The 57,671-nt window shown below is 33.2% G+C and carries 42 protein-coding genes and 3 pseudogenes (2 of these 45 cut by a window edge); 28 read left to right on the top strand and 17 right to left on the bottom strand.

All coding sequences use genetic code 11. The features are described 5' to 3' along the window. Both CGEO_RS06785 and recG read left to right on the top strand, forming a co-directional pair. On the top strand, positions 1-252 hold the end of the coding sequence (locus CGEO_RS06785) for a M16 family metallopeptidase (RefSeq protein ID WP_075531795.1). The gene continues 966 nt to the left of window position 1, outside the view; only the last 252 of its 1,218 coding nucleotides appear in the window; the start codon falls outside the window, past its left edge; the stop codon is at positions 250-252. Beyond that, entirely contained in the window at positions 249-2,066 is a 1,818-nt protein-coding gene (gene recG, locus CGEO_RS06780; RefSeq protein ID WP_075540430.1) for an ATP-dependent DNA helicase RecG, read from the top strand. Before CGEO_RS06785 ends, recG begins: the two co-directional genes overlap by 4 nt. Positions 2,067-3,413: 1,347 nt before the next feature. On the opposite strand, the gene CGEO_RS06775 is transcribed toward recG, so the two are convergent. Continuing rightward, complete coding sequence (locus CGEO_RS06775; RefSeq protein WP_075494896.1) at positions 3,414-4,691, bottom strand: OmpP1/FadL family transporter; 1,278 nt, start codon at positions 4,689-4,691, stop codon at positions 3,414-3,416. Positions 4,692-4,860: 169 nt separating this feature from the next. Here CGEO_RS06775 and CGEO_RS06770 point away from each other — a divergent pair, with 169 nt between their 5' ends. Further along, entirely contained in the window at positions 4,861-5,301 is a 441-nt protein-coding gene (locus CGEO_RS06770) for a glycine zipper 2TM domain-containing protein (protein WP_075540431.1), read from the top strand. 21 nt (positions 5,302-5,322) lie between these two features. On the opposite strand, the pseudogene CGEO_RS06765 reads toward CGEO_RS06770, so the two are convergent. Next, positions 5,323-7,422: pseudogene (locus tag CGEO_RS06765) on the bottom strand (RNA degradosome polyphosphate kinase); the annotation flags it as partial. A 357-nt stretch (positions 7,423-7,779) separates the two neighbouring features. Here CGEO_RS06765 and CGEO_RS06760 point away from each other — a divergent pair. After that, the gene (locus CGEO_RS06760; RefSeq protein WP_075540432.1) at positions 7,780-9,033 is read left to right on the top strand and encodes a ComEC/Rec2 family competence protein; all 1,254 of its coding nucleotides are present in this window, start codon (positions 7,780-7,782) and stop codon (positions 9,031-9,033) included. Here CGEO_RS06760 and CGEO_RS06755 read toward each other — a convergent pair. From CGEO_RS06755 to CGEO_RS06740, 4 genes are read right to left on the bottom strand one after another with little or no spacing between them, the layout of a single operon-like run. Then, positions 8,983-9,810 (bottom strand): YihY/virulence factor BrkB family protein, encoded by an 828-nt coding sequence (locus CGEO_RS06755; RefSeq protein WP_075540433.1) that lies wholly within the window; start codon positions 9,808-9,810, stop codon positions 8,983-8,985. The genes CGEO_RS06760 and CGEO_RS06755 overlap by 51 nt on opposite strands. Beyond that, on the bottom strand, positions 9,807-10,247 hold the full coding sequence (locus tag CGEO_RS06750) for a VanZ family protein (RefSeq protein WP_075540434.1): 441 nt from the start codon (positions 10,245-10,247) through the stop codon (positions 9,807-9,809). Before CGEO_RS06750 ends, CGEO_RS06755 begins: the two co-directional genes overlap by 4 nt. A 2-nt stretch (positions 10,248-10,249) precedes the next feature. Then, positions 10,250-11,632, bottom strand: a complete 1,383-nt coding sequence (gene glcD, locus CGEO_RS06745) for a glycolate oxidase subunit GlcD (RefSeq protein ID WP_075494883.1) — start codon at positions 11,630-11,632, stop codon at positions 10,250-10,252. Then, the gene (locus CGEO_RS06740) at positions 11,629-12,357 is read right to left on the bottom strand and encodes a plasminogen-binding N-terminal domain-containing protein (RefSeq protein WP_075531791.1); all 729 of its coding nucleotides are present in this window, start codon (positions 12,355-12,357) and stop codon (positions 11,629-11,631) included. Before CGEO_RS06740 ends, glcD begins: the two co-directional genes overlap by 4 nt. A 145-nt stretch (positions 12,358-12,502) precedes the next feature. On the opposite strand from CGEO_RS06740, the gene CGEO_RS06735 reads away from it, so the two are divergent. The 3 genes from CGEO_RS06735 to CGEO_RS06725 are packed head-to-tail and all read left to right on the top strand — an operon-like array spanning position 12,503 to position 15,671. Then, complete coding sequence (locus CGEO_RS06735) at positions 12,503-13,669, top strand: peptidoglycan DD-metalloendopeptidase family protein (RefSeq protein ID WP_075494879.1); 1,167 nt, start codon at positions 12,503-12,505, stop codon at positions 13,667-13,669. Positions 13,670-13,683: 14 nt separating this feature from the next. After that, positions 13,684-15,108, top strand: a complete 1,425-nt coding sequence (mgtE, locus tag CGEO_RS06730; protein ID WP_075494877.1) for a magnesium transporter — start codon at positions 13,684-13,686, stop codon at positions 15,106-15,108. Further along, positions 15,093-15,671: an NUDIX domain-containing protein gene (locus tag CGEO_RS06725; RefSeq protein ID WP_075494875.1), complete on the top strand. Its 579-nt coding sequence runs from the start codon at positions 15,093-15,095 to the stop codon at positions 15,669-15,671. The genes mgtE and CGEO_RS06725 overlap by 16 nt, the downstream gene beginning before the upstream one ends. Before the next feature lie 244 nt (positions 15,672-15,915). Here CGEO_RS06725 and CGEO_RS06720 read toward each other — a convergent pair whose 3' ends face one another. After that, the gene (locus CGEO_RS06720; RefSeq protein WP_075540435.1) at positions 15,916-17,394 is read right to left on the bottom strand and encodes a DUF4153 domain-containing protein; all 1,479 of its coding nucleotides are present in this window, start codon (positions 17,392-17,394) and stop codon (positions 15,916-15,918) included. 171 nt (positions 17,395-17,565) lie between these two features. Here CGEO_RS06720 and CGEO_RS06715 point away from each other — a divergent pair, with 171 nt between their 5' ends. Next, positions 17,566-18,699, top strand: coding sequence for an MFS transporter (locus CGEO_RS06715; protein ID WP_172658122.1), 1,134 nt, complete (start codon positions 17,566-17,568; stop codon positions 18,697-18,699). An 81-nt stretch (positions 18,700-18,780) separates the two neighbouring features. Here the strand turns inward: CGEO_RS06715 and CGEO_RS06710 are convergent, their stop codons facing one another. After that, positions 18,781-21,339 carry a translocation/assembly module TamB domain-containing protein gene (locus tag CGEO_RS06710; RefSeq protein ID WP_075540437.1) on the bottom strand — a complete coding sequence of 853 codons (2,559 nt, stop codon included), beginning with the start codon at positions 21,337-21,339 and terminating at the stop codon, positions 18,781-18,783. Between the two features lie 216 nt (positions 21,340-21,555). Between CGEO_RS06710 and groES the strand changes: the two genes are divergently transcribed. Together groES and groL are read left to right on the top strand one after the other, a co-directional pair. After that, positions 21,556-21,819 carry a co-chaperone GroES gene (gene groES, locus CGEO_RS06705; protein ID WP_075494867.1) on the top strand — a complete coding sequence of 88 codons (264 nt, stop codon included), beginning with the start codon at positions 21,556-21,558 and terminating at the stop codon, positions 21,817-21,819. 11 nt (positions 21,820-21,830) lie between these two features. Next, positions 21,831-23,468: a chaperonin GroEL gene (groL, locus tag CGEO_RS06700; RefSeq protein ID WP_075494865.1), complete on the top strand. Its 1,638-nt coding sequence runs from the start codon at positions 21,831-21,833 to the stop codon at positions 23,466-23,468. A gap of 1,169 nt (positions 23,469-24,637) precedes the next feature. Here the strand turns inward: groL and CGEO_RS06695 are convergent. Next, complete coding sequence (locus CGEO_RS06695) at positions 24,638-25,267, bottom strand: helix-turn-helix domain-containing protein (protein WP_242647962.1); 630 nt, start codon at positions 25,265-25,267, stop codon at positions 24,638-24,640. Between the two features lie 163 nt (positions 25,268-25,430). Between CGEO_RS06695 and CGEO_RS06690 the strand changes: the two genes are divergently transcribed. The 11 genes from CGEO_RS06690 (at position 25,431) to CGEO_RS06640 (ending at position 39,189) form a co-directional block, all read left to right on the top strand. Continuing rightward, entirely contained in the window at positions 25,431-27,836 is a 2,406-nt protein-coding gene (locus CGEO_RS06690) for a molybdopterin-dependent oxidoreductase (protein ID WP_075540438.1), read from the top strand. A gap of 1 nt (position 27,837) precedes the next feature. After that, on the top strand, positions 27,838-28,374 hold the full coding sequence (locus CGEO_RS06685; RefSeq protein WP_075531787.1) for a hypothetical protein: 537 nt from the start codon (positions 27,838-27,840) through the stop codon (positions 28,372-28,374). A 178-nt stretch (positions 28,375-28,552) separates the two neighbouring features. Continuing rightward, the gene (locus tag CGEO_RS06680) at positions 28,553-29,845 is read left to right on the top strand and encodes a hypothetical protein (protein WP_075540439.1); all 1,293 of its coding nucleotides are present in this window, start codon (positions 28,553-28,555) and stop codon (positions 29,843-29,845) included. Further along, entirely contained in the window at positions 29,842-31,605 is a 1,764-nt protein-coding gene (locus CGEO_RS06675; protein WP_075540440.1) for a DUF7380 domain-containing protein, read from the top strand. Before CGEO_RS06680 ends, CGEO_RS06675 begins: the two co-directional genes overlap by 4 nt. Positions 31,606-31,674: 69 nt before the next feature. Then, positions 31,675-32,778 (top strand): aminotransferase class I/II-fold pyridoxal phosphate-dependent enzyme, encoded by a 1,104-nt coding sequence (locus CGEO_RS06670; protein WP_075494854.1) that lies wholly within the window; start codon positions 31,675-31,677, stop codon positions 32,776-32,778. Continuing rightward, positions 32,759-33,376, top strand: coding sequence for a pimeloyl-ACP methyl esterase BioG family protein (locus CGEO_RS06665; protein WP_075531786.1), 618 nt, complete (start codon positions 32,759-32,761; stop codon positions 33,374-33,376). The genes CGEO_RS06670 and CGEO_RS06665 overlap by 20 nt, the downstream gene beginning before the upstream one ends. Continuing rightward, the gene (locus tag CGEO_RS06660; protein ID WP_075494851.1) at positions 33,357-34,040 is read left to right on the top strand and encodes a methyltransferase domain-containing protein; all 684 of its coding nucleotides are present in this window, start codon (positions 33,357-33,359) and stop codon (positions 34,038-34,040) included. Before CGEO_RS06665 ends, CGEO_RS06660 begins: the two co-directional genes overlap by 20 nt. A gap of 118 nt (positions 34,041-34,158) precedes the next feature. Next, on the top strand, positions 34,159-34,944 hold the full coding sequence (thiD, locus tag CGEO_RS06655) for a bifunctional hydroxymethylpyrimidine kinase/phosphomethylpyrimidine kinase (protein ID WP_075531784.1): 786 nt from the start codon (positions 34,159-34,161) through the stop codon (positions 34,942-34,944). A gap of 90 nt (positions 34,945-35,034) precedes the next feature. Beyond that, the gene (gene ispG, locus CGEO_RS06650; RefSeq protein WP_075540441.1) at positions 35,035-36,102 is read left to right on the top strand and encodes a flavodoxin-dependent (E)-4-hydroxy-3-methylbut-2-enyl-diphosphate synthase; all 1,068 of its coding nucleotides are present in this window, start codon (positions 35,035-35,037) and stop codon (positions 36,100-36,102) included. Position 36,103: 1 nt separating this feature from the next. Beyond that, entirely contained in the window at positions 36,104-37,498 is a 1,395-nt protein-coding gene (locus CGEO_RS06645) for a replicative DNA helicase (RefSeq protein WP_075494910.1), read from the top strand. A 2-nt stretch (positions 37,499-37,500) separates the two neighbouring features. Next, on the top strand, positions 37,501-39,189 hold the full coding sequence (locus tag CGEO_RS06640) for a hypothetical protein (RefSeq protein ID WP_075540442.1): 1,689 nt from the start codon (positions 37,501-37,503) through the stop codon (positions 39,187-39,189). A gap of 136 nt (positions 39,190-39,325) precedes the next feature. On the opposite strand, the pseudogene CGEO_RS06635 reads toward CGEO_RS06640, so the two are convergent. Both CGEO_RS06635 and CGEO_RS06630 read right to left on the bottom strand, forming a co-directional pair. Continuing rightward, positions 39,326-40,046: pseudogene (locus tag CGEO_RS06635) on the bottom strand (IS1595 family transposase). 491 nt (positions 40,047-40,537) lie between these two features. Further along, positions 40,538-42,346: a PhoX family protein gene (locus CGEO_RS06630; RefSeq protein ID WP_075531800.1), complete on the bottom strand. Its 1,809-nt coding sequence runs from the start codon at positions 42,344-42,346 to the stop codon at positions 40,538-40,540. A 177-nt stretch (positions 42,347-42,523) separates the two neighbouring features. Between CGEO_RS06630 and CGEO_RS06625 the strand changes: the two genes are divergently transcribed. From CGEO_RS06625 to CGEO_RS06600, 6 genes and pseudogenes are all read left to right on the top strand, one after another. Then, a complete protein-coding gene (locus CGEO_RS06625; protein ID WP_075494565.1) occupies positions 42,524-43,498 on the top strand; it encodes an agmatine deiminase family protein in 975 nt (324 codons plus the stop codon). A 138-nt stretch (positions 43,499-43,636) separates the two neighbouring features. Next, a complete protein-coding gene (locus tag CGEO_RS06620; protein WP_082258994.1) occupies positions 43,637-44,584 on the top strand; it encodes a cation diffusion facilitator family transporter in 948 nt (315 codons plus the stop codon). 634 nt (positions 44,585-45,218) lie between these two features. Next, the gene (locus CGEO_RS06615) at positions 45,219-46,295 is read left to right on the top strand and encodes a carbon-nitrogen hydrolase (RefSeq protein ID WP_075540443.1); all 1,077 of its coding nucleotides are present in this window, start codon (positions 45,219-45,221) and stop codon (positions 46,293-46,295) included. 532 nt (positions 46,296-46,827) lie between these two features. Next, positions 46,828-47,775 (top strand): TAXI family TRAP transporter solute-binding subunit, encoded by a 948-nt coding sequence (locus tag CGEO_RS06610; protein ID WP_075540444.1) that lies wholly within the window; start codon positions 46,828-46,830, stop codon positions 47,773-47,775. Between the two features lie 11 nt (positions 47,776-47,786). Beyond that, positions 47,787-49,898: a TRAP transporter permease gene (locus CGEO_RS06605; RefSeq protein ID WP_075540445.1), complete on the top strand. Its 2,112-nt coding sequence runs from the start codon at positions 47,787-47,789 to the stop codon at positions 49,896-49,898. A 422-nt stretch (positions 49,899-50,320) separates the two neighbouring features. Further along, a pseudogene (locus tag CGEO_RS06600) lies at positions 50,321-51,032 on the top strand (IS1595 family transposase). 471 nt (positions 51,033-51,503) lie between these two features. On the opposite strand, the gene CGEO_RS06595 reads toward CGEO_RS06600, so the two are convergent. Genes CGEO_RS06595 through CGEO_RS06570 form a run of 6 tightly spaced genes read right to left on the bottom strand, consistent with a single transcriptional unit; the run spans position 51,504 to position 57,430 of the window. Beyond that, positions 51,504-52,136, bottom strand: coding sequence for a M48 family metallopeptidase (locus CGEO_RS06595; RefSeq protein ID WP_242648005.1), 633 nt, complete (start codon positions 52,134-52,136; stop codon positions 51,504-51,506). Further along, positions 52,133-52,945 (bottom strand): 3-methyl-2-oxobutanoate hydroxymethyltransferase, encoded by an 813-nt coding sequence (gene panB, locus CGEO_RS06590; protein ID WP_075540593.1) that lies wholly within the window; start codon positions 52,943-52,945, stop codon positions 52,133-52,135. The genes CGEO_RS06595 and panB overlap by 4 nt, the downstream gene beginning before the upstream one ends. A 31-nt stretch (positions 52,946-52,976) precedes the next feature. Next, the gene (locus CGEO_RS06585) at positions 52,977-54,302 is read right to left on the bottom strand and encodes an MATE family efflux transporter (protein ID WP_075540594.1); all 1,326 of its coding nucleotides are present in this window, start codon (positions 54,300-54,302) and stop codon (positions 52,977-52,979) included. Then, a complete protein-coding gene (locus tag CGEO_RS06580) occupies positions 54,302-55,387 on the bottom strand; it encodes a DNA adenine methylase (RefSeq protein WP_075495353.1) in 1,086 nt (361 codons plus the stop codon). The genes CGEO_RS06585 and CGEO_RS06580 overlap by 1 nt, the downstream gene beginning before the upstream one ends. A 40-nt stretch (positions 55,388-55,427) precedes the next feature. After that, on the bottom strand, positions 55,428-56,771 hold the full coding sequence (locus CGEO_RS06575) for a HAMP domain-containing sensor histidine kinase (RefSeq protein WP_075540595.1): 1,344 nt from the start codon (positions 56,769-56,771) through the stop codon (positions 55,428-55,430). Beyond that, positions 56,765-57,430 carry a response regulator transcription factor gene (locus CGEO_RS06570; protein ID WP_075495349.1) on the bottom strand — a complete coding sequence of 222 codons (666 nt, stop codon included), beginning with the start codon at positions 57,428-57,430 and terminating at the stop codon, positions 56,765-56,767. Before CGEO_RS06570 ends, CGEO_RS06575 begins: the two co-directional genes overlap by 7 nt. A gap of 131 nt (positions 57,431-57,561) precedes the next feature. Here CGEO_RS06570 and CGEO_RS06565 point away from each other — a divergent pair, with 131 nt between their 5' ends. Beyond that, a protein-coding gene (locus CGEO_RS06565; protein WP_075531778.1) for a PstS family phosphate ABC transporter substrate-binding protein crosses the window boundary here: on the top strand, positions 57,562-57,671 show its beginning. 916 nt of this gene lie beyond the right edge of the window; the window shows 110 of its 1,026 coding nt (coding positions 1-110); its start codon is at positions 57,562-57,564; its stop codon lies beyond the right edge, outside the window.

Raw genomic sequence — 57,671 nt, 5'->3', positions numbered from 1 at the left:
GTTAAAGATGGTGTTAGCGAAGATGAGCTAGTTCAAGCAAAAAATTTCTTGCTTGGAAGCGTTGTTTTGCAAAAAGAGACGATGTTTAAGCGAGTTGCGATTAGAGAAAATGAGTTTTATAACGGCTTTGAATTTGGCGAGTTTGAAAGGCAACTTGAGCTTATAAAAGAGCTTAGTTTTGATGAGTTAAACAGCTATATTAAGGCTCATGATGAGATTTTAAATTTATCTTTTGCGTTGATTTGTCGATGAGTTTTAGTAAAGAAGATAAAGAGGAGTTAGCCAAATTAGGCGTAAAAAACACTCTTGATCTTGCTTTGCTTTTACCTAAAAATTATGAAGATTTAAGCCTAAGCGATACGCCAAATGATGGGGATAACACAGTCGAAGTTGAGTGTAGGTTTAGCTTTTTAAGAGGGCGGATTTTAAATGTAACGGCGTATTGTTACACTTGGCAAGAAGATATCAAAATCATCATTTTTAATCCAAAACCTTGGCACTACAGCACTTTTAAAGTGGCAAAACGGATGTTTATACATGGCAAAAGCTCGGTTTATAACTCGACATGGCAGTTTGCAAACCCAAAAGTCATAACTAAAGTTGGCGAGATAATCCCACGCTACAAACTTGCCATTCGCGATCAAATGGTAGAAAAATATATAAAAAAATACCTAAATTTAAAAGCGCTCTTAGATGAAGGTTTAAATAACGATGAGGCAAATTTGTTGCTTGAAATTCATAAAAATAGCAAAAATAGTCTAAATTTGATAAAAGAGCTAGAGCAAAATGAAACAAATTTAAATATTATAAAATTTGTTGAAATTTTTAACTATATGAAAAAACTAAGCAAAAAAAAGCAGGTTTTACCAGCCAAAAAAATCGCCGTTTTTGATATAAAACAGTGGATTGAAAACTTGCCATTTACTCCTACAAACGACCAGATAAGCGCACTTGAAGATATAAAACGAGATTTTTTAGGCACGCAGGCTAAGAGGCGCGTTGTTATGGGTGATGTAGGAAGTGGTAAAACCCTTGTTATGCTTGGTGCTAGTTTGATGATATATCCAAATGTAGCGGTTTTGATGGCGCCAACTAGCATTTTGGCTGAGCAAATTTATGCTGAAGCTGTGCGATTAATGCCAAAGTTTATAAAGATACTGCTTGTAAAAAGCGGTGATAAAGATGTGGATTTTAGTGGAGTAAATTTAGTCATAGGAACGCATGTTTTACTCTATCAAGAGCTTCCAAAGGCAAATTTGATAATGGTCGATGAGCAGCACCGTTTTGGCTCAAACCAGCGAGAAAAGATAAACCAGCTCACAAAAGATGGAGAGTTTTTTGCTCACTATATCCAATTCAGCGCTACTCCGATACCTCGCACTTTAAGTTTGATACAATCAGAGCTTGTAAGTTTTAGCTTTTTAAAACAGATGCCATTTTCTAAAGATATCCAAACAATTATCTTAAAAACAACGGAATTTAACTCCTTAATAGCGCACATAAAAGATGAAATTTCACGTGCCAAACAAGCCATCATCGTCTATCCGCTAGTAGAAGAGAGCGAAGTTAGCAACTATCAAAGCTTAAATGAGGGAAGTGGTTACTGGTATAAAAATTTTAAAAACGTCTATCTAACGCACGGAAAAGACAAGGATAAAGAGGAAATTTTACAAGAGTTTCGCGAAAAAGGCGATGTACTACTAACGACAACTGTTGTTGAAGTCGGCATTTCTTTGCCTAGACTTAGCATTATCGTTATTGTTGGGGCTGAGCGTTTGGGGCTTGCTACGCTTCATCAGCTTCGTGGCAGAGTCGGGCGAAATGGCGGCAAGGGCTGGTGCTATCTATTTACAAAACTAAAAGAGCCACCACCGCGTTTAAAAGAATTTGCCAAAACATTAGATGGGTTTAAAATAGCGCAAATCGATCTTAAAAACCGCCAAGCTGGGGATTTGCTTGATGGGACGATTCAGCATGGTTTGACATTTAGGTTTTATAAATTTGAAGAAGAAATCACGCAGTATGCAAAAACAAGACTTGAGAGTTTATCTATAAACAAAAGTTAAAATTTAATTTTTTATATGTTTGATAAAATTTCTAAACTTTACGCTGATAACTTTTGAAATACTTAGAAATTTAATAAACTATCGCTCTGTTTTCGTGTAAATAATATAGAATTTTTATAAATATAAATTAAAATATTATTACTATTTATAAATTTATCATGGGTTTTAAGCTAAATTTAATAAGCTTTTATCTTTGTATAAATTTATAATTTTTTAAATTTTAATAAAAAATCTTGTTTAAATCTGGCTAGAAATATTTGATTTTATAAATTTACTTTTAAGGATTTGGATAATCTATGCTTTTAGAAATAAGATGAGATTTATCGATATCTAAATTTGCGCACGTTAAACGTGATATGAATTTAGACTTTTATTAATTTTTAAGATAGATTAAAAGAATTTTGCATCTATAAAAGAGATAAACTGTGGAAATTTTATATGCTATGACTGCTTTGCTATAAAACTAAAAGCTATATTAAATTTAGTAAAATAAAAGGATTTTCTACTATTGGTTTAACTTTATATTTGCGTAATCAAGTGGAGCTAACGGATTAGGAAAGAGGGAGTATATGTTGATTTAGGTTTATATTTGTGTAATCGGCTGATTTGTTGATTAAATTTATTATTTTAATACTATAAATTATATCCAATTCTTATAAAACCGTACCTTTTTAATATAAATATCTAAACTTTTATCTAGATTATAAGCGAAAAACTAGCATGATATTTTAAGATATTTTTAAATTGCCATAATGTAAATAGCTTTGCTAGTGTTAAAAATTTATATGAATTCGCTATCTTATACTTTTTAAACTATGAAAGTAAAAATATTTTATATCATATAAATTTAATATGAAATCCAACAGGCTGTTTTGGTGATTAAGCACTGTTTTAGCAAAGTTAGACAAGTATCTAACGAGATATTAAAATGGCGATAAATTTATATATTTTCGCTAATGAGTTGCGAGGTAGGTATAAAAAAGCCATTTGATTTTTTATTTTAAAAAAATATAGAGTGACGCATAAATTCACTCTATAAGGGTTTTTCTTTATCTCAGTTTGGGAATATTTGAGGGGTTCCTAAGAAATAAAAAAAGAAGCAAATCGCACATAAAGCACGATAAACCAATCACTAAATTTATATAAATTTAGTAAAACCCTATATGTAATTTAGCGAAGTTTTACTTAATTTTAAATAAAAAAACTGATTTTATGAATAAAAATATATTTAACATAGAATTAATTTATATGAGATTTCATTTACATATCAAAAAAACATCGCAAAATAGGCAAAATTTGAAGTTTTTGGCTTGTAAAAACTTCAAATTAGGATTTGGTTAAATTTAGTTAAAACCTATAGTTTAAACTAAGGTTTGTTATCATTATCGCAGCTCTATCAAACTCGCCAACTACGTTGTTAAACGATGTTGTATCGCCAGATTTAACCTCTCTTTTTTGACGATCTTGGTATAAAAAACCACCACTTATATCAAAATTTTCGTTGATTTTATAGCTAGCGCCCACAGAGTAGACATATGACTTCGTATCTGGAAGCTCAAATTTAATCTTATCGTTGTGGGTTGATGCTTCATCTATAGCAAAACCAGCCATCAAACGCAAGTCTTTACTGTAATCATACGCAACGGCTATTCTATATGTATTTGTATCTATCCAGTCTTTTTCAACTGGTTTGTCAAATAAGTTAGCAACAGGTCTTGAATACTCAAAGTCAAATTCCTTCAGACTTGACCAATACGTTCTATCGTACGCAAACATAAATGTAAAGTCGCTATACTCATATGAAGCAGCCAAGGTTAAGATCGCAGGCAAAGGCACATTTATGCTAACATCGCCATTGTATTGATCTTGCATTTTTCCGCCTATGGAGTATTGTATATCTGCGTTGCCTTTTAAAGTCATATTAACTTTTGATCTGTATGTTGCAGCCAAAGATAAATCGCTTGTTGGTTTATAAGTTAAAGCTAAGTTATAACCAAAATCTATGCTATCGCCCTCAAGCTCTCTGTGGGCTTTAAGACCTGGTGCTATGTTTCCCATAGGAGTTTGAAGCTGTGCGTCATCGACTTCGTTTTTAGCTTTTCCTTTTGAGTAAACTCCTCTTACACCTACAGCAACAGCTAAATCTTCGTTAACAAGATAAGCTATGCTTGGAGATATTTCTAAAACTTCAAGCTCAAAAAGCTTTGAAAGCGCTCTTGGATAGGTATCTTCCCACTTCATCGATGTTCCAGCTGGAGCTACAACGCTTAGTGAAAATCTAAAGTTATCATCTATAAAAGGTGCTACAAAATGAAACGTTGGTATGATAAAATCGCCTTTTTTAGACGATGTATCATAGTTGTAATCGCTACTAAATTTATCTGAGTGGTTTCTAAAATGCAGTTTACTCATTCTAAGATGAGAAAGAGAAAAAGTCGAATGGTGCCTCGGGTCTAAAAATACGATGTTTGCAGGGTTGTAGTAAGCAGCATCTGCGCTAAAACTAGTTGCGATGTTTGCGGCTGCTAGCGCAACGCTATTTGCACTTTGTTCTGGAATTTTAAACCCAGAAGCATAACTACTTATCGCAATAAACGGGATTATAGATAGTTTTTTTAAATTCATAAAGTTCCTTAAATATTATGTAGGCGTAATTATATAAAAAAAGTTGCAAAAATTTATATAATTTTTTACTTTTTAAATAAATTTAGCTCAAATTTATTTAAAATTGTGCTATATAATGAAAAATTAAAACAAAAAATAGATAGATTAGATAAATTTTAAGGAGTATGTTATGAAAAAAGTAGCTTTGTTATTAGTATGTGTAAGCAGTTTTTTGCTAGCTAAAAGCACTGTTATAATCGATGTTGATGAGAGTAGGCCTATCTATGAGATAAAAAAAGTAGTCGAACAAGTAAAAAAATGCGATGATAACAGCGCTACAGATAACATCATCGGAACTGTTGTTGGAGCTGTTGGCGGTGGAGTACTTGGAAATAAAATAGGTGGCGGAACTGGAAAAACGATGGCTACGATAGCTGGAAGTGTGCTTGGCGGATATGCAGGAAACAAAGTAGAAGGCTCTATAAAAAAAGATAGTGGTTGTTACTATGTAAATGAAACAAAAGAGCAAAAAGTCTTAGTTGGATATAAAAATATTGGCTATTATAAAGGCAAGCAATACTCAAAAATCACAGAAGCAAAACAAAATAAAATCAAAATTCAAGCAGATTAAGGCTAGTTTAACTAGCCTTTTTTAGCTCTCTATTAAAAGCTTAGTTGCTAAAAGCTCTTTAGCATCGTGGGCGTGGTGCTTTTTAACACTTTTATATAATTTATCAAAGTAGTTTTCAAAAACAAGCTGGTTGTTTATAGGATTTTCGCCATCTTTTGGCATTACTTTTATATATCTGCCATCATTTTGCAACTCATAAGCAAGTGAAGTATCACTAAGCTGAACTCTTAAAATATCTTTTAACTTCTCTTTTAAAGGCTCACTGTAAATCGGAGTCATAAGCTCTAAACGACGCTCTAAATTTCGTGGCATCCAGTCAGCGCTTGAGATATAAAGTCCAGGAAGCGAGTGCTTGAAGTAAAAAATTCGTGCGTGTTCTAGGTATTTGCCGACTATGGAGATAACTCTAATGTTATCGCTAATGCCTTCGATTCCAGGTCGCAAGCAACAAATTCCGCGCACGATAAGCTCGACTTTTACGCCAGCTTTGCTAGCTTTGCAAAGTGCTTTTATCATATCAGAGTCTACAAGGGCGTTCATTTTAGCTATAATATGACCCTCGCTTGCTTTGCTTTCTTCGACTTTTATCATCTCGATTAACCGCTCTTTGATTTGCATCGGAGACATCGAAAGTGTGTTTAAACGGCGATTTTTGTTATATCCTGATAAGATATGAAAAAATGTCGTAGTATCTTTAACAAAGCTTTCATCGGTTGTGAAAAAGCTAATATCTGTGTAAATTTTAGCGCTACTTCCGTTGTAATTTCCTGTGCCAAGATGTATGTAAAACTTAAGTTTATCGCCATTTTTACGGATTATTTGCGTGATTTTAGCATGTACTTTAAAGCCTGCGATTCCATATATAACATGCGCTCCAGCATTTTCAAGCGCTTTTGCCCAGTGAAGGTTGTTTTCTTCATCAAAACGCGCTTTTAACTCGACCATCACTGTAACTTGTTTGCCATCATTTGCAGCGTCAATTAAAGCTTGAATGATGGGCGAGTTTTTCTCAACCCTATAAAGTGTCATTCTAATCGATACTACTTTTGGATCTTTTGAAGCCTCTTTTACTAGCTTAGTTACTGGATCAAAGCTCTCATAAGGATGGAAAATCAAAACATCTTCTTTGTCAATCGATTCAAAAACAGATGTGTTTTCATCGAATGGAGGCAGTGTTTTTGGTGTGTAAGGTGGCAGGGCAAGGTGGCAGAAGTTTTTATTTCCAACTACCCCCCAAAGCCCATCAAGAGCGATTGGGATGTTATACTCATAGATATCTTTATAGAAAATTTTCATATGAGTGTTTAAAAAATCAACTATGTCGATATCGGCATCTTTTGCTATTTGTAAACGGACAAAAGCCCCTTTTCTGCGAAGTTTTAAGCCTTGTTCAAGTATCATCATAAAGTCATCAGCTTCTTCTTCTTCGATGATGATATCGGCATTTCTCGTTACTCTAAATGGCGCTGAGCTTATCAAACTATATCCAGGGAAGATCTCTTCAACATGCCTATTTACAATGGTTTCTATAGGCACGTATACATTTTCACTAACTGGAACGAATCTAGGCAAAACACGCGAGATTCTAATCATGCCAAATTTAATGCTTTCGGTGTTGTTTTGATCGCATAGCTTCACTGCAAGCCCAAAACTAAGGTTGTTTAGATGAGGAAATGGATGAGTTGCATCGACTGCGATTGGCACGATGATTGGCATGATGTTCGAGAAGAAAAAGTCATCTGCTACATCTCTAAGATCGATATCTAAATCGTTGTAATTTTTGATAAAAAAATTCTCACGCGCAAGTTCGCAAACAACGTTTTGATAATACTCTTCAAGTCTTACTTGCTCCTTGCTTAAATAGTCTCTTATCTCTCTAAGTTGGTCAAGTGGCGTCATCTCATCGCTTCCACTAGCTGTGATTCCAGCGATGAAAAGCTGCTTTAGTCCTGCTACGCGAATCATATAAAACTCATCTAAATTTGTAGAGTAAATCGCCATAAATTTAAGCTTTTCGATTAGCGGGATATCTTTTTCGCACTGAGCCAAAACGCGACTGTTAAACCTAAGCCAAGATAGCTCTCTGTTTATAAACATGTTGTTATTTACTTCAGACATATGACCCCTTTGTTTTTTGTTATTATATCAAATTAATTTATAAATTTAAGAAAATTTTTATATCTATTTTGAAATTTCTAACTTTCATTAAATTTAGCCAGTTTTAAGCGATATTTTTGGTAAATTTGATAATTATATCAAGATATCGTTATCAAACTAATAAATTTAAATTAAATAGAGAAAAAAACGCACAAAGTGTTACGAAAAGTTATTTTTATTTTTATTGCAAATGTGTAAATATGTTATATCTTATAGCTAAATTATAAATTCATATAATTTTATAAAAGATTACAAGATTATTTTGCTAGTAAATTTTTAATTATATTGATTATTAAAGAGATAAAAAGATATAATAATTAAATGAAAAAATATAGCGTTTTTGAATCACTTAGAGAAATTTATATATTTTTAGCCGTTGTTTTTGCCATATTTGGGCTAAATTTAGCTTATGAATACAGCCAGTTTTCTAAATTTAAAGAGCATAAATTTACTCGCATCGAAGCAAAAGTGCAAAGCTCATATCTAAAGACAAATGTCAAGGGCAAAACTTACAGGGTTATGAAGCTAAAAGCAAGTGATTTTGACTTTTATACTACAAGTAAAAAAGAGAGCAAATTTGAGGTTGGAGAGATGCTAAATTTAGGCGTTATAACTGATAAAATCGAGTTTTTGGAGTATGTAAAAAAGAGCTTTTATATGCCTTCATACAAGATAAAAGTTGTTAAAAAAGAGCCAAATTTTAAAGATAAACTTATAAAACTCATAACAAACCAACATAAAGAGCCAAAAATTAAAGAGCTCTACGCCGCGCTTTACCTCGCAACGCCGATTTCAAAAGAGCTAAGAAACGATGTTACAAAGTGGGGCATAGCGCATATTATAGCAATTAGCGGTTTTCATTTAGGCATAATTTTTAGTGGAATTTTCCTTGTTTTTACGCCGATTTATCGTATTTTTCAAAGCAGATTTTTCCCTTATAGAAGCGCTAAATTCGATATTTCAGTTTTTGCTTTTTTGCTGATGGTGGGTTATCTTTTTTTGCTTGATTTTACTCCTAGTTTTTTGCGTTCTTTGGTAATGGCGGTTATCGGATTTGTTTTTATCGTGCGAAATTTAAAAATCATATCTTTCCAAACTCTGTTTTTAACGATTTTGCTAACAGTTTGTGTCTATCCGCACCTTTTATTTTCCATAGGATTTTACTTTTCGTCTTTGGGAGTTTTTTACATATATCTTTATCTGCACCATTTTAAGGATAAATTCGGACTTTTTACAAACATAGCTTTTTTGAATTTATATGTATATTTTGCGATGAATTTGCCAGTTTACTACTTTTTTCCAACTCTTGCTTTTAGTCAGATTGCAGTTATACCTATAGGATATATTTTTGTGATTTTTTATCCAGTTAGCGCATTTTTGCACCTGATAGGGCAAGGCGGGCTTATGGATGCGCCGCTTTTAGAGTTTTTAAATTTGCATATTAAAACTTATCAAGTAGCTGTGCCAGCAAGTATTTTTTATGCGCTAAATTTACTATCTCTTGTTGCTATTAGATATAAAAGTTTAGCTATTTTGGTTGCTTGTTTGGGAGTTTTGCCGATTTTTTTGATTTAAAACGCCATAAATTTTAAAGCCATATAAAAATATAATCCAACTTATATAAATCCACAAAAAGAAAAACAAAAGCACGCTAAAAGAGCCATAAATGCTCGTGTAAGTTTTGTTATAAAAGGCGTATTGCACAAAGGCAAATTTAGAAAAATCCCACGCAAAACTTGCTATAAATGAGCTTATAAGAATGTTTTTTGTAGAAATTTCGCCATTGATTGAGATGGTATAAGTTACTGCAAATATCGCCCAGATGATAAAATACGGCAAAACTGATATGATATTTATCCAGCTTGTGTATTCTGTTTGGTTGAGTAAATTTTGAAATTTAGTAGTCAAAAAAAACGAAAATCCAAGCCCCAATGGAGCAAGCGTGATAAGTGTCCAATACGTGCTAATACCTTGCCAAAAGCCACGAGCTTTGGTTTTTAGGATTTTATTTATAACGTATTCGTAATCTCCAAAAAAAAGCATAGTTGTTACAATTATCGCTCCAAAACCTAAAATCCCAAGGCTAACGCTGTTTGACATAAACTGCTCGATATAGCCTGATAGCATATCTTGATGAGTTGGAAGTAGGTTTGAGAAGATAAATTCTTTTATCTTAGCGTAGTATTCATCAAAACTTGGAAGTTGCGTAAATATAGATAAAGAGAGTAAAAGCACAGGGATTAGCGATAGCATCGTGTGAAAGCTAAGGCTTGCTGCATAGTGCATAAGCTCTTTGTCGTAAATTTCAAAGGTGTTTTTTATAAAGGCTTTAAATTTGGGATTAAATTTCATATTAACTCTTTTTGTATTTTTTTAAATTTATGTGCTTTAAGCCACATGACAAACCGCGCTCCAAGCAAGACACCAACGCAGTTTAAAACCAGATCATCAAGTTCAAAAACTCCGCACTTAAAGACAAATTGTGAAGTCTCAACCAAAAGCGAAAAGCAAAAACCATAAAATAGGCATTTTAGAAAAGATACGCCGTGGTATTTTAAAAACGCGCCAAATGGCACAAACCAGCCTAAATTTCCTAAAAATAAAAGTATAAAGATAAATTTATCGTTTTTGTAAATTTCAATCAAATCGCTAAAAAGGCTTAAATTATAGCTCCCAACTTCAAAAAGATTTGAAGTGCTAAAACTATCTCTAAACACAGCAAGTCTTAACAAAGCCGCTAAATATAGCAAGAAAGCTAAATTTAAGCCAGTTTTTACGCTAAATTTCAACTCTATTTTAATCCCATTTTAAACGGATTTAAGATGTTGTTTGGATCAAAAGCTTTTTTGATATTTGCAAACAGCGCCATCTCTTCATCGCTAAATGCAAGGTGCATATATGGAGCTTTTGAAAGTCCGATTCCATGCTCTCCACTAAGCGTTCCGCCAAGCTCAACAGTGGCTTTAAAAATCTCTTCAATCGCCTCATATCCGCGTTTTACTTCATCTTCGTTTTCTTTATCAACCATAACATTTGTATGAACGTTGCCATCTCCGGTATGCCCAAAACATGGTGTTGTTACGCCAAATTTAGCTGAAATTTCTTTGATTTTATCTAAAAGTTTTGGTAGTTTTGAGCGTGGAACTGTTATATCTTCATTTAGCTTCAAGCTTCCATAGCAAGTGATTGCTTGCGAACAGTTTCTTCTAGCAAACCATAAATTTGCACTCTCTTCCTCATCTTTTGCGATAACAAAGTCTAGCGCACCATTTTCTTTAAAAACTTTTTGTATGATTTCTAAATCTTGCTCTAATGAAAGCTCTAAATTTCCATCCACATCTGCGATTAAAATCGCTCCAGCATCAACTGGCAAGCCTTTGTGATATTTCTCTTCAACGGCTTTAATGCTTAAATTATCCAAAAACTCCATCGCAACAGGCGTAACACCAGCCGACATCGTCTTATAAACTGCATTCATCGCATCATCAACGCTTTTAAACACGCCCATTGCGGTTTTTTTAAATTTTGGTTTTGCGATAAGTTTTAGAGTGATTTCTGTTATAACGCCAAGAGTTCCCTCGCTAGCGATTAAAATTCCAGCTATGTTATATCCTGCGACATCTTTAATCGTTCGTTTTCCTGCTTTTATAATATCGCCATTAGCAAGCACAGCACGAAGTGCCATGACATAATCTTTTGTTATGCCGTATTTTGCTGCTCGCATACCACCGGCATTTTCGCTAACGTTTCCGCCTATTGTGCTATAGTTTTGACTAGCTGGATCTGGTGGATAAAAAAGTCCTAGCTTTTCAACTGCATTTTGCAAGTCCATATTTATACATCCTGGTTGGACTACTGCGACTAAGTTTTGAAGATCGATTTCAAGAATTTTATTCATATGTTTTTCAAAAGCTAAAACCACGCCACCGTTTGCAGCTAAAGCACCACCAGTAAAGCCACTTCCTGCACCACGAGGTATGACTATCACGCCATTTTCGTTGCAGTATTTTAAAATTTTACTTACATCGTTTTCATCGCGTGGAAAAAGCACGCCATCTGGCTCATAACGCTTTTTTGTAGCGTCATAACAGTAAGCTATCTTGTGAGCTTTATCAAAATACGCATTATCTTTGCCTAGTAAATTTGTGAAAAAATCTATATGAGTTTGGTTCATTTCTCATCCTTGATATCAAGTAGGAATTTATAATGTTTGTTATAATTGCTTATATAAGAGCTATCTAGTTTCCAAAATGCAGGTTCAATGCCTCTAATTTGGCTATAAAACGGCACTTGATAGTGGCTAACGCTTCCGCTTTTAAAGCTTTTTAAAATTTCAAAACTTCCACAATCTGCAAAAACTCCTTGACCATCCATCGCTATAAAGATAAGTCCAGCGCCGTTTTGCGCGCAGATATTTCTAAAATCATCTCTTGATGGATTTGGCTTATGGTTAAAAGCTAGATATGCGCCAGCTAAATCTGGATTAACAAAGGTTATATTTGGGAAAAATTTGACAATTTGCTCGTAAACTTCTTGATTTGGAGCGACAATAACAGCTCTTGAGTAAAGAAAATTTAGCGTTACTTTATCGCCACTTTTTGGTAGGATTCCAGGAAGTGGAAGTGCGGGTTGCTCTAAGGCTGAGTATACCTCAAATCTAATTTTTGCTAAACCCAACTCTTTTTCAACTACAACTGCTCGCGCTATAATCGAGCTTTCGCCGTTGCTAAAAGTATGCGTTACTACTCCGCTGCTGCCTACTATTATATCTTTATTATCTAGTATCTGTGCAAAACCATTTTCAACCTTTAAAATCGGTGTTTCGTATGTTGGTAGGTTAAACGAAGAAGCGCTTAAAATCGATGTAAAAAGTGCTAAAATAGCTAAGAAATATCTCAAATTCTCTCCTTAAAATATGAATTGTGCTAATTATACTAAAAAAATGGTTAATTAACTAAACGTGGATAAATTTTAGCCAAATTTACCATACATAAACTGTATTAGTGTAAAATTATCGATTGATTAATCAACTTTAGGTGTTTTAATGGCTAGAAAAATTCTTTTTTTGTTTTTGTTTTGTTGTTCGGTTTTTGGTTCTGGCTTTACTATGGAGCAGTTTAAATGGCCAGCTGGAGTAAGCTTTTTAAAATTCTTAAGCGATAATGAAATACCATCATCGTTATATTATGATTTAAGTCCAGAAGATCAAGAACTAACCACTGAGATAGCAGCTGAGGCGAGTTGTGAGGTTTTAAAAGATGAAGATGGAAAGATAGATCAAATTTTAATACCCATAAGCGATGAGCTTCAAATTCAAATTTTTAAAGATGCAAAAAATAAATATAAGATTGATTTTACCCCGATTGCATACAACGAAAGCACCTATACACTAGGCGTAACAATAGAAAATTCGCCATATATCGATATAAACGCAGCAACAGGAAATGGCTTTTTAGCAAATGCTTTTATGCTTATGTTTAACAAATCTGTGAATTTTAAAAACCTTAGAAAAGGCGATCAAATCGCACTTTATTACACTCAACGTGATAGACTCGGACAGCCTTTTGGACAGCCTCAGATAATATCTGGTATGATAGAAGAAAATGGAAAGAGCAACTATCTTTACTACTTTGATTCAAAGTATTATGATGAGCGCGGAAAAATGAATGAAAAATTTCTTTTTAAACTACCAATTCCTGGAGCTAGAGTAACATCTAAATTTACTCCAAAGAGATTTCATCCGGTTTTAAAAATTTATCGTGCACATTTAGGCACTGATTATGGTGCTAAAAAAGGCACTCCGATAAAAGCTGTTGGTGATGGAAGAGTAAGTTTTGTAGGCAAAAAAGGTGGCTATGGAAATACTTTAGAAATTCAGCACGTTGGCGGATATAAAAGCCTTTATGCTCATCTTAGTAAATTTGCTAAAGGTATAAAAAATGGAGCAAGAATTAAGCAAGGCGAAATAGTTGCATATGTAGGAAATACTGGGTTAGCAAGTGGCCCGCACCTTCATCTAGGACTTTATAAAAACAACAAGGCGATGGATTTTCAAAAGGTTGTATACACTGCAAAAGAGAATATAGAAACTAAAGAAAAAGTGCTTTTTCAAAAATTTGTAAAAGAGCAAAACCAAAAGCTTCAAAAAGCAATTGGTGGGCATAATAATCCTGCTAAATTTGTGCAGTTTGATAACTTTATAGAGCTTTAGAATAAGGAAAATTTATGCCAAAAAATGAGTCAAATAGCAAAACAAATGATGAAAACGATATCCAAAAAAAAGAGCTTCATGAGGATTTTTTAGAAGCTAAAGAGCTGCTTGACTCCCATATAAACGAAACTTCAGAAGATGAGTTAAGTGGTGTTGATATCACCGAACACTTAAAAACGCTAAAAAAACATGATGAAGATGAATACACCTCATACTTAGAAAAACTTGACGCTGAAAGCTTAGCAGACGCAGCTATCGAGATGCCAGAGCATATGTTAAAAGATGTGCTTGAAAATGTTCCAAAAGAAAAGCTTGTTGAAGCTATGGAAGAGCTAGAAAGCGATGATCAAGTTGAGCTTTTAGAATACATCGATGATATTGATGAAGTAAAAGCTAGAGAAATTTTTGATGAGCTTGATGATGATGATAAAGAGGATATTTTAAAGCTTTCAAACTACGATGAGGATGAAGCTGGCGCGTATATGCAAATCGAGCTTTTTAAAGCAAATTTAGATGAAACTGTAAAAGAAGCGGTTGATAGACTAAGAAGCTTAAGGCATACTGGCGAGTTAGAGAGCGTTTATCAGCTTTTTGCTGTTGATAAAAAGGGCGTTTTGAAGTATTCGATACCGCTTGCGGATTTGATTATCTATAATTTTAGTTTAACGATTGATGAAGTTGTAAGAAGCGCTAAAGAAGATGAGTTTAGACCTAAATTTGCGCAAGATAGCGAACATATAGATGATGTTGTTACTAAATTTGAGAAATTTGATCTATCTGTTTTGCCGGTTGTCGATAGTAGGGGAGTTTTAGTTGGTAGGATTACTACTGATGATATACACGATATCATACAAGAAAGAGCGACTGAGCAGATTTATAACCTAGCTGGAGTTGATGATGAGGCAGAGGAAGAAGATACACTTTTTAAAGCTGGAAAAGCGCGCGCTATTTGGCTGCTTTTAAACCTTTTTACCGCTCTTATCGCCTCTTTTATAATCGGTTTTTTTGACAAGACGATTGAAACTATCGTTGCGCTTGCTATTTTGATGCCTATAGTTAGTGGTATGAGTGGAAATGCCGGAACACAAGCACTTACTGTTACGGTTCGCCGCTTAGCGCTTGGTGAGATTGAGTTTAACGATAAAAAAGGCGTTTTGAAAAAAGAGATAGGAATCGTTCTTGTAAATGGACTTGTGTTTGCCTGTTTACTTGGCATTGTTGCTTATATCTGGTTTGATATAGCTATGCTTGGTGTTGTTATAGCGTGTGCGATGTTTATAAGTATTATGTTTGCTGGATTTTTGGGTACAGTTATACCTTTAACTCTTAAAAAACTCAACATCGACCCAGCAGTTGGCTCATCTGTTTTACTAACTGCGCTTACTGATATCATAGGATTTTTTAGCTTTTTAGGACTTGCGACGTGGATACTACTATAAAAAATGTAAAAATAACTAAAATGCCAGAGTCAAATTTCATAAAACCATTTAGAATGGAGTTTGAAAGAGATGGAAAGGCTATGCATTGGGACTGTGTGAAAGTTCACGATAGTGTGAGTGTGCTTTTATATCATGAAGAAAAAGAGGCTTTTTTGCTTGTTAAGCAGTTTCGACCTGCGGTTTGGTGCAGGCAAAAAGAGGACGTTTTAGAGCGCGGTTTTACATATGAACTTTGCGCTGGAATCTTAGATAAGGGCATTAGCGAAGAAGAGACAATTATAGAAGAAATTTATGAAGAGGTTGGTTATAAGGTAGAAAATGTCGTAAAAATCGGCTCGTTTTATAGCTCTTTTGGATTTGCTGGTGGGAAACAGACGATATTTTACGCTAAAATCAACGAAAGTATGAAAAAATGGAAAGGTGGCGGTATAGATAACGAACAAATCGAACCATTTTACCTACTTGTTAAAGATGCGATGAAATTTGTTTATGATGAAAATTATGTAAAAGCTGCTAGTATGGCGTATTGTTTTATGTGGTTTAATGAGAGATTTAAGAAATAATTTATAAATTTAGAGCGAATTTGGTTGCGGTAAAGTGATTTTTTACTAAATTTTTAAATTTATTTATGTTTTAAATTTGCACATTTTGGCTATAAAATTTTGATTTTTTACTAAATTTCTAAGCTAAATTTAAAGACAAATGAAAAATAAAATATTATCTTTTAAATTTCGCCAGCACGTACACATCTTTTAAATTTCAAAGTCAAGCAAAATTCGCTCTTTATAAAACAAATTTTTATTCATACTACAAACACAGATCAAAATGCGCACTTTTTAATGTGCTATGTTCATCAAAAGTGATGTAGTTTATAAAAAATTTAACACCATCTATTTTAAAATTTACACTTTTTTCGCTGCTTTTTTCTAGAAATTTAGTTGCGATTTGCTCTTTTTTTATCGTTTTAGTCGAGTTTGAATCAGCGATAATAATGCTAAAATTATCCGTTATAATATCTAGTTTATCAGCCTTTACCTCACTTTTATACTCATCTAGCCTTATATCTTTGATAAACAGCTTACAACCAGCGACGTTGGCGTATTTTACATACTTTTGATACTCGATTGGTTCTTGTTTTTTTAAGGCGTTTTGTAGTATTTTATGCTCTTGCTCGATTTTTTCTGATAGTTTTGCATTTAATTTTTTAAGATAATCATAAGCTTCATTTGCCTTTTTGATGTTGGTTTTATAATTGGCTAAAAACACATTGGTTTGAGACTTTATAGCGATATTTTTTGCGCTAAATGGCGAAATAGTAAGTATGTATATGATAAAAGCACTAAACAAAAAAACGCGCGAGAGTCTAAATTTAGCACCCAGCGCATATAAATTTGTAACAAACAAACTAGAACAACACGCAAAAACATACACACGGTTCACGCTCCAGCCATACTCGTTTACTCTCACGATTATCGCGTAAAAACAAAACAAGATTATCGGTAAAAAGGCGGCTTGAAGCCATTTTTTATATGCAGCGGTGTGGTTTGTTATAAAAAAAGCAGTTGCAAACAGTACAAACCACATCATTAAATTTATCACGCCGCTTTTTTCATCGCCGAAAGCATAGAGTAAAATATAAATATATAAAAATAGCATATATAAGCAAATAAATCCATAAAATCCAATAAATCCAATCTTTGCTAGGATAAATTTAGCTCTGTTTTCACGAACATTTTTCAAAAAATATAGTAAAAATATAGGTATTAAAATCCAACTTAGTTTATATAAAAAAGTGATATTTACACTAAAAAGGTACTCGCAACTAGAGAGCAAAATAATATAAATGATAAAAAACAGCAAAAGATAAATCGCGGCGTTCACGCAATTTAGCGCTATATGATTAAGCGCGTCATCTTGAGTTACAAAATTTCGCGAAAAAGCAAAGATATAAAGCATAAAATTTGAGCTAAAAAGAAGCAACATAATCCAAAAATCAAGCAACCCAAAAACAAAATAGCAAGAGAAATAAACATAGAGAAAAAATGCCAAAACAGCCCATTTAACGCGGAAAAACTGTTCGCAAAACATCGCAAAAGGTATAAGAATAAACAAAAACATATAAAATTTACTCTCAAACATCAAGTATGATAAATTTGGACTAATATATGAAAATAAAAAACTAAATTTAGGTATATAATCAAACATTTCACTTATAAACAAAGAAAACAAAAAAGCAGTTGTTATACTCATAAAATGGTGTAAAATCGTAGTTTTATAGTTGTTCATTTTGCTCCTTAAAAAATATATTTTATCATATTTATGCGCTATATTTATTTTAAATTTATTTGATTAACAAGCGATATACTTAAATAAATTTAATCAATTATTTAAATATAAAATCTAAATTTATATTATGCTAGAATACAAGCTTACTTTTTGACTAAATTTAGGATAATTATGAATCGCGTTACACTTTTTACAAAACTAACTTTGCTTTTTATTGGTTCGGCTGCAATGCTTTCAAACCTTGCTGTAACTACGGCTATGCCGCACTTAAAACAGTATTTTAACTCACCATTTATCGAACTTTACTCGCGACTTATGATAACACTTCCAGCACTTTCGATTGCCTTACTTTCACCATTTTTAGGCATTTATATCGCTAAATTTGGCAAGAGAAACTCAGCACTTGTTGGCTTTGTGCTTTTTACGCTTTTTGGTAGTGCGGGGCTGTATTTAGCGCAAATTGAGGCCTTGCTTTTATCTAGGTTTTTGCTTGGTATTGGGATTGCTGTGATTATGATAGTAACGACTTCACTTGTTGGGGACTATTTTGAGGGCGAGGCAAGGTATAAATTTATGAGTTTGCAAAACTCGTTTATGGCGGCTGGTGGGGCTGTTTTTGTTATAGGTGGTGGAGTTTTGACTGATATTTTTTGGCGGCTACCTTTTGGTGTTTATTTGGCTGGTTTGCTCTTTATCCCTGCTGTGATTTTGCATATTTTTGATGTCAAAAAAGTAGAAATTCATGAGAGTTCAAAACTAACAAAACCACTATATTTTATCTTTGGTTTGGGATTTTTATATATGGTGATATTTTTTATCTTGCCAACGCAAATGCCGTTTTTGATAATGGATATTTATGGTGCAAGTGGCAAACTAACGGGCGCGATAATAGCAACATCGTTTGTCGGAAGCACCATCGGAGCGATATTTTTTAGCCCATTTAAGGCAAAATTTGGCTTCGCGCAAATCTTTTTACTAGCCGTTTTGATAAACTCGCTTGGTTTAGTTGGCGTTGGAATCGTGAAAAATATACATTTTTTCTTTCTAACTTCATTTATCATAGGTTTTGGCGGAGGACTTGCGATGACAAATATGAGTGCGTGGATGCTCTCTTACACCAACATTCACCAGCGAGTAAAAGCCTCATCTTTACTAGTGAGTGCTATATTTTTAGGACAGTTTATATCGCCTTTTATGACTTTTCCAGTTGTTGCTAAAGTCGGCATTCAAAATGCTTTTTTATACATTGGCATAATGCTACTTTTTATCGTTGTTTTGGGCTTTTTAAGAGTTTTAAGAAAGTAAATTTGGAGCAAAGCTAAGTTTGCTCCGGTTTTAAAGATGTTTTAAAAACGCGTTTTGGCATAAATTTAGACTAGTTTTTGTTTAAAAAAGCCCTTTTATAAGGTTTTTGATATCTTTGTTTGGATCTTCTTTAACGCTTCCATCGCTGTTTTTTTCATCTTTTGTGCCAAAAAGTTTATCAAGTCCTTTATCAAGCTGTTTTTCTAACTTTTTCTCAAGATAGTTTGAGCTAACTTTGACTTTTGGCTCTTGTGTCGTGCCGGTAATTTCTGCTTTTATATCTGTTTTTTCGATGTTGATTGAAACAGGTATATTAATGCGAGAAGTTGTGGTATCAAGTGTGCCTTTTGTGACATTTAAGTCCATTTTTGGCGCTTTCATCATAGAGTTAAAATCGACTAAATTTTTGTTAATATTTCCTTTTATATATGAGTCATTAAAAACTTGTTGTGTGATATCGCGCCTTGCAGCTAAGCTAACAGCGGTGGTTAGCGAGCTTTTTTTCAATCTACCGTTGTTTATATCTACGTGAAAATCGCCTTTTTGCGCGGTTGTGTTGTAGTTAAATACCATATCGCCGATTCCTTCGTAAAAATCGCCAAAATCAAGCATTTTTGTAAGTCCTGGGATTTGGAATTTATCAAGCGTTGCTTTAAGCTTTTCGTTTGTTAAATTTGCTTTAAATTTACCGCCAAAAAGGTCTGAATTTGATGTTATGACTAAATTTTTAGCATCTTTTTTAATATCTCCATTTAAAGCTATCTGCCCGACAAGTTTTTTCCCAGTTAAAAATGCAAGTTTTGATAAATCCTTAATGTCTGCTTTGTAGTTTGCGCTAAACTCGCCCTTGTTGATATCGTAACTTCCATCAAATTTATTCAAATTTGCTAAATCAGAGCTGATTAAAGATGTAAAATTTGCTAAGGAATTTGCTATGTTTACATCTGCGTTTGCGCTAAATTTTACCCCTTTTGGAAACTCTTTATTTAGTAGTTTACTAAGTCCACTTTGCGATAAAACGCCGCCGTTTAGCTTTAAATTTGCTTTTCCATTTAGGTTTTTTATATCGATACTACTTAAATTCAGCGTCGCTTCTAAATTTCCACTAGCAAGGGCTTCTTGACCGATAAGTCCAAAAATGTCAGCTAAATTTAACCCAGTTATTTTAGCTTCTAAATTCTTGCCATTTGAGGTTGCATTTATCGCGCCACCAAGCGCTTTTACATCAAGATTTAGGCTTGAAAGAGCGTTGTTTTTCATACTAACTTCGCCATCAGCTTTAACGCTTCCGTTTAGGGTTTGTTTGGTAAATTCTTTAAGTTTTGATAAATCATCAACAACGCCACTAAATTTAGCACTTAAATCCTTGTTTTTCAAATCATACGTTGCTGTAACGCTTGGCACGTTAAGCAAATTTGAAGTTAAATTTGAGACTAAATTTACAACGCCATTTTCTATTTTTACTGTTGAGTTTAGTGCGAAGTTGTTGTTTTTAGGAAAGTCTAAATTTGCGAGTTTTTTAAGCTCAGTTGGGTTGATTGAGCCATCGCTTATCTTAATGTTGGCATTGCCTTTTATATTAGCAGTTTGATAGATATCATTTATCAAAACAGTGCCATTTATCACGCCGTTTACGGCTTTTGACATAGATACGACGCCCATTAGTTCTTGTGTTTTTATGCCATTAATTGTAGCGTTTAATGTACTATCTTGAAGCTTAGCAACGACTTCGCCACCAAAACCCTTAAGAGCAAAATCAACGAATTCAAGTTTGTTATTTGCAAACTTTAGCGCCCCATCTACGTTTAAACTACCGCTAAGTTTTTGTTTGATAAGTGGCTCAAGGTTTGCTAAATTTGTAACTTCAACTTTAAAATCACTAAGCAACTCTTTGCTATCTAGGTTAAACTCAGTCTTTTTTGCGCTTAAATTTGCTAAGCCTGATGCTAAATTTGTGCTAGCCAAGACGATGTTTTTATCAAGATTTATATTTGAAGTTAAATTTAGAGCTAAATTTGAGTCTAAAGTTATATTCATATCTTTTAGAGCTTCTTTATTTAGCGCCATATCATCAGAGAGAATTTGCGCAGTGCCAACGGCATTTTTTATATTTGCTACAGCGTCGATTTTACCGACTAGATAGGCTGGTTTGTTTAGTAAAGCAAGAGCTTTTTGTATATCTAGCCCTTTTGCATTAAGTTCTACATCAAAAGGTTTAAAATCTTTTAAAGTAGCCAGTAAACGCACGTTTGAATTAAGCATATTTCCAACGCCATTTACACTAAAGTCATCAGCTTTACCACGAATTCGCCCAGCTAAGCCCATCTGCTCGTTAAGCTTTATTTTAAAAGTTTGCAAATCTTTTACTAAAACATTGTAGTTTAAGTCAAAACTTTGAGAAAACAGCGAGTAGTTACCATCGATATTTGCCATAATTTCGCCATTAAGAACTGCATTTATGTCAAGACTACCAAAATTTAGGTCAAATTTGGTAAGTTTGACATCATAACCGCTCTTTTCTTTGGCGATTTTTTCTATATATGGTTTTACAAGGTTGTTACCAAAGCCGGTAAATAAGATGATATATAGTGCCACTAGGACAACTACAACGAAAATTGATAAAATTTTTAAAAATTTCATGAAATCTCCTTTATTTTATGTTACATTATTGTATCAAAATTTGGTTAATACTCTGGTTTGGTTTGTATTATAAAACTTGAGTCAAAAAGACTAAAAGTTTATGATAAATTTAGCGTTAAGTATTGACAAAAATTAAAAATTTGCATATACTTTCATCACTCAAAAAGCTTGAGTGCTAAAAATATCAATAAAATTTAATAAACGAAAGGATGAAATATGAAATTTCAACCACTTGGAAAACGCGTTTTAGTAGAGCGCGAAGAGGAGACAAAAACTACAGCGTCTGGCATTATCATTCCAGATAACGCCTCAAAGGAAAAACCATCATCTGGTAAAATCGTAGCAGTCGGTAAAGAGTGTGAGGATGTAGAAGTTGGCGATACAGTTGTCTTTGCAAAATACGCTGGTAGCGAAGTTAGTATAGATGAGAAAAAGTATCTTATACTAAATTTAGAAGATGTTTTAGGTAAATTAAAATAAAAGGAAAAATCATGGCAAAAGAGATTATATTTTCAGATGACGCAAGAAATAGACTATTTAACGGCGTAAAAAAACTAAATGATGCAGTAAAAGTAACAATGGGGCCAAGAGGCAGAAACGTGCTAATCCAAAAAAGCTTTGGTGCTCCAGCGATTACAAAAGATGGTGTAAGCGTTGCAAAAGAGATAGAGCTTAAAGACACAATCGAAAATATGGGCGCAAGCTTAGTTCGTGAAGTTGCAAGCAAGACTAATGATGAGGCTGGAGATGGCACTACAACAGCTACGGTTTTAGCTCATGCGATTTTTAAAGAAGGTCTTAGAAACATAACAGCTGGCGCAAATCCAATCGAAGTAAAAAGAGGAATGGATAAAGAAGCAGCTGCAGTTATCGAGATATTAAAACAAATTTCAAAGCCTGTAAAAGATAAAAAAGAGATAGCTCAAGTAGCAACTATCTCAGCAAATTCAGATGAAGTTATAGGCTCGCTTATAGCAGATGCGATGGAAAAAGTTGGCAAAGATGGAGTTATAACTGTCGAAGAGGCAAAATCAATCAACGATGAGTTAAATGTCGTTGAGGGTATGCAGTTTGATAGAGGTTATTTAAGCCCATATTTCATCACAAATCCTGAGAAAATGCAAGTTGAGCTAGCTAGCCCATATATCTTGCTTTTTGATAAAAAAATAGCAAATTTAAAAGACTTGCTTCCAGTATTAGAGCAAGTTCAAAAAACTGGTAAACCACTTTTAATCATCGCTGAAGATATCGAAGGTGAGGCTCTTGCAACTTTAGTTGTAAACAAACTTCGTGGCGTGCTAAACATAAGTGCGGTTAAAGCTCCTGGATTTGGCGATAGAAGAAAAGCAATGCTTGAAGATATCGCTATCTTAACAGGTGGTGAAGTAGTTAGTGAAGAGCTTGGAAGAACGCTAGATAGTGCAAGTATAACTGATCTTGGACAAGCTGAAAGAGTAGTAATCGATAAAGATAACACAACTATCGTAAATGGCGCTGGTAAAAAAGAGTCAATCGATGCAAGAGTAGCTCAAATCAAAGCACAAATCGCTGAGACAACAAGTGATTATGATAGAGAAAAACTACAAGAAAGACTTGCAAAACTAAGCGGTGGCGTTGCTGTTATCAAAGTTGGCGCTGCAACTGAAACAGAGATGAAAGAGAAAAAAGATAGAGTTGATGACGCGCTTAGTGCTACAAAAGCAGCAGTTGAAGAAGGCATCGTTATAGGCGGTGGCGCGGCACTTGTAAGAGCTAGTTTAAAAGTTAGCTTAGAGTTAAGTGGTGATGAGGCTATAGGCGCTGGTATCGTAAAAAGAGCGCTTTTTGCCCCACTTCGACAAATAGCAGAAAACGCTGGTTTTGACGCTGGCGTTGTGGCAAATGAAGTAGCAACTGCAAAAGCTGAAAATTTTGGATTTAACGCTGCAACTGGCGAGTATGTTAATATGTTTGAAGCAGGTATAATCGACCCTGTTAAAGTAAGCCGTGTAGCGCTTCAAAATGCAGTCAGCGTAGCAAGCTTACTTCTAACTACAGAAGCTACAGTTAGCGATATAAAAGAGGATAAACCTGCAATGCCAGCTATGCCAGACATGGGCGGTATGGGTGGAATGGGCGGCATGATGTAGTCTTTGACTCATCGGCTTAACTTCAAAGCTCTTTTTAAAAGCTTTATAAAACTTAACCCCTTGTTAATCAAGGGGTTTTTAAATTTAAATCCAAATTTATACAAAATCGCTTAAAATCAACTTTACCATCTGTTTTATCAAACATTTTATCTTTAATTTGCATTTAAAATCGGCTTGTTTGCAACTTTTTAAAAATTCTAACTTATTTAAAAATATATTTGTTTAAATTTATACCAAAGTTAAACATTTTTTGATAGATTCTCTTAACAAAATGCTTAGTTTGTTTTACTATTTTTAGAAGCTGTTTTTATGATAATTTTTATAAAAATTAAGTTGTCAAAATATAAATTTATAAGATATTTTTTCTATTTTGCCTTGTTTTCTGGGCGCTTTGTGTTTGTTTGTATGTAAATTTAGAAAACGCTTTTTATATCTTGCTTGCTTTAATCTCGCTTATGTTAAAAATTTAAATTTAAGAAATTTATTATGCAAATTTACTAATTTAAATAAAATATTAATTATTTTATAATAAATAAAACTAAATTTAAACTATAAATAAATTTAGTTAAAATTTCACAACTTAAAAAGCGAAAATCATATTTAAAACCTTTAAAATCAAGAAAAAGCGCATTTGGGCAGATAAAACTTACGCTTATTTATATATTTTATTTTGCTGTGTTTGATATATTTGATACTTTTGAAGTATTTTACGTAACTACTAAAGTGGCTTGGCTGAGGTAATTTTAGGGTTTATATAGATGAAGGCTTTAAAAAGCGCAAGCTGTATATGGTGCTAAATTTGATAAAAATATTTTGGTTGATTATCATTTTTTTATTTATTTGTGTTATTTTTTATATTGCTGATACGCTTTTAAAGCGATGAAAAATCAGCCAACAATCACTATTTTGGTATCGAGTAGGCTACTTTTGTTTTTGCTATAATCTTTTTAATTCATAAATTTAAAATTTATTTTAAGTTATATTTTTACGTAAATTTCGATGTTTAGAAGCTATGTTGCATATATTTATTGTGTTAATTAGCATTTGTATAGAAATTTTTACCAAAAACAGCTTTCTTACAAGCATTTTAGTACTTTTGAATACATTTTGCTTTTAGCTTAGAATACAACAAAACAGTCAAAACAAGAACTTGCCGGTGAAAATTTAGGTTATGAAGTATACAAAATATAGCCTTTTGAGTGGACGTTTTTGATGTTTAAATTTAGCTTTCTTTTTAGGTTTCCGACTAAATTTTGCATGACAACTCTTGAGCTAGACTCGCTATCATAAACTACTTCATCTATCATCTCAAATGTAGTAAGTTTGCCTAAATTTGAGGCGAGCATGATTATGAGTTTATGCATTTTGCTTGTTAAAAAAAGCTGAGTATCGTTTTCATAAATTTGCTCTTTTAAGATATCAACTTGTATATAGCTGTTTAGTTTAATGGTATTTATTTTATCTTGCAAGACTAAAAGTTCAATATTGTCAAGAATAGCGCTAAATTTAACTGGTTTAAAAAGAACAGCTGATGCTCCACCGCTAAATTTTCTTAACAAAGATTGGTAAACTTTTCTATCCTTTGCTAAAAAAAGAAACTGCTGTTTGGGCTTCATATTTAAGATGGTAAAAATGTTAAAGTTCTCTAGAATGTCTAAATCAAGCACGATAATGTCAATGTTTACATTACAATTTAGATAAAGATGTAAAAAATTTTTACCAGTTGCAGAAAATAAATTTTTAAAAATATCGCTTTTTGACTTAATTTTATTTTGTAAAAATATATCATCTGAGACCACAAGAACGGAGAGATTATTTAACTTCGTATAAATTGGAAATCCTTCATTTATAAATTTTTTTATCTATTGTATAAAAATAAGTTAAATTTAATTTTAAGATTGATTTTTTAATGAAAAATTTAACTATAATCTAGTGTAAATTTAACTTTAAACAGGAGATAATATGTCGATTTCAAGACGAAAATTTCTAAAATCAACTGCTGCGGCAGCTACGGTAGTAGCGAGTGCAAACCCGTTATTAGCAGATGAGAAAAAAGGCGTAAAAACAGTGCCACATGCTTCAAATGTCGGAGCATTTTACGCTGATGTAAAAGATGGCAAGATAGTAAAAATTCACCCACAAGAGTCTGATAAAGACCCAAAATATCCAGGTAGCGAAGCGTGGATAGATAGAGTTTATAGCGACACTCGTATAAAATATCCTTGCGTTAGAAAAAGCTATCTTGAAGCAAAAGGCGATGTTTCTAAAATCGCACCACAACTTCGCGGCAAAGAGGAGTTTGTAAGAGTTAGTTGGGATGAAGCTATGGCGCTAATCTTAGATAAGCTTAAAAGTGTAAAACCAGAAGAGATTTATAACGCAAGTTATGGTGCGTGGGGACATCCAGGCTCACTTCATAACTGTTCAGCTACAGCGGGACGTTTTTTAAACACAGTTTTTGGTGGCGCTGTTGGAATGGATGGCGAGCATAGTAACGGCGCAGCCGGTAAGGTAAATACTACGATAGTTGGGGACTTGGAAGTGTATTCGCTTCAAACTGCTCACGAAGTTATACTTGAAAATACACAAGTTTATGTTATGTGGGGTGCGGATTTGTTTAAATGTAATCAAATCGATTACAAAGTCGCAAACCGTGGAAACAACCCATACTATGATAAATACGCAAAATCAGATATCAAATTTATTACGATTGACCCACAATATACTCCGATTGCAAAACGCTTTAATGCACAATGGGTTAAAATCAGGCCAAACACCGATGTAGCCTTGATGCTTGGCATGATGCACTATCTTTATACAAGCGGCAAATACGATAAAGAATTTGTTGAAAAATACACCGATGGACTTGATAAATTCTTGCCATATCTACTTGGAAAAACAGAGGATAAAGTCGCAAAAACAGCGTCTTGGGCAGCAAAAATCACAGGCGTAGATGAAAAAATCATAACAGCTTTGGCTGATACTTTTGTAAGCAACCGCACATTTTTAGCTGGAAACTGGGCTATGCAAAGAGCACAACACGGCGAACAAGTTGATTGGACGTTGATAGTTTTAGCAGCATTTATCGGACAAATCGGACTTCCTGGTGGGGGATTTGGTTTTTCTATGCACTACTCAGGTGGCGGACAAGCATTTAGTGGTGTTATGCTTCCTGGCGGGTTAGCGCAAGGCAAAAACAAAGTTAGAGCAAAAATTCCAGCTTCAAGAATCGGCGAAGCGCTTTTAAATCCAGGTAAAAAGATTAAATTCAAAGGCGAAGAGATAGTTTATCCTAAATTTAAAGTGTTCTATAATGTTGGAGCAAATACTCTTGGTCATCAACCAAACGCAAATGAGCTTATCAAGGGACTTAGAACGCTTGATATGGTTGTTGTGCATGAGCCTTGGTGGACACCAACAGCGAAGATGGCAGATATCGTTTTACCATCTACAACTCCACTTGAAAGAGATGATATAAGCTATGGTGGTTCATACTCACAAGACTATGTTTATGCGATGAAAAAGGTTGTTGAGCCGCTTTTTGAAGCGCGAAATGACTATGATGTGTTTGAAGAGATGGCAAAGCTAGTTGGAGAGCGTCAGTGGCGTAAATTTAGTGGTGGTGGCAAGAGCAAAGAGGAGTTGCTTAAAGGCTTTTATGAAAGAAGCGATTGTCCAAATTATATGAGCTTTGAGGAATTTTGGGAAAAAGGATTTGTGCATTTTGAACCATCAGAAGAGGCTAGAAAGTATGTAAGACACGCTGAGTTTAGAGCAGATCCAGTGGCAAATAAGCTAAGAACAGAAAGCGGTAAAATACAAATTTATTCACAGAAATTTGCTGAGTTTAAACTAGATGATTTTAAAGGTCATCCGATGTGGTTTGAGCCAACTGAGTGGCTTGGGGACGTAGAAAAAACAAAAGCTTATCCATTTCACATAGTTAGCCCACACCCAACATATCGCATTCACTCACAGATGGATAACAGCTTTATTCGTAAAGCTTATAAGGTAACAAACCGTGAGCCTGTGATGATAAATGATGAAGATGCTAAAAAACTTGGCATAAAAGATGGCGATGCGGTTGAAGTATATAACGAGCGCGGAAGCGTGATAGCTGGGGCTGTTGTCACAAAAAATATAATGAGTGGAGTGCTTTCTTTGCAAGAAGGAGCATGGTATGATCCAGAAAATATAGATGATGAAAAACCAAGATGTAATGCAGGTCATATAAATGTCCTAACTCCATCTTTCCCAACATCGACAATGGCTCAAGCAACATCGGTAAATACTTGCTTAGTTGCGATTAAAAAAGTTGAAGTCAAGCCATATGCTGGCATAAAAACTCCAGTGGTAAAAGGAGCGTAATATGAAAAAAGTTTTAGTTTTAATAGCGGTTTTATCAAGCTTTGCGTTTGCAAAAGGTGCGTTTATATATAATGTAAAAACTGATTTGCTAGATGAAAAAAGCAAGGCGGTTGTTGGTGAAATTTATGAAGGAACGCCAGTTGAGGTTGTTAAAAAAGATGGTGATTTAACGCTTATAAAGGTAAAAGGCGAGCAAGTTGATGGCAACGCTACAGCTCTTGCTTATAAAAGTGCTCCACTTATAACTTTTTTAAACATAACAAGTGGCGAGGCAAAAAGTGGTGCTAAATACTTTGTAAAAAGCTCTGATTTAAGCCAACGCGAGTATCCATCGTGGGAGGAAGTTGAGTTGGTGTATTATGATACTTGCACATCTTGCCACGCAGGTCACCATCCAGCCGAACACGCGATGAATGAGTGGGATGCGTATCTATCTGCTATGCAGTATTTTGCTAAGATAAACGACGCTGAAAAAGCTAGAATTTTGCGATTTTTACAAGCTCACGCAAAAGATGGCATAGCTAAAGAAGAAGAGTAATGGGGCGATAAATTACTTTTAATCATATCTAAATTTGGGGCTAAATAGTCCCAAATTTGGTTAGATTTAACTAAATTTGACCAATAACTATATTAAAATACAGGTTGATATATAAAGTTTAAATTTAAAAGTATAAAATAATATTTAGCATTTTTTTATTTATATTTTAAGGAGTGTTGTGAACGAATATAAAAAATTTAAAATATTCATACAAGAATGCTGTCAGTATTACAATAAAAATACTATAGTTAGAAACGACTTAGAAATAATTGTTAATTTATTAGATGAAAATTATAGTCTTTTATGTTCCAATAACAACAAAAATGGTAAAGCATATGAAGAAAATCAAAAGAATATCAGCGATAATAACAAGATAATTTTTAAGATTTTGATAAAATATGAGTATAAAATTTTTAATTATATAAATAGTATTTCTAATGAAAATGATAGGATAAATAAATTCAATATAAAAAATAAGTTATATAGATTTTTTTACAATCAAAATATAAATAGAATGGCGACTATATTTTTTACATTAAAAAATATAGTTATTTTTATACCAGTATCTATATTGATTATAGCGGTAATTATCCCTACTTCATATTATTTATATTTGGGAGTTTTTATTGAAATAAATAGTGATGTATATAAAGCTTATATAATTTGTTGTTTATTTTTAATCAGTTTTGGGTTGCTATTATATTTTACTTTTATAATACCGCTTGAATATAATTTTGAAAATATATCCTTATATGATAAATATAGCAACATACTTAAAAATAAATTTTTAATAGGGTTGTATTTAACTGCAAAATATAGTCTTTTTATACTATATTTATTTATTTTTATATTTTTAGCTCTATTTTTAATTTTAAAATATAATTATAGTTTGCTTGCAATTGCTATGATATATTTTATAATTACTGTTTTATTTACAATTATATTTTCGTGCAATAAATCTAAACGATTTTATCTTACAGTGATATTTACAACATTGCTTGCAACTATCTATGCTGTCATTTTTGTAGCATTTAACAAAGAAGTCATATCAACTTCTTTTGAAATAGAGAGTTTTAGAAATGTAGTTTACATTGTTGTTTTTATTTTATTTTGTATAATTTTAATTATAAATTTTACTTTTAGATATAGTTTTTACTCAAAATTTATATCTATTTTATCTCCTTATATTATAAAAAAATTAAATGTGGGTAATTATATAAATAATTTTTTTGTTGATAAAACAGAAATTACAAAATATAATTTTCAATATATTAAGGAGTGTGATAAAAACTCAACTGGGATTTGTATTGATTCAAACATAACTAAAAATTTTAAAGAGAAAAAATTTTTAGTTAAAAATGTTTTTATTCTTAAAAAATCAGAAGTTAAGTATATTATTTTAGTACCAACTAAAGAAAACAATTTTAAAAAGCTACCTTTAGATAAGAAAATAGCAAAAGAGGCTATATGAATAAAAATAATATCGAGCTAAATTTAGGTGACTTTAAAAAATCTAATTATATGGAAATTATAGAGTTATCATCTTTAAAGACTTGCTTGTTTTACTCTTTGGTGTTTGCAGAAAATGCTCAAAAAGAAGAAGAGGCTGGAAACATTAAAAAAGCTAAAATTTTGTCGCTGTTAGCTAAAATTTGTTCTGTTTCTATAAAACCGCAAAGCATGAACGACCCATATTCACCAATGTTTAAATTTAAAGGCAAAAGAACATTCTTGCCAGATGATTTAGAGATAGATGAAATTATATTTCTTGAAAAAATTATTGAAGAATGTAAAGATTATAGAATACAATCTAAAATTGCAGATATATTATGGATTATAAAAAAACATAGAAATATTAAGTATTTAGAAATAGCTCTAAGTGCATATAAGAAATTTGATTTAAATACCAAAATATCTATAGAATTTGCAGAAGCCCTAAAAGCATATGAGAGAGCTATCTATTTAACATTAAAAGTAAAAAAACCTATAGATGATTTGCTTGAGTTAGTTGTGGAGTCTTTTGAAAAATTAGAATTTGATAAAACTGCAAATTGTAAGAGAATGAGTAGTTTATTGATATTATTTGGTAAATATATAACAAAAGAAATTTTTTATAAAATAGTAAATAAGCTAGAAAAATTTGCTTTAATATTTATCGAAAATCAAGATTTTAGCATAGCTAATGATTATTTAATGAGTGCTAGGGAATGGTATCATAAATTTCAACACGATGATGAAGATAAAGAACATGAGCTAACTGTCAAAATAATACAAAATCTTGAAAATTTAGGAGATAGCAAACTTTATAACTTAACAGCTTCTCATTTTTACAACAGAGCCATATGGGAATGTCATAGTATCCCTGCTAAGTACAAAGGTAAATTTTGCATTCAAAATAAATTAAATAACTTATATTTAAAATATACTCAAAGTAATCAATTAGGAATAGCTGAATCGTCAAGAATATATTCAAATATTGATATTTCCGAATTGATTGAAAATAATATAAATAAAATTAAAAATAAAAGTATTAATGAAGCAATTTTGGCTTTAGGAACAGTTGTATCGCTTTTAAATTACAATAAAATAAAATTGCAATTTAATAAAGCAAAATATATGTTTCCTTTATGCAGTACGATAATTCAAAAATATTATTTTAATGATGGAAGAATGATTGCAAGTAAAGAACCATTTGATGCATATATTGCATCAGAATACAAGATTCACTTCGAGCTTATGGTTGAGGGTTGTATTATTCCTGCGTTAGAGCAATTTTTAATAGAGCATAGAGTTAATCGCGAATATTTGCTTGATATTTGTAAAAACTCATCGATAGTTTTGCCAAATAGAGTAAATATTTGGACTGAGGGGTTATACTTTGGATTTGAAGGAGAATTTTTTACATCAGTTCATATATTAATTCCGCAAATTGAACATTTGATAAGAACATTTCTTAAACAAAATTATGTTAAAACTACTATTTTAGATGAACATGGTATTGAAAGTGAAAAGAGCATTAACTCGTTGTTAAAAGAAGAAAAATTAATAGAACTTATTGGCATAAATTTAGTTGAAGAGTTAAAAATGTTATTAATAAATCAAATCCCTTATAATCTTAGAAACGATATTTCACATGGGCTTGTTGATGATGATACTAATAACGCTGGATTTATTTATCTATGGTGGCTATGTTTAAGGTTAGTTGTGGTTAATAGTGTCTGGAGTACATAGTTAAAGCATATTTTGATTTTAAATTTAAGTTCGCACTGATATAATCACAAAAAATATTTAGGTAGAAAAATGTTTGATATAGAAAAAGCAAAACAAAATAGTAGCTTTAGAGAGCTTAAAAACAGTAAAGTATGCTCTAAATTTATAGAGTATAATGGTAAAAAGCTGCTAAATTTAGGCAGTAACGACTATCTTGGTATAGCAAGCGATGAGGCGCTAAGAGATGAGTTTTTAGCTAGTTGCGCAAAAAATAAGTGGTTTTTTGGCTCTGGAGCAAGTAGGTTGGTGTACACTTCAAGTGATGTGTTTTTAGAGCTTGAGGAGTGGTTTGAAAAAAAGTTTGCTAGTAAAAAAGCTCTTATTTTTAACTCTGGGTATTGTGCGAATTTAAGCGTTATTTCAGCTCTTAGTAGCGAAAAAACACTTTTTTTATGCGATAAGTTAATCCATGCAAGCATGATAGATGCTTTAAAACTTGGTAAAGCAAATTTTAAGAGATATCCGCATTCTGATTATGAAGCTTTAAAAAATTTAATAGAACAAAATCAAGATAAATTTGAAAAAATTATCATTTTAAGTGAAGCTATTTTTAGCATGGATGGCGATAGTTGCGATCTTGTTAAACTAGTCGAGCTTAAAAAAGAGTATAAAAATCTCTTTTTATACATAGATGAGGCGCACTCATTTTTTGCAAGAAATGAATTTGGAAATGCCCATTTTTTAGGAGTTTATAAAGATATAGATTTTTTACTTATAACGCTTAGCAAGGGCGTTGGAAGTAATGGTGCTGTGCTTTTAAGCAGTAGTGATTTTAAGGATATTTTTATAAATTCAGCTAGAAGTTTGATATACTCAACAGCAATTCCTAGTATAAATATCGCTTGGAGTTTGTTTGTTTTAACTAAAGATTTTAGCGAAAAAAGAGCAAATTTGGAAAAAAATATCCATTTTTTAGAAGCTAGTAGCCATATATTTCCATTCGTTGTCGGCTCAAACGAAAGGGCGTTGTTTTTCTCAAAAAAACTTTTTGATGTTGGATTTTTTGCTCCAGCTATCCGCCCGCCAACGGTTTTGCCAAACGCATCAAGACTAAGGTTAAGCCTTAGAGGCGATATTTTATCAGGTGAATTAGAAAAACTTAAAGAAATATTAGATGAAATTAGAGATTGTTAAAAACAGTGGCGGCAAGGTTGTTTTGCTTTTTTTAGGATACTCGTTTTTGCCAGAGTGTGTAAAGCACTTAGAGCTTGGCGAGTTTGATTTATACGTGGTTTATGACTACTGCGATATGAAGCTTGATACATCTTTTTTGCAAGGCAAAGAGCTGTATTTGGTGGCTTGGTCTATGGGAGTTTGGGCTTGTAGTTTGGCGCTAAAAGGGTTTGAGTTTAAAAAAGCTATAGCAATTAATGGCACGCCTTGTGGCATTGATGATGAGTTTGGTATAGCAAAAATGGCGTTTGAAAAAAGCATTGATGAGTTTGATTTTGATGGGTTTAAAAAGATTTGCTTTTTAAAAGATCTTGAAAAGATAAATTTCTCTTTTAACAAAAACGCCAAACTTGAGCTAGAAAATATCTATAAAAATTCAGATAAAAAAGCCATTGATTCCATTTGTTGGGATAAGGCTATCATCTCTAAAAAAGACTTTGTTTTTCCACCAAAATCATGCGAGTGGTTTAAGTGTCAAAAAGAGTTTATAAACGCGCCTCATTTTCCATTTTTCTACTACAAAAGCTTTGGAGAGATACTTGAAATTCCAAAGCGCTAAGCGATACGATGAGTTTGCATACGCTCAAAAAATAGTAGCAGATGAACTTTTAAAAATGGTTGTAAAAAGTAGAAGCGAATTTGCTCAAATTTATGAGATAGGCGCTGGAAGTGGTGTTTTAACAAGGCGTGTTATATCTAGTTTAAAATACGACGAGCTTGTTTTAAATGATATTTATAAAAGTGATTTTATGGCTAGTTTTCAAACGCAAATTGGCGATATTTTAACACTAAATTTACCACAAAAACTAGATCTTATCATCTCAAGTTCCGTTTTTCAATGGATAGAAAATTTAGATAAATTAAGAGATAAACTTTATCTTAGCTTAAACAATGATGGAATTTTAGCATTTTCTATGTTTTGCGATGGAACACTGCAAGAACTTAGCAGTTTTACAAAGCAGAGTTTAAAGTATAAAAATAACAGTGAAATAAAAGAAAAATTTGCTGTTAAATTTGAAATTCTAGGCGTTAAAAACGAAGAAATCATCGCTAAATTTAGTAGTTTAAAAGAGCTTTTAAACCACCTAAAACAAACTGGCGTAAACAACTTAAATGGAAATTTCAAACTCACAAAAGAAAATTTTAAGCTTTTAGAGGCTCATTTTGATGGAAATTTTGCTTTAACTTATAAATATATAAATTTAATATGCAAAAAGAGATAAAATTTATATTAATTTAATAGATAAAATTCGTGGATTTTAGCTAAAAATTATTTTAGAAAAACCATTTTTTAGCTATCTTTGTATATAATTTTACAAAATTTTTAAAATAAGGAATTGTATGAAAAATGTTTTAAGCATAGCTGGTGTTGATCCAAGTGGTGGCGCTGGGTTGATAGCGGATTTAAAAGTGTTTATCGCGCATGGCGTTTATGCGATGGGCGTTGTTACGGCTACAACAGCGCAAAACACAAAAGGGCTTTTTGGCATGGAGCTAATAGAGCCAAAAATGATAAGTGATGGAATCGATGCGATTTTTGATGACATTAAAGTAGATGCCGTTAAAATCGGCGTTGTCCCAAGCGTAGAAATCATAAAAGCAACTGCTGCTTCGCTTAAAAAAGTGCCAAATTTACCTCCAGTTGTCCTTGATCCTGTTATGAGCTGTAAAAATGGCGATATTTGGCTTGAGGGCGAGTCAAAAAAGGCGATTGTTGAGGAACTTTTTCCACTAGCAACTGTTATCACACCAAATAAATTTGAAGCACAAGAGATTTTAGGCAAAAAGCTAGAGAGCAAAACAGACTTTGAAAATGCTTGCAAAGAGCTTTTAAAATTTGGATGTAAAAATGTCTATTTAAAGGCTGGAAAAGTTGATGGCAAGAGTTTAGATGTATTTTATAATGGCACTGAGTTTACATATATCGAAAATGAGCGCATAGATACCGATAGTACGCATGGTTCAGGATGCTCGCTCTCAAGTGCAATCGCTTCAAATTTAGCTAATCAAATGAGCGCAAAAGACGCTGCTTTAGCTGCAAATGAGTATATTTTTAACGCGATAAAATCAGCCCATAAAATAGGTCATGGTTGCAATCCAGTAAATCACTTCTATAAATTTTATTAAAACTAAGCCTTTAAGCAGATTTATCTAAATTTGCTTAAAGTAGCTTTTAAATGACTTTTATGTAAAATTGCTCTACCTAAAAGGAAGATTATGCAAAGATTTAAAACCAAAAAACTTTTTGTTGGAGATGTCGCTGTTGGCGGTGATGCGCCAATTTCCGTGCAGTCTATGACATTTTCAAAAACCAAAAATGTAGCCGCTACACTAGAGCAGATTAACAGACTTTATTTTGCAGGGTGCGATATAGTTCGGTGCGCGGTGCTAGATAAAGAGGATATTAGCGCGCTTAAACAGATTAAAGAGCAAAGCCCACTTCCCGTTATCGCTGACATTCACTTTAACTATCGTCACGCTTTAGCTGTGGCTAAATTTGTTGATGCGATACGTATAAATCCAGGAAATATAGGTGGAAAAGAGCGCATTAAAGCAGTCGTTGATGCGTGTAAAGAGAGAAACTTGCCCATTAGAATAGGCGTAAATTCAGGCTCGCTTGAAGAGCAGTTTGAATCTAAATTTGGAAGAAGCGTCGCTGGAATGGTAGCTTCTGCTGAGTATAATTATAAGCTTTTAGAGGATTTTGGATTTAGCGATATAGCAATTTCACTTAAAAGTAGCGATGTAGCTAGCACGATGGAGGCTTATAGAACTCTTCGCCCACTTTGCGAGTATCCGTTTCATCTAGGAGTTACTGAGGCTGGGACAACCTTTCATGCGACGATTAAAAGTGCGATTGCGCTTGGTGGGCTTTTACTTGAGGGTATCGGCGATACGATGCGAGTAAGTATAACAGGTGAGCTAGAAGAGGAAATCCGCGTTGCAAAGGCGATTTTACAAGATAGTGGCAGACAAAAAAGTGGGCTCAATATCATCTCATGCCCAACTTGTGGTAGGCTTCAAAGCGATCTTGTAAAAGCTATAAAAATCGTTGAAGAAAAGACAAAACACATAAAAATTCCACTTAATGTCTCTGTTATGGGGTGCGTTGTAAATGCCATAGGAGAGGCAAAAGGCGCTGATGTCGCCATCGCCTTTGGCAAAGAAAGCGGGCTTGTTATGAGGCGAGGCGAGGTTGTTGCAAGACTAAAAGAAGATGAGCTTGTTGAGCGGTTTTTAAAAGAGCTTGAAGAGGAGGTAAAAGAGCATGAATCAAACAAATAATATGCCTTCAAATTTATACGATCTTGATATGGAAAGATCGATTTTAAGCTCGATTTTATATAGCGAAGATGGTTTTAGCGAAGTTTATGGGCTTATAAATGATGGGGATTTTTACTTAAAAGCGCACGCAGATATCTATAAAGCGATACTTGAGTGTGTTAATAACGATGAGCCAATCGATTTTGCGTTTGTTAAAAAGCGTTTGGGGAATAAATTTGATGAGGTAACATTTGGCGAGATTGTAGCGACAAATTCGATAATTGATATCAAAAAATATGCCGATGAGTTAAAAGAAAAAAGTGTAAAAAGAGCTTTGATTGCCGTAGCACACAAAATCCCAACGAAAGTTAATGAAGATCAACCAGCAAAAGAGATGGTAGATGATATCAGCTCTCAAATTTATGCTTTGGTTGAGGGTGGACAAAGTGGTGTTATAAAAGAGAGCGATCAAATCATCCATGAGTTAATGCTTGAGATGAAAAAGCAAAAAGAGGCAGCCGATAAGGACTTAGTAGGGCTTGATACTGGTTTTAGATATTTAAATGAATACACAAAAGGCTTTAAAGAAGGCGAACTTATCATCATCGCCGCGCGCCCTGGTATGGGAAAGACAGCGTTTGTTTTAAATGTCATTCAAAAAAGTTTAAATTTAGACAAAGGCGTGGTTTTTTTCTCGCTTGAGATGCCAGCAGCGCACCTTATGATGCGTATGATAAGCGCTTCTACTTCAATCCCGCTTTCAAACATCCTAACAGCAAATATGAGCGATGATGAGTTTACGCGTTTTGGTGATGAGTGCAAAAACATGATGGAAAAAAAGCTCTTTGTCTATGATAACAGCTATGTAAATATCCATCAGATAAGGACAAATCTTAGAAAACTCAAGGCAAAACACGAAGAGATAAGCTTGTGCGTGATTGATTATATCGGACTTATGATGAGTAGCAGCAACTTTAGCGAAAGACACCTTCAAATCGCTGAAATCTCTCGTGGACTTAAGCTTTTAGCACGCGAGTTAGGCATACCTATAGTTGCGCTTTCTCAGTTAAATCGTGGGCTTGAAGCAAGATCAAACAAGCGACCTATGCTTAGCGATTTGCGTGAAAGTGGCGCGATAGAGCAAGACGCTGATGTTATACTTTTTGTCTATAGAAATGATGTTTATGCCGAGCAAGAGGAGAAAGAGCGGTATGAAAGGGCGCTAAATGAGGGTAAAGATATGGAAAGCTATACGCCTAAATTTGTGCCAAATGCCAAAGAAGAAAAGGCTGAAGTCATAGTAGGAAAAAACAGAAATGGCGCACTTGGCACGGTTGAAGTGGTGTTTCAAAAGGAGTTCACGCGTTTTGTTGATAACAGCTTTAATCCAAGTTTAGTGTCAGAATTTCAGGTTTAGTTTTGAAAAAGTTAGCGTTAAATTTAGCTATTTTGGTGCTAACTTTTTTGTTTATATTTTTTGTTAAAAAGCTTGAGTGCGTTTGGGTTTTAGCATTTTTTATCTTTTATGCTTTTTGCTTTTATCTTGAAATTTTCAGTTATAAATTTGCTTATAAAACATCGTTAAACAAGGCTATTTTTAAAGATAATAGCTTTTTAAAAAAAATCTTTTCTGGCAAAATTCTTATATCTTTTAGCTCGTTTTATCTAGCAGCTTTTTTTAGCTTTATTTTTGTTTTTAACCTTTTAAGTATAAATAAAACTGAAATTTTATTTGATTTTTTAATAGCTTTATTTATATTTATTTTGGTTAAATTTAGTATTTTAAAATGGCTTAAAAGTGAGTTAAGATATGCTAGATTTGCTTCAAAAAGGTGGATTGTTTTAACTTCTGCTTTTGTTACTTCGCTTGTTTATGGAGTGCTTTTTATCATTCAAACGCCTAGTTTTGGGGATTTAGGATATTTTGAGTATCTAAATGCGCAAAATCCAACAAGCGCTTTTTCTTGCTATTTTTTATCAGAGATTAGCGCGTTTTCTTTTTATCTTAACTCAAGTTATATTTGGCTTGAAAATGCTGCTTTTAGCGAGTATAAATTTGTCATTTTGCTTTTTAATATCTTTAATAAATTTCTTTTTTTCGTTGCGTTAAATCACCTTTTTTCTCTGTTTTTTACCACTAGAAATGATGGCGTAAAATTTGGCTATTTTTTGCGTACTATTTTTACTTTAGCTTATGTTATGGCTGTTTTTATGTTTTTAAGTTATATAAATTTAGATATTAAAAGTGAGCAAAAAACGCCCATAACAAAGACTGAAAAGCTTGTTAAAATAGTGATTAAAAATGGCATTAAATTTGATGTAAAAGCTAGTGACTTTGCTAAATTTAGTAGCGATACAAATCAAACTTTAAAGCTAAATTTGGCCAAAAGCAAAGATGAGATAAACTCATACATTGACTTAGTTTATGAAAAAGCAGCGCTAAGCTTAGCAAGAAAGATGTCTGAGTTTAAATACTCTGTTATAAGCGATTATATCGTGCTTTGGCATAGTGTTTGGGATGATAACTCGACTAAATTTATAGAGGAAAAATTTAGCCAGTTTAGTAAAGATAGTTTTGATAAAGAGTTTGAAGTAAAGCTTTTAAATTTGGTTGAAACTGGCGTTAAAAGATATGAAAATGAGCTTTTAAAAAACGTGCAAAACCTAGCTAGCTCACAAGGAGTTAGCTTAAATTTAGATTTAAATTTAACTAATTTTTTCTCATCACAATATCATCTAAACAAGGCTTTAGGCACTGGTGCGATTACGGCTATGGGCGCTGGAGTGGCTGCAAAAACTTTAGCAAAAACGGCTAGCAAAACAGCGCTAAAATCAAGCGCTAAAATCGCCACTTCATCAAGTGCAGCATTTAGTGGTACGGTTTGTGGTCCAGCAGCGGTTGTGTGTGTGCCTGCTTTTGCGGTTGCAAGCTGGTTTGGACTAGACTATGTTATCACAAAATCAGATGAAATTTTAACTAAAGATGAGTTTGAAAAAGAGATTTATGAAAATGTGATGAGTGGTAAAGATGAGTTTAAAAAAGAGCTAAATTTAGAGCTTGATAACCTATATAGCGAGATTTTAAACTCTTTTTATGAAGTTGAGTAAGCCGTTTTTAAAACATTTTGGTGGTTCGTGTTTACTTGTGCTTTTATACTCTAAATAGCGTCTTAAATAGCACAATCCGCTTATGATTTTATTGGGTATGAAAACTATGCTTTAAAAAATTTAACTATAAATTGGCTCAAAACAAGTTAAGCGGTTTTTCTCTTATCAATTTGAGTAAAATTTGATATAAGTTTTCTCTGTTATTAAAACCTAAATTCACACTCTTTTAAGTGCAATATAAAATTATCTTTTCTATGCCTTTAAATTTACTTAACCTATGCTTTGCATAACCCCAGAAATTCTCTATACCATTTATGTAATTTTACCATTAGCGAATTCATTTTTGCAGTGTTTTACACGGTAATGAGCTTTTGCTCCATAATCCACTAAACCATCATAAGCTCTCCAACTATCAGAGTAAATAATACTCTTATTTAGCTCACTAAACTCTCTTAATATTGACACTAGCTCACTTGCACTGCAGTTTTTAACTACTTGTGTATAGACCTTACCATCTCGTTTTAACATACCAAATACTGGTTGTTTATTAGCTGCACCTATGCCTCTTTTGCCTATTACTCTTATAGCTTCTTCTGTTTACAGTTACTAGCAAAGCGAAGTAAAAAGTAGCTTTCATCTATTTCTATCTCGCCATCAAATTTAGAAATTTTCTCGCATTCTTGTGCCATTAAAATTCTTATATCTTTTAGAATTTTATTGATAGAATTTCTAGAAGTATTACAAATTTCAGCTATCTTTACAGCTTCTAAATCAAGGCAAAAATACTTGAGAATTTCACAAAATTTCTTTTCAGAAATTCGGGAACGGTATATGTATTTGTTTTTCATCGACAGCATAGTAGTTAAAAACCCCTTTAAAAGTTTTTAACTTGTCTTGAGTCAAAATTAATTATAAATTTATTCTGCAGATACTTTGCGCTTGTGATTAAATTATAGCGCTTTATAAAATATACAAGCTAAAAAACTGGTTAAAATATACTAAAAACATATAAAATTATTTTAAAGAAATTGGAAAAATTTGCATTTATATTAGCTTTACTAAATCGCGCGAGTATCTTTTTAAATGAACGTTTATATAATCTTATAAAAAAGCTAAATTTATGAGTTATTTAAGATTATTTTAATAAATTTGCCATGATTTAACTTGACTAACTAAAAATCTCTTTTTAATCTGCAACTAAAAGAGATAGCTAAATTATCTCTTTTAGCGTTGTGGCTTTGAAAATCAATCTATGTGAATGATTTAAAGTTTAAATTTATTTGGCTAAACAAAACTCTATCTATTTAGCCATATTAAGGCTTTTGCTTCTAAATTTCAAAGGCTAAACTCACGCCCCGATTACTCCGCCATCTTTTTTAGTTATGACTAAAACGGCTGATTTTGGCGTTTTATCTCCACCTTCTGGCCAGTGACTTCCTTTTAGTGCTTCTCCTGGGTGTTGTACGCCAACAAACATAGTCTTTGAATCTTCACTAAAGCAAAGCCCTGTTATCTCGCACGCAACCGGACCTGTTAAAAATCGCCTGATTTCGCCAGTATTTGGATCTGCGCACAGCATTTGATTATTTCCCATGCCTTTATAATCTTTTTGATTTGAGTAGTCGCCATCAGTTTGTATCCACAAACGACCAAATTTATCAAATTTAAGCCCATCTGGACTGTTAAACATATTTTCGACTGTGATGTTTGAGCTACCTTTGTAAAGTCCATCTTTTACCGCTGGATTACCAGCTAGCGCAAATGTCGCCCACTCAAACTCGCTACTTGCGTGATTGCCATCTTTTGGCTCCCATTTTAGGATTTGTCCGTAGCGGTTTTTTTCTCGCGGGTTAGCTGCGTCTGTGGTTTGTCTTGTTTTATTGTTAGTAAAGGTTGCATAAACAGCTTTTGAGTTTGGTTGCGCTGCTATCCACTCGCACCTATCCATCGGCGTTGCGCCTAGTTTTGTCGCAGCCAAGCGAACGTTTATCAAGATATCGGCTTGTGATTTAAAACCATTTTCTTTATCTAAGCCATTTTTGCCATAAGTTAGCTCAAGCCAAGTTAGCTTGCCTTTAAATTCGCCATTTTTTCCATCAAACCTTGCTACATAAAGCGTGCCATTATCTAAAATATCGGCATTTTTACTTAAATCATCTTTATTAAATTTATCACTTGAAACAAATTTATAAACAAACTCATCAACTTCATCATCGCCACTATAAACAACAACTCTTCCATCATCAGCTATGATAACTTCGGCATTTTCGTGTTTAAATCTACCAAGAGCGGTGCGTTTTTTTGGGATGAAATTTGGATTGTATGGGTCAAACTCGACTATGTATCCGTGGCGATTTGGCTCGTTTGGATTGATTTTAAAATCAAACCTATCATCAAATTTTTCCCACCCATACACGCTTTTTGGCTTTATACCATATCGTTTAAAAGACTCGCTAGTTTGGGCTTTTGTATCTTTTGAACCAAAAAAATCATCGAAATTTTCCTCACACGTTAAGTAAGTTCCCCAAGGCGTTTTTCCACATCCACAGTTGTTAAAAGTGCCAAGCACAAACTCGCCTTTTTCATCGTTAGCTGTTTTTACCGCCTCATCGCCTTTAACTGGACCTGTTAAAACCATCGGTGTAAGTGCGGTTATACGGCGATTATATGGGCTATCTTGTTTGATTTGGTATGAGTTGTCGTTTTGTTCTATTTCTAACACAGTTACGCCACATGAGTTTTGCATGTAAATCACATCTTGTGCGCTTAGCTCTAAGCCGTTGTGCTTAAACATAAGCTCTGGGTTTACATACTCTTGATTTACCACCAAAAGTGCGCGTTTATCGCCATCAAGTTGATAAAACTGCATTCCGTCGTTATCATCGCCAAAGACTTTGGTTGCATTTTTTGCATACTCTTTTGTGATATTTTTGCCTTCATCAAATTTTAAAGCGTTTTTAAAAAGTGGATCTCCCCATTTAACTAAAACTTTTGCCTCGTATCCATCAGGGACTATCACATTATCTTCGCTACTAGCCAAAGTTGCTTTAAACCCAAGCAAACTATCTTTGCTGCTAGCAAATAAAGTTGATGAAGTACTAAAAAACAGCGCCATAGATGCTACACTTGAGCTTTTTAAAAAGCCTCTTCTTGAAATATTTTGACTCATATTACCTCCTAAAAATTTATGAAAGTCTAGTAAAAAGAAATTTCATTTTGGTTACATTTTTAAAAATTTTAAAAATGTTATGAAAAAGTTCTAATTAACCTTAAAAATGAATATTAAATATATAAAAATTTGCTATAATTTTAAAACTACAAAGTAGGAGGAGTTATGAGAGCGTTTGGAGAGTGGGAGGAGCAAGAGCTTCTATTTTTAGCATTGCCTCATTATAACAGTGATTGGCAAGATGATTTGACTGAGATTATGCAGTCTTATGTGGAGTTGGTGAATGTGGTTTCAAAGTATCAAAAAGTGGTTTTAATCTCGCCAAATCAAAAGGATTTTGACTACTTTTTTAAAGATATACCAAATGTATCTTTTTACGAAATTGACACTGATGATACGTGGATAAGGGACTATGGGGCGATTGATGTTGAAAATGCTGGTAGAATCATCAGCTATGACTTTACTTTTAACGCGTGGGGCGGGAAATTTCAAAGCAGTAAAGATAACTTAGTAAACGCAAAGCTTTTTAAATCTTTTAAAGGCGAGCTTAGAAAAGTTAATATGATTTTAGAGGGCGGAAGTATCGAATTTAACGGCTTTGGCACTATGATAACAACAACTACTTGTCTTTTAAACAAAAACAGAAATGCAAATTTAAGCAAAGCTGAGCTTGAAAACGAATTTAGAAAACTTTTTGGAATTCACACTCTTATTTGGTTAGAACATGGCTTTATAAAAGGCGATGATACCGATAGCCACGTTGATACTTTAGCTAGATTTATCAACCGAAATACCATAGCTTACTCAAGTTGCGATGATGTAAACGATATCCACTATGATGAGTTAAAAAAGATGGAAGATGAGCTTAAAAAAACTGGATTTAACCTAGTCGCTCTTCCAATACCTTCGCCACTTATGCACGATGGAAGGCGTCTAGCGGCAACTTATGCAAATTTTATCTTTGTAAATGGTGCTTTGATTGTTCCAACGTATAATGATAAAAATGACCAAATCGTGCTTGAAAGACTAAAACAAGCCTGTCCAAACAAAGATGTTATAGGCATAGATGCAAGAGTTTTTATCCGCCAAAATGGCTCTTTGCACTGCTCTAGCCAAAATAGATTTTTAGGTGCTAGATAAAGATTAGGCTAGATTTGACTCAAATTTAGCCTTTGCCATACTTTTTTTAGCATATAAAGCTTTTAGATTAAATTTACATATTTTTTGCTAAGATTATCAAAATTATTATATAATTGATAATCAAATTTAAGGATTAAAATGAGTAGTGAGCAAACTATACAAAACACAAAAGAGCAAAACGCTTATGAAAAAAACGCTCAAACAAATAACAAACTAACAAGCCCAGCACCCATAGCAGCGGGCTTGACTGCGGCTGGTTTGGCGATATTTAAATTTATTGTCGGCATTGCAAGTGGTTCGATTTCAGTTTTGGCTTCGGCGATTGACTCGATGCTTGACTGTCTTATAAGCGCGCTTAACTACTTTGCACTTAAAAAATCAACCGCTTCATCAAATAGTCATTTTAACTATGGATATGGCAAAATCGAAGCTTTAATGGCACTATTTGAAGGGACTTTCATCGTAGGAATTGGCGCTTATATTTTTTATGAAAGTATAAGAAAAATCATGAGTGGAAACCATACGCCAGATTTAGACTCGGCGATTGTGGTGATGAGTGTGTCGTTTGTAGCGACTGGACTGCTTATACTTTATCTAAAAAGAGAAGCCGCTAGAACGAATTCTTTAATCATAAAAGCCGATGCTTTGCACTATAAAACAGACTTTTTTACAAACCTTGGCATAATTGTAGCTTTGGTTATTATTAAATTTAGCGGATTTTATATAGTTGATGCGATTTTTGGTATTATTATTAGTGGATACATCGCAGTTAGCGCGATTGGGCTTATAAAAGAGGGCGTTTATGTGCTTTTAGATGGGGCAATTGATGCTAAAATTGTCAAGCAAATCACAGATTTTATCTCCAAAGATCCCCACATCTGCGGTTATCATGACTTAAGAACAAGAGAGAGTGCTAAGACGTATTACTTAAGTGCACACATTGTTTTTAACCCGCAAATAACGCTACTTCAAGCTCATAACGCTGGAGATGAGATAGAAGATTTTATAAGAAAAACTTTTAACAAAAATAACTGGGTTATAGACTTGCATTTTGATCCGACTGATGACTCGGCATGTAAGGTGTAAAGATTTTAAATTTGATTTATGTGTGTAGAATTTACTCATTAGCTACTTTTAGCGTTTTAGCTTTTTGAGTAAATTTTGTTAGTAAGATGATAAATTTGCAAAATTTTCTATAAATTTAAAACTAATTTAGCTTTAAATCTTGCTTAAAATAGTTTTTGCTGATTTTAAAGTGTGATTTAGGCTAGTAAATTTGATTAAAATTACATAACTTTTGGTATTTAAAAAATAAGCTATAACGTATAAATTTATGTTAAAAGTAGTAAATTTATACTTGTTATTTATGAGATAAATGGCTTATTTGCTCATTTTACATAATACTTTGAGTTTAGTTAAAATATACTGATTATAGTTAAAATATACTGATTATAGTTAAAATATATATAAAATCACAAAAATCATGGCAAAAGTATTTTGCAGTTTTTAGCTAATTGGTGTAGTGGCAGTTTTGATTTATCTTGATACCAAATTTATAAAAGATTTAAGCTAGAAATTTAACCATCTGTTTTATTTATGATAATAAAAACTAAATTTATCTAGGTATTTTTATAAAATTTTAGTTATTAAAGCAAGAAAATTGGTTTAAAATGTAGTCTAAATTTAGCTATAATGGCTAAAAAATTTAAAAGGTTAAAAAATGTCAAAAAATCCTAAAGAAAAAATCTTAAAAATCGGCATAGTAGCGCATAAATTTATGGGCGATAAAGAAAAAACGGTTCAAAAAACGGTTGAGCTCATAGAAAAAGTAGCTAGCAACGGAGCAAAACTTGTGCTGCTTCAAGAGCTTCATCAGGGGCAATACTTTTGCCAAAACGAAGATGTGGAGCTGTTTGATTTGGCAAATCAGTGGCAAGAAGATATCAAATTTTGGGGCGATGTGGCGCGCAAATTTGGCGTTGTTCTTGTAACATCGCTGTTTGAAAAACGTACCGCTGGGCTTTATCACAACACTGCTGTTGTTTTTGAAAGCGATGGAAGCGTGGCTGGAAAATACCGTAAAATGCACATTCCAGATGATCCAAATTTCTATGAAAAGTTTTACTTCACGCCAGGAGATATGGGTTATGAGCCGATAAATACGAGCGTTGGAAAGCTTGGAGTTTTGGTTTGCTGGGATCAGTGGTATCCAGAAGCTGCACGTTTGATGAGTTTGGCTGGGGCTGAAATTTTGATTTATCCAACTGCGATTGGGTGGTTTGATGGAGATGATGAAGATGAAAAGGCGCGTCAGCTTGAGGCGTGGGTTGCTGTTCAAAGAGGTCATGCGGTGGCAAATGGTGTTCCAGTTGTTGCGATAAATCGCGTTGGGTTTGAAGAACAATGCTTGAGCTCAGGGTGTAAGAATTTAGATAGTGAATTAAATTTAGCATCAAAAACAGATCAAAGTTGTAACCAAAACAGGAAAATTTTAGAAAAAAGTCTAAATTTAAACGCAGAAAATAGCAAAATAGATGAAAATTCAGACTCTACTCAAAACTCAAATACGCAAAATTTTACACATTCAAACGAAGTTACAGGCATTCGCTTTTGGGGAAATAGCTTTGTCTTTGGCCCTCAAGGAGAGGAAATTTTTAGAGCAAACAGCTCAAGTGAGTTAGCCAAAATCGTAACCATAGACTTGCAAAGATGTGAAAATGTCCGCAGATGGTGGCCATTTTTACGCGATAGACGAGTTGATAGCTATGGAAATTTGACAAAAAGATTTATTGATTAATTTTAAAATTTGTTTAAAAGGGCTTGTTTTAGCCTTTTTAAACAATGAAATATTGTTTTACCACCGTAAAACGGCGCAATCAAAACACTATTTATAATGGTAAAATCTCATAAGTTATTTAAATTCTATACATAATTTTTGCGTTTATAGCGTTGATTCTAGCGGAAAATAAACTTTTTTTACCGCTTGTAGTGAGAAAATATTGCAAGTTTGTCTCTATATTACGCTTGTGAATTTCTTGAAAATTTCTAAACAGCTAGAGTATTAGAAGTGTTAAATTTAGTTTTTAACCTATCTTTTATTTTAATATTAAAATTAAGTGTTTGTTTTAAACTCTAAATTCGATATAAATTATCTTAAAAATTTATAATAAATTTAGATTAATTTATCTTTGTAACTTATAAATAACTTTATTAAATTTGTTACTTTTATTCACACTTGCTTAATCTTAAAAACTAAAATCTTTTTTTATATGAAAAATAATGACAAAAATGTGATAATATGGTTAAAATTTAATTTAAGGAGCATTAACATGAAAAAATTTTCAGCACTAGCTGTATCTTTGCTAATCGCAGCAACAACTTTATCAGCAAAAGAATTTGTTTCAATCGGAACAGGCGGTATGACAGGCACGTATTACCCAGTAGGTGGCGCTATCTGTAGACTTGCGAACAAAAATCCAGATATAAGATGCTCGGTAGAATCAACTGGAGGCTCGATTTATAATGTCAACAATGTCTTAAAAGATGAGCTTAGTTTTGGCTTTGTTCAAAGCGATGTTGTTTATGATAAATACAATGGCGTTGGTAAATTCAAAGACAAGGGCGATAAAAATTTAAGAGCCGTTATGTCGATTTATCCAGAGCTTTTGGCATTTGTTGTTTCAAAAAGTAGCAATATAAAAAGCTACACAGATGTAAAAGGTAAAAATATAAATGTTGGAAATCCAGGCAGTGGTAATGAATTTACAGCCTTAATCGTCTTTGATGAGTATGGCATAGATGTAGATAAAGAGCTTTCTCATCGTGGCGTTTTAACAGCACAAGAATCCCCAATGGCACTAAAAGATAAAAAAATCGATGGGTATTTTTATATGGTTGGACATCCAACAGCAAATATAACCGATGCTTCAAACTCGCTTCCGATTGATTTAATTAGTGTTGGCGAAAAAGAGGCTGATGCGATAATAGCAAAATATCCATATTACGCCAAAGGTACTATCCCAAGTGGTCTTTATGAGGGAATCGATCATGACACCCTAACAGTAGGCGTTAAAGCTGTTTTAGTAACTAGTAAAAACCAAAGTGATGAAGCTGTTATGGCGGTGGTAAACTCGGTTTTACAAAACTTTCAAGAGTATCAAAACCTACATCCAGCACTTAAGTTAGTAACAAAAGAGTCTTTGTTAGAAGGGCTTAGCGCACCTCTTCATCCAGCAGCACAAGCAGCCTTTGAAAAAGCTGGAATTATTAAAAAATAAGAGGATAATATATGCAAGATGAGGTCAAAAGAGATAAAGAGGTTGGTAAAGAAGTAGGGCAAGATGAGCAGGTTTTAGAGGTAAAAACTAGAGAATTTACATCTAAAAAGCTTTTTTGGTTTACAACGCTTATAGCTTTTGCTTGGTCTGTTTTTCAGCTTTATATAGCTTATTTTCCACTAAATACGGTTATGGCAAGGTCGATTCACCTTGCCTTTGCTCTTGCACTTGTTTTTACTGTATTTCCATTTTCTTATGATAAAAAAGCTCACACTTATATACCGTGGTATGATTGGATTTTACTTATTTTAGGCGTTGGAGCGGTTTTATATCCGTTTATTGAGTTTTATAGTTTGGCGCAGCGCCCAGGGGATTATCTACCTAGAGATATAGTTGTAGCTATCATAGCTGTTATCGTGCTTTTTGAAGCTGGTAGACGTATGATAGGACCAGCACTTGGGATAATAGGCTTTATATTTTTACTATATTGCTACTTTGGGCAGTATATGCCAGATATCATCGCTCATAGGGGTGCTAGTATAAGCAAGCTTGCTGGGCATATGTTTTTAACGACTGAGGGAATTTTTGGCGTTCCGCTTGGCGTTAGTGTTAGTTTTATCTATCTTTTTGTTCTATTTGGTGCACTGCTAGAGCGTGCTGGAGCAGGGCAATACTTCATAAATGTTGCTTTTGCGTTTTTAGGTAAGTATCGTGGAGGTCCAGCAAAGGCTAGTATTATAGCTAGTGGGCTAACTGGTATGGTTTCAGGAAGCTCAACGGCAAATGTTGTAACGGTTGGAACTTTTACTATCCCACTTATGAAAAAAGCAGGGCTTTCAAGTACCAAAGCTGGAGCTATAGAGGTTGCTGCTGGAGTAAATGGGCAACTTATGCCACCGATTATGGGTGCAGCGGCTTTTATCATAGCTGAGTTTTTAGGTATGAGTTATACGCATGTTATGATAGCGGCGGTGATTCCTGCTTTTGTATGTTATGCAAGCTTGTTTTTTATCGTGCATTTAGAGAGTTGTAAACTTGGTTTAAAAGGGCTTGAGAGTGAGGCAAATAGAGCTAAGATGAAAATTCTACTTAGTGGCGTTCACTATCTTATACCGATTGTTGTGCTGCTTTACACTCTTTTAGTGGCAAAAGAGTCTCCGATTTCAGCGGCGTTTAACTCTATAATCGTGCTATTTATCATGATGATAGTTCAAGATCCTATAAAGAAGTATTTTGCTAAAGAAAAAGTTAGCAAAGATGACTTTGTAAGAGGAATTTGTGATATATTTTGGGCGATGGTTGCAGCTGCTAAAAACATGGTAACAGTCGCCGTTGCAACTGCTTTGGCTGGACTTATCGTTGGTTCGATTTCGTTAACTGGAGTTGGGCAAGTTTTAGCAGAAGTTGTTGAGGCGCTAGCTGGAAATAACATATTGCTGATTTTATTTTTAACTGCGATTATGAGTTTGATTTTGGGTATGGGACTTCCAACAACGGCTAATTATATCGTTGTTTCAAGCCTTGTGGCGCCTGTTATTATGATTTTGGCTGCAAAAAATGGCTTTTTAATCCCAGCTATCGCGGTTCATCTTTTTGTTTTTTACTTTGGAATACTAGCTGATGATACACCACCAGTTGGAATCGCCGCTTACGCAGCCGCCGGAATAGCAAAAGCAAACCCAGTTATAGTTGGGCTTCAAGGCTTTTTTTACGACTTAAGAACGACTTTGCTTCCATTTTCGTTTTTCTTTAACAGCAAGCTACTTTTGATAGAAAAGGTTGTCGATCCAAATGATCCAAAGACGATAGAGTGGATAAGTAACCCAGCAGAGATTGCGCTGATTTTAACAGGAGCGGCGGTTGGGATGTTTGCCTTTTCTAGTGCGCTTCAAGGCTGGTTTATAACTAAGTGTAGTTGGCTAGAAAGAGCTATAATGCTAGCAATTGTTCCTTTTGTGATGGTGCCAAATATGGTTATGAAATATTGTGATTTTGTAACTAGTGAATATGCGTCTTATGCTATAGGTTTTGCGATATACGCAGCTATTTTTGCTAAACAGTGGATAATAAGTTCTAAAAATCCATCTTTGAGAAGCGGGACACCAAAAGCTGCAAAAGCTTAAAAGCGATGACTTTAGCAAGAAGCTAAAAAGCTGCAAAGGCTTAAAAGTAGGCAAATTTGTTGATATTTTGATAAATTTGCCTTTTTATACTTTCGTATTTGATTTTTCGAATTTAGCTTTTGATTTGTGATTTTAAATGGATTTGTCAAGATTAAAATCTATACTTTTAAAACTTTCATTTTAATTATGTTTTATAAATTTGTGGGTTAAATTTGGCTATTTTGTGGTTTTTGCCCTTTGCAAAAAAATAAATTTAAACAAAATGTTTGTAAGATACTCCCAGTAAAATTTTAGATAACAAACTTTCAAAATTTAGGATTTTAAATAGACTTGATCAGCTGTTTACTGTTAATCTGCTTGATAAATCTAGGCTCAAGACAAGTTAAAAACTTTTAAAGGGGTTTTTAACTACTATGCTATCGATGAAAAACAAATACATATACCGTTCCCTAATTTCTGAAAAGAAATTTTGTGAAATTCTCAAGTATTTTTGCCTTGATTTAGAAGCTGTAAAGATAGCTAAAATTTGTAATATTTCTAGAAATTCTATCAATAAAATTCTAAAAGAGATAAGAATTTTAATGGCACAAGAATGCGAGGAAATTTCTAAATTTGATGGCGAGATAGAAATAGATGAAAGCTACTTTTTACTTCGCTTTGCTAGTAACTGTAAATAGAAGGAGCTAAAAGAGTAAGAGGCAAAAGAGGCATAGGTGCAGCTAATAAACAACTAGTATTTGGTATGTTAAAACAAGAATGGTAAGGTCTATACACAAGTAGTTAAAAACTGCAGTGCAAGTGAGCTAGTGTCAATATTAAGAGAGTTTAGTGAGCTAAATGAGAGTATTATTTACTCTGATAGTTGCAGAGCTTATGATGGTTTAGTGGATTATGGAGCAAAAGCTCATTACCGTATAAAACACTGCAAAAATGAATTCGCTAATGGTAAAATTACATAAATGGTATAGAGAATTTCTGGGGTTATGCAAAGCATAGGTTAAGTAAATTTAAAGGCATAAAAAAGATAATTTTATATTGCACTTAAAAGAGTGTGAATTTAGGTTTAATAACAGAGAAAACTTATATCAAATTTTACTTAAATTGATAAGAGAAAATCCGCTTAACTTGTTTTGAGCCAATTTATAGTTAAACGCTTATTTAAAACTTAGATAAGTGGAGAAAATTTATAAAATTTTTTGAAAATTCTCAGTATTTATGGGCTAAGAGTTTGTGTTAAATTTGATTTGGTACTTAAATTTAATTATTTTGTAGCTAAATTTTTGGATAAAAGTTTTGATAAATTTAAAATATAAATTTTTAAGTCTATGGACCTAAAAATTTAGCAAAATTTAAATAAAACAGTTTTAATCGCCAAGCCAGCATTATCTAAATTTAGTGATGTTTTCATAAAAGTAACGTAAAAACTAAGGTGCTTTTATAGAAAAATTTAATCTTTAAATTTATATTAAATTTAGCCATATGAATTTATAAAATCAAAAAAAGATTTATAGTATAAAAGAATTTTTAGCTGCTACAAAGCTTATTTTTAAAGTATTTTTTAGCAAATTTTCTTCTTATTTGATAAGGAAGAAATTTAACATCAATCTATCCCCTAAGCCTTTTTTCTCGCTCTTTGAAATCTGGCATGATTTTGGCTATAAACTCATAAAAGCTTTTTTGATGGTGCGGATATATCAAGTGCGTTAGCTCGTGAAGCACGACATACCTGACTAAATCTTCGCTTTTTTCTATCAAATTTAAGCTTAAATTTATATACCCTTTTGTGCTGTTACAGCTTCCCCAGCGAGTACTCATCGCTTTAATGCTTATGTGATTTACGCTTTTTCCTATGAGTGGGAGAAACTCATCTATAAATTCGCTAAATTTAGCTCTTGCAAACTCTTTTTTAAATTCGCTAAATTTTGCAAAATTTGGCGAGAGTATCTCATCATCACGAATTTGAACACTTTTTATACTTTCATCAAATTTAAGTGTGTAAATTTTCCCAAGCAAGCAAGTTTTATCATCTTTAAGACGGTTGTTTTGGATAAAAGCAACTTTGTTGTTTATCCACTCTTTGTGGGTTTCAAGCATACAAAAGACTAGCTTTTTTGGATAGCGAAGTGGCAAAGACATAGATATAACGGCTTCTTTGCTAACTTTTAGCCTTGCGTATTTAACCTTTTTATAGACTAAATTTACTACCTTGCCATCAAAGATAATGCTCTCTTTTTTCACTGATATGAGTTTTCTTTAGATGGAAATTCGCGAGTTTTTACCTCGTTTATATACTCAAGCAAGGCTTTTTCTACAAGATTTTTGCCGTGCAAAAACCGCTTTACAAATTTTGGTTTAAACTCATCAAAAAACCCAAACGCATCGCTCCACACAAGCACTTGCCCATCGACTTCATTTCCAGCTCCAATGCCTATAACCGGTACATTGACCGAACGTGCTATTTGTGTTGCGACTTTAGATACAACGCCCTCGACTACGATACAAAATGCCCCAGCTTTCTCAACTGCTTTTGCATCTTCTATAAGCTTTTTGACATTTTCTTCATCTTTGCCTTTTACGATATATCCGCCCTCACTTCTAGCTGATTGTGGCGTTAGTCCTATGTGTCCGACAACGGCAATGGCATTTTTGCAAAGATGAGAGATGATCTCAGCTCTTTGGCTTCCGCCTTCGATTTTAACGGCATCAGCGTTAGTTTCTTGATAAATTTTTATAGCGTTTTTAAGTGTTTCTTCTTTTGTAGTTACGCTGCCAAAAGGCATATCGGTTATGATAAGAGAGGTTTTGGCACCATTACAAACTGCTTTTGTATGGTAAATCATACTATCAACTGTGGCTTTAAGAGTGTCATCTTTACCACCAAAGCTCATCTCTAAGCTATCGCCTACTAAAATCATATCAACATTTGCGTCAAAAATCTTAGCAAACAACGCATCATAGGCTGTTATCATCGTAAGTGGGGATTTGTTTTTTTGTGATTTTATATAATTAATCGTTACTTTTTTAGTGTGAGTTGTAAAATTTTCCATGAGAATTTCCTTAAATTTATATCAAAAGTGGCTATACAAGCCTTTTTTCTTGCCATTTTTTGCTTTTCCATCTAAAGGTATTTGCAAGACCTCTTAAAAGTTCATCAGCAAAAAACCCTATCCAAACCCCAATTATACCATATCCAAGATAAATTCCTAAAAACCAGCCAAGCGGAATCGATACGCCCCACATAAAAACCAAGCCCATATAAAAAGGAAACCTAGCATCTCCACTGGCGCGAAGAGCGTTTACCATGATGACATTTTGCGTTCTTGCAAGCTCCAAAAAAATCGAAAGCACAAAAAGTGGCGACATGATATCTTTGATATCTGGAGTTAGCTTTAAAAGATTCATTATAAAATTTTTGTTTATATAGACAAAAAGCACGAAAACCAAAGTCATCGCTAAGCCCATTTTAAGGCTTCTAAATGTTCTTTTGTAGGCATTTTCTAACTCTTTTGCTCCAACCATTCGACCAACTATGACTTCATTTGCTATGCCTACAGCGCTACTTGCAAAAAACATAAAGGCTGAAATTTGAAAATATATCGTTTGAACTGCCAAACTATCTTCGCCCATGCTTGCAACAAAGCTAAAAGCTACAAGGTATTGAACTGTCCAGATGAGATTTTCTCCAGCGCTTGGAAGTCCGATAAAAAGAATTTTTTTAAGTATATAGGCTTTAACTTTTATAAACAAAGTTAGATAAATAGGGACTTTTACCACTTTTACAAGCAGATATGAGAGTATAAATATACCTAAAATTCGCCCTGCGATAGTTGAGATTCCAACTCCGCTAAGTCCATAAAATGGTAGTCCAAAAGGCTCAAAAAGTGCAAAAATATTTCCTATAATCGTAACTATATTCATGATAATCGAAGTTATCATGATGTGCTTTACAAAGCCATAGACGCGAATGACAGCCGATATAACGATAGCAACCGCGTCTATAAAAAAAGTTATGCTTATAATTCTAAGATATTTATAACTTTCATTAAAAATTTCATCTGGAATTTGAAGTAAATTTAGTAAAAGTCTAGCGTATAAAAAGACCAAAACTCCGCTTAAAAAGCCAAGAAGCGAGTTAAAGGATATGCTTGTGTGAATCGCTCTTATGGCGACTTTGTTGTTTTTTGCTCCGATTGCTTGAGCGACTACAACCGAGCAGCCAACCGCTAAAAAGCTAAAAACATTCACAAAAAGGCTAAAAATTTGGTTTCCAGCCCCCATCGCACCCACTAAATGCGGATTTACTATACTTATCATATAGGTATTTATCATCACTGTTGTAAGCTTTAAAATCATATCAAGATAAATCGGCAAAAAGAGCTTTTTAAGTGAGAAATTTGAGTGCATTAGCGTTTCTTTAAGATATAGAGTTGCTCGTTTACATGAGTGCTTCTTGAGTTTAAATTCCTGCTTGCTCTAAAAGCGTTGTATTTTTGCTCTAGCACATTTACCTTGCCAAATTTAGCCAAATCATCTAAAAATTCATCTTTTTTGACAAAGCCTTCGCAGTTATATGAGATTAAAATCACCTTTGAGCGCAGTTTTTCAACTATGTCTAAAAGCGCATTTTTTGCATTTGCTCTTTGGTTAAAAACGCTTCTGTTCCACTCTTTTGTTATACCAGAAACCTTTGAAACATCTTGTGGTTTTTGATAGGTTGAGATTAAATTTAGCATAAAATAGTTTGAGCCATAAGGGTGTTGGTTATATGGCGGATCGATGTAGCAAACATCGGTATTGATGCTACTAGCAAGTAAATTCGCGTCTGTTTTTTCTACACTAAACTCACAGCTAAATTTACTAAAAACTGGCTTTTTAAGGCTGATTTCGCCAAGAATTCTACCAAGAGCATTTTTGCCACTTCCGCCAAATTCGCCAACGCCTTTTTTGTTTTTATAAAAGCCTTTAAAAACGCCACTTGTGTTTGCATGAACGCTTGCTTCGTATAAAAGTGGAGCTAAAAAATACGCCTTTAGCTCATCTGGCGCAAACTCATCTATGTTTTGGCGGATTGTGTCGATGATTTTAGCGTTTTGGTTGGTATAAAAAACTCTATCGTTTTTAGAGATTTTTGTGTCATCTTTTGGTGCGTAAAGTTCGCTTATAAAGCCATTTTTTAGTTTGCTGATATCTGAAATTATGGGATAAATTTCATCAATTTGCTTTAAAATTTCATCATTTGCATTTGTTAAATAACACTCATTTATAACCTTGCTATAAAGCTCAAGATCGTTTGCGATGATGAAATTTGACTTTGACTTTGCATATCTTGAGACGATTCCAGAGCCTGAAAACAGGTCGCAAAAGCTGATTTTATCTTTTTTAAGCTCATCTTTTGCAAACTCGATTCCAGTGTTTATAAACTCAAGTAAGGAGCGTTTGTTTCCTAAATAAGTAATGATTTGTTGCGTTAAAAACTCTTTATTTTCCACTAAATTTTATCCATTTTTTAATTTGGAAATTATACCAAATTTAACACTCAAAACCAAAAGTTGAGCCTTTGCCAAGCTCGCTTTTTATAATCATCTCAAAATTATGAAGTTTTAAGATGTATTTTACGATATAAAGTCCAAGTCCAAGTGAGTTGTTCCAGCTGTTTTCATTGACTTTAAAAAACTTTTTAGAAACTAAGGCGATATTTTCTTTACTTATCCCAACACCCTCATCAACGACAAAAATGCCACGCGAAGTATGAAGAACTTTAACCTCATCGCTTGAGTATTTTATAGCATTTTCGACTAAATTTTGCACAGCTTGTCTTATCATATCTTTATCGGCTTTTATAACCTTTTTATCGCCAAATACCGCTACTTTGCGTGTTGGATACTTCTCCATCATCTCATTTGCCACTTCATGGCTTAGTAAAACTAAGTCAAACTCGCTTAAATTTAGCACCAACGAATCAGTAAAAGATAACTTTAATTTATCCATTAAATTTACTATCTTTTGGCTGTTGTTTACGATTTTGTTAATAAATTTATCTCTGTATTCATCATCCATTTTTGAATCATTTTTAAGCGTTTGGCTTGAAGCTTGAATGATGGCAATCGGGTTTTTAAACTCATGTGATATTGAGCTTAAAATGCCCTCAAGCTGCGTGTTTTTCAGTCTGATTTTTGCGGCTCGTTTTTGAGCTTTTTTATCTGCTTTTATGATTGAACGTTTCATCTCTTCAAGCTGAGAAGCTATGGTTTGAAACTCGCTTATATAAGATGAGTCCATACTTGCAGAAAAGTCCTTTTGAGCGACTTTTTCTAAGAAAAGTTGCACTTTTTTAAGCTCTTTGTTCATAGCTTTGTTAAACTGCTTTGCTATTAAATACGATAAAAACAAGCATATAAAAAAAGCTACGGCAAGTTTAAGAAATAAATCTTTAAATTTGATATATATACTCTTAATATCAGCGCCAACAACGATAACATAAGCCTTATCATCGATAATCGTATCAACAGCATAGTACATAACTTCATCGTCATTTATGTTATCGATTTCAACTTTTTGTGTGATATCTTTAAGTCCTAAAAATATGTCCATCGTTATAATGCTCTCATCGCTTATAACAAATTTACCAAGCTCTTTATCAAAAGCGCCTATATAAACATCGCTTCTTCTTGCTAAATCTTTTATATAAATGCTGTTTAAACTCCCATCAAGTATCGCTATATCGACGATATCGACCATAACGCGAAGCTTTTCTTGAGTTGCTGCGTAGTTTGCATCTTTTTGATTTTTATAGACAAAAAACGAAAAAGTTGAAAACATCACAGCAAAAATAATGCCAAAATTTATAAAAAAAAGTTGATGAATTTTTAGCAAAGCATATATCCTTCACCGCGAATTGATTTGATATACTCTTTATTTTTGTTTGGATCGATTTTTTCGCGAAGTCTTTTTATGGCGATATTTACTGTTTTTGAGTTTGTATTTTCATCGTTCCAAATCGCACTTAAAAGATAATCGCGAGATAAAACGATGTTTTTGTTTTTGATAAACTCAAGAAGTAAATTTGTTTCAAGTTTGGTTAAATCAACCATTTCTTCGCCACAAAAAACCTTTGAAGTGGTTAAGTTTATAGTTATATCTTTAAATTTATAAACTTTTGCCTCTTTTTTAGCTCTTTTTAGCACTGCATTAACTCTAGCTAACAAATCATCTAAATCAAACGGCTTAGTGATATAATCATCCCCACCAGCTTCAAAACCCTCAAGTCGTTGAGCTTTTGTCGTTTTTGCACTTAAGAAAATCACAGGCGTGTTATAGCCTTTTTCTCTGATTGATTTTACAAACTCGCTTCCCTCAACGCCGCATAAATTTCTATCAACTATAAGCAAATCAACATTTTCTTCGTTTAAAAGTTGCTCGATTTTGCTTGTGTTTAAAAAGCCAAGCGTCTCATAACCAGCCTTTTTTAGGTTATATTCAAGCAAATCAACCAAATCCTCTTCATCATCGATTATAACAACTAAATTTTGCATAAAAACCTCTTTTTATAGCTTTTTGTAATTTTATCAAAAAAAATGATAAAGTGGAATTTAGGTTTTGTAAATGTTTCTGCAATGTTTCCAATTTACTTTAGTATTTCATAAATTTATTTAAGGAGATGTTTATGAAGTTAGTTTCTACTTTAGCTTTTGCTACAGTTTTATGCGTTAGTCTTAATGCAAGAGAGCAGATAAAAATGGCAGGAAGCTCGACTGTTTTTCCTTTTTCAAGCTA

The organism is Campylobacter geochelonis (assembly GCF_013201685.1).
GTDB lineage: Bacteria > Campylobacterota > Campylobacteria > Campylobacterales > Campylobacteraceae > Campylobacter_B > Campylobacter_B geochelonis.
This window is presented reverse-complemented; position numbering and strand designations above follow the sequence as displayed.

Excerpts from the sequence above, each read along its gene's own strand:
- recG (WP_075540430.1), top strand. The coding sequence starts at position 249 with ATGAGTTTTAGTAAAGAAGATAAAGAGGAGTTAGCCAAATTAGGCGTA.
- CGEO_RS06775 (WP_075494896.1), bottom strand. The coding sequence starts at position 4,691 with ATGAATTTAAAAAAACTATCTATAATCCCGTTTATTGCGATAAGTAGT.
- CGEO_RS06770 (WP_075540431.1), top strand. The coding sequence starts at position 4,861 with ATGAAAAAAGTAGCTTTGTTATTAGTATGTGTAAGCAGTTTTTTGCTA.
- CGEO_RS06760 (WP_075540432.1), top strand. The coding sequence starts at position 7,780 with ATGAAAAAATATAGCGTTTTTGAATCACTTAGAGAAATTTATATATTT.
- CGEO_RS06755 (WP_075540433.1), bottom strand. The coding sequence starts at position 9,810 with ATGAAATTTAATCCCAAATTTAAAGCCTTTATAAAAAACACCTTTGAA.
- glcD (WP_075494883.1), bottom strand. The coding sequence starts at position 11,632 with ATGAACCAAACTCATATAGATTTTTTCACAAATTTACTAGGCAAAGAT.
- CGEO_RS06735 (WP_075494879.1), top strand. The coding sequence starts at position 12,503 with ATGGCTAGAAAAATTCTTTTTTTGTTTTTGTTTTGTTGTTCGGTTTTT.
- mgtE (WP_075494877.1), top strand. The coding sequence starts at position 13,684 with ATGCCAAAAAATGAGTCAAATAGCAAAACAAATGATGAAAACGATATC.
- CGEO_RS06720 (WP_075540435.1), bottom strand. The coding sequence starts at position 17,394 with ATGAACAACTATAAAACTACGATTTTACACCATTTTATGAGTATAACA.
- CGEO_RS06715 (WP_172658122.1), top strand. The coding sequence starts at position 17,566 with ATGAATCGCGTTACACTTTTTACAAAACTAACTTTGCTTTTTATTGGT.
- CGEO_RS06710 (WP_075540437.1), bottom strand. The coding sequence starts at position 21,339 with ATGAAATTTTTAAAAATTTTATCAATTTTCGTTGTAGTTGTCCTAGTG.
- groES (WP_075494867.1), top strand. The coding sequence starts at position 21,556 with ATGAAATTTCAACCACTTGGAAAACGCGTTTTAGTAGAGCGCGAAGAG.
- groL (WP_075494865.1), top strand. The coding sequence starts at position 21,831 with ATGGCAAAAGAGATTATATTTTCAGATGACGCAAGAAATAGACTATTT.
- CGEO_RS06690 (WP_075540438.1), top strand. The coding sequence starts at position 25,431 with ATGTCGATTTCAAGACGAAAATTTCTAAAATCAACTGCTGCGGCAGCT.
- CGEO_RS06685 (WP_075531787.1), top strand. The coding sequence starts at position 27,838 with ATGAAAAAAGTTTTAGTTTTAATAGCGGTTTTATCAAGCTTTGCGTTT.
- CGEO_RS06675 (WP_075540440.1), top strand. The coding sequence starts at position 29,842 with ATGAATAAAAATAATATCGAGCTAAATTTAGGTGACTTTAAAAAATCT.
- CGEO_RS06670 (WP_075494854.1), top strand. The coding sequence starts at position 31,675 with ATGTTTGATATAGAAAAAGCAAAACAAAATAGTAGCTTTAGAGAGCTT.
- CGEO_RS06665 (WP_075531786.1), top strand. The coding sequence starts at position 32,759 with ATGAAATTAGAGATTGTTAAAAACAGTGGCGGCAAGGTTGTTTTGCTT.
- thiD (WP_075531784.1), top strand. The coding sequence starts at position 34,159 with ATGAAAAATGTTTTAAGCATAGCTGGTGTTGATCCAAGTGGTGGCGCT.
- ispG (WP_075540441.1), top strand. The coding sequence starts at position 35,035 with ATGCAAAGATTTAAAACCAAAAAACTTTTTGTTGGAGATGTCGCTGTT.
- CGEO_RS06645 (WP_075494910.1), top strand. The coding sequence starts at position 36,104 with ATGCCTTCAAATTTATACGATCTTGATATGGAAAGATCGATTTTAAGC.
- CGEO_RS06625 (WP_075494565.1), top strand. The coding sequence starts at position 42,524 with ATGAGAGCGTTTGGAGAGTGGGAGGAGCAAGAGCTTCTATTTTTAGCA.
- CGEO_RS06620 (WP_082258994.1), top strand. The coding sequence starts at position 43,637 with ATGAGTAGTGAGCAAACTATACAAAACACAAAAGAGCAAAACGCTTAT.
- CGEO_RS06615 (WP_075540443.1), top strand. The coding sequence starts at position 45,219 with ATGTCAAAAAATCCTAAAGAAAAAATCTTAAAAATCGGCATAGTAGCG.
- CGEO_RS06610 (WP_075540444.1), top strand. The coding sequence starts at position 46,828 with ATGAAAAAATTTTCAGCACTAGCTGTATCTTTGCTAATCGCAGCAACA.
- CGEO_RS06605 (WP_075540445.1), top strand. The coding sequence starts at position 47,787 with ATGCAAGATGAGGTCAAAAGAGATAAAGAGGTTGGTAAAGAAGTAGGG.
- panB (WP_075540593.1), bottom strand. The coding sequence starts at position 52,945 with ATGGAAAATTTTACAACTCACACTAAAAAAGTAACGATTAATTATATA.
- CGEO_RS06585 (WP_075540594.1), bottom strand. The coding sequence starts at position 54,302 with ATGCACTCAAATTTCTCACTTAAAAAGCTCTTTTTGCCGATTTATCTT.
- CGEO_RS06570 (WP_075495349.1), bottom strand. The coding sequence starts at position 57,430 with ATGCAAAATTTAGTTGTTATAATCGATGATGAAGAGGATTTGGTTGAT.